Raw genomic sequence first — 56,288 nt, 5'->3', positions numbered from 1 at the left:
CGGCTGGACGGCGTGGTCAATAACGCCGGCATCCTGCGCGACCGGATGTTCCACAAGATGAGCAACGTGGACTGGCAGCAGGTCATCGACGTGCATCTGCAAGGCACCTACAACGTCAGCCGCGCCGCCGCCGCGATGTTCCGCGAGCAGCAGTCCGGCGCCTACGTGCACATGACCTCGGCAGCCGGCCTGGTGGGCAACATCGGCCAGGCCAATTATTCGGCGGCCAAGCTGGGCATCGTCGGGATATCGCGCTCCATCGCGCTGGAAATGGAACGTTGCAACGTACGCTCGAACTGCGTGTCGCCTTGGGCCTGGAGCCGCCTCATCGGCACCCTGCCCGACGAAACCGAGGAGCAGAAGCGCCGGTTGGAACGCTTCAAGCAGATGACCGCCGACAAGATCGCCCCCATGGTCGTGTACCTGCTGTCAGACCTGGCCGCCGGCGTGAGCGGGCAGATCTTCGGCGTGCGCAAGAACGAAATCATGCTGTTCAGCCAGCCGCGGCCGGTACGCAGCGTGCATCGCTCGGAAGGCTGGACCGTCGAAGCCATCGCCGAGCATGCAATCCCTGCGATGCAGCCCAGTCTGGTGCCGCTGGAAAGCGCGCGCGAGGCTTTCGCCTGGACTCCGGTATGAGGCCCGCCATGAGACTCGACCCCGACAAACTGATGCGGCGCCACTTCGAACCGGTGGAGCAGACCTACACCGCCAAGGACTCCATCCTGTACGCGCTGGGACTGGGCTTGGGCCGCGACCCGCTGGATGCGCGCGAACTGCCCTTCGTCTACGAAGAGCGGCAATTGGCGGTGCCGACCCAGGCCGCGGTGCTAGGCTACCCCGGCTTCTGGATGCAGGAACCCGACACCGGCATAGACTGGCGCCGAGTACTGCACGCCAGCCAGTCGGTGCAGCTGCATCGTCCGCTGGCGCCAGCCGGCACCGTCATCGGACGTACGCGGATCAAGGACATCCTCGACAAGGGGCCGGACGTCGGTGCGCTTTTCTTCGTGGAACGCACGCTGGAAACGCGCGACGGCGCCCTGCTTGCCACCGTGGAACAGGCAGTGATGGCGCGCGGCAACGGCGGCTTCGGCGGCGCCAGCGGCCCGTCACCGGCGCCCGCCAAGCTGCCGGAAAGCACGCCCGAACACGTCTGCGACCTGCCCACGCTAACATCCCAGGCCCTGCTCTACCGCCTGTCCGGCGACCTGAATCCGCTGCATGCGGACCCCGAGGTCGCGCGCGCGGGCGGTTTCGAGCGGCCCATCCTGCATGGCCTCTGCTCCTACGGCATCGCCTGCCACGGGCTGCTGCGCATGCTGTGCGACTACGAGCCGGCCAGACTCAAGCGCATCGACGTGCGCTTCAGCGCGCCGGTCTATCCCGGCGAGACCATCCGCGTCGAAGCCTGGGGCGCCAGCGGCGAAGTCCGCTTCCGCGCCACGGCGCTGGAACGCCAGAAAGTGGTGCTGAACAACGGTCTGGCCATCATCGACGCGGCGCACGGAGCAGGCGCATGAGAGGCATACTTTCCTTCGGCGCCTACATTCCGCGCCTGCGCCTGCAGCGCGAGGCGATCGTGCGCAGCCATTCCTGGTACGACACCTCGCTGGCGGCACATCGCGCCGGCGAGCGTTCCATGTGCGGTTACGACGAGGATGCCATCACCATGGCAGTGGAAGCCGCGCGCGACTGCCTGCAGGGGTTCGATAGCCCCGCCGTGAACGACCTGCTGCTGGCCTCGACCTCGTTGCCCTACGCCAGCCGGTTGAACGCCAGCATCGTGGCGCAGGCCTTGAATCTGGCCGAGGACATCGGCGCCATCGACGTCGCGTCCTCGCAGCGCGGTGCAACCTCCGCCTTGATGCAGGCGCTGCGCGGGGGCGCTGGACGCAGCGCGCTGGTCGTGGCGAGCGACCGCCGCAAGGCCAAAGTGGCCAGCGCGCAGGAGCTGCTGTACGGCGATGCCGCGGGCGCGGTGCTGGTGGGCGATGGCGAGGCCATCGCCGAACCCCTGGCGCTGGAAAGCCGCAGCATCGACATGGCCGACCACTATCGCGGCGTCGGCGCGGCCACCGACACCTATTGGGAAGAGCGCTGGATACGCGAGGAAGGACACAGCGCGCAGATTCCGCAGGCCATCTCGGCGGCGCTGCGCCAGGCCCGGCTGGACCCTGGCCAGGTGGATACCCTGTGCGTGGCGCTGCCGCAAAAGGGCGCGGCGCAGCGGATCGCCAAGCTCGCCGGCATCCCGCCCGACCGCGCGCATGACACGCTGGCGGCCACGGTGGGCAACGCTGGCTGCGCCCATCCGCTGCTGATGCTGGCACATGCTCTGGGTGCGGCCGCCCCGGGGCAAGTGCTGGTGTTGGTCGCATTCGGCCAGGGAGTGGACGTGCTGGTCTTGCGCACCACCCCGGCCCTGGCCGCCCTGCCTGGCCGGCTGGGCGCGCAAGGCTGGCTGGCGCGCGGCAAGGCCGAGGACAACTACATGAAGTTCCTGGTTTTCAACGACCAGCTTGCGCTGGAACGCGGCATGCGCGCCGACAACGACAAGCTTACGCCGCTCTCCGTCGAATACCGCAACCGCAAGGCGGTGCACGGCTTCGTCGGCGGGCGTTGCCGCGCTTGCGGCACGGCCCAGTGGCCGCGCGCCGACATCTGCGTCAATCCCGCCTGCGGCGCCAGCGGCACGCAAGAGGACCTGCCGTTCGCCGACACCCCGGCCAGGATCATGAGCTACACGGCGGACCGCCTGGCCTATACCCCCGATCCGCCTGCCTGCTACGGCATGGTTCAGTTCGAAGGCGGAGGCCGCCTGATGATGGACTACGCCGACATGGACGAAGACGAGCTCGCTGTCGGCGTTGCGCTGCGCATGAGCTTTCGGATCAAGGCGTACGACGCCGCGCGCGGCTACACCCGCTATTTCTGGAAGGCGACCGTCGCCAACCCTAAGGAGAACAGGCATGGCAACGGGAATTCGTGACAAGGTGGTGATCCTGGGGATGGGCTGCTCGCACTTTGGCGAGCGCTGGGATCGCAGCGCTGAGAACCTCGCGGTGGAGGCCTTCGGCGAATGCCTGCTGGATGCCGGGATCGGCAAGGAACAGATCCAGGCGGCATGGCTGGGCACCGGCATCGAAACGCAGCACCTGGGCAGCGGCGGCGTACCGCTGGGCGTTGCCCTGAGATTGCCCAACATCCCCGTCTCGCGAGTGGAGAATTTCTGCGCGTCCGGGTCGGAAGCGCTGCGCGGCGCCGCCTATGCGGTGGCCTCCGGCGCCTGCGACTTTGCGCTGGCCTTCGGTGTGGAGAAGCTTAAGGACACCGGCTACGGCGGCCTGCCCCAACGTCCGCGCGGTCCGCTCAACGACATCGTGTGGCCCAACATCAGCGCGCCCGGCTCGTTCGCGCAGTTGGCCAGCGCCTACCGCGCCAAGCATGGCGTCGATGCGCGCGACCTGAAGCGCGCCATCGCCCATATCTCGGTGAAAAGCCACGCCAACGCCGGCCGCAATCCCAAGGCCCATCTCCGCAATCCGATCAGCATGGAGGACGCGATCAACGCGCCGATGATCGCCGAGCCGCTGGGCCTGTACGACTGCTGCGGCGTTTCGGACGGCGCTGCTTGCGCGATATTGACCACGCCTGACATCGCGCGCGGCCTGGGCAAGCGCGACCTGGTGGCAATCAAGGCGCTCCAGCTGGCGGTATCCAGCGGCAGCGAAGCCGGGCACGACAGCTGGGACGGCAGCTACTTCCAGACCACCCGGGTCGCGTCGGCCCGCGCCTATGAAGAGGCCGGCATAGGACGGCCGCGCCAGCAGATCGACCTGCTGGAGGTGCACGACTGCTTTTCCATCACTGAACTGGTGACGATGGAGGACATGCACATCTCGGCTGAAGGGCGCGGCGCCCATGACGTGCTGGACGGATTCTATGACGCGGACGGCACGATTCCCTGCCAGATCGACGGCGGCCTCAAGTGCTTTGGCCATCCCATCGGCGCGACCGGACTGCGCATGGCCTACGAGATGTATCTGCAGATGCTGGGCCGCGCCGGCGCCCGCCAGCGCGCCGACGATCCCGCCCTGGGTGTGATCCACAACCTGGGCGGCTTTCCCTGGCAGAACGTGTGCAGCGTCTCCGTGCTGGGCAAGTACGGCGCCTGACCGGCGCACATCGGACAAGAAAGGAGAAACAACGTGTTGATGGACGAATACCAATCCCCCTGGCGCACGCCAGAGATCGAACAGTTCCAGCAAACTGCCCGCCGCTACTGGAGCGCCGAACTGCTACCGCGCCTGCCGGCCTGGGAGGCGCAGGGCTACGTCGATCGCGAGGTCTGGAATCAGCTCGGCGCGATGGGCTTCCTGCTGGCTGATCTTCCTTCGGAGCATGGCGGTGGCGACGGCGATTACGCCCATCTGGCGGCGCTGGTCGAAGTCAGCGCGGAATGCGGCTTCGGCCCTGGTTTCGGCCCGCACTACATCGTCGGCCACTACCTGCACCACTACGGCAACGAGGAGCAGAAGCGGCGCTGGCTGCCGGGCATGGCCAGCGGCGACATCGTCGCGTCCATCGGCATGACCGAACCCGGCGCCGGCTCCGACCTGCAAGGCATCAAGACCCGCGCGCGGCGCGATGGCGACAGCTATGTGGTCAATGGCTCCAAGACCTTCAACACCAACGGCCATCATGCGGACCTGGTGATGCTGGCCGTAAAGACCGACGCCACCCTGGGCGCCAAGGGCGTGTCGCTGCTGATGGTGGAAACCGGCGGGCTGGCGGGGTTTCGCCGCGGTGAGCCGTTGGACAAGATCGGACTCAAGGCGCAGGATACCGTGGAACTCTTCTTCGATGAGGCCAGGGTTCCCGCCGCCAACCTGCTGGGCGCCGGGGAAGGCCAGGGATTCGCCCAGATGATGGCGCAGCTGCCCTATGAGCGCCTGCTGATCGGCATACGCGCCGTCGCCAGCATCGAACGGGCCTTGCGCCTGACGCTGGAACACGTGCATCAGCGCCAGGCCTTCGGCCAGCCCCTGTTCAAGCTGCAAAACACCCGTTTCGAGTTCGCCGAGATGAAGACGGAGGCCGCGCTGGCGCGGGTATTCATCGATCAGTGCATCGCCTGGCAGCAACAAGGGAGACTGGACGCCGCTACCGCCGCCATGGCGAAATGGTGGGGCACGCAGAAGGAGTGCGAGACGGTCGACCGCTGCCTGCAGCTCTTCGGCGGCTATGGATTCATGCGTGAATACCCCATCGCGCGCATGTACGTGGATTCTCGCGGCCAGAAAATCTATGGCGGGGCCAATGAGGTGATGAAGGAGATCATCGCCCGCCAACTGGCGCCGCGATGATGACAGGACGCGACGCCAAGACAGGCCCCCTGGCCGGGCTGAAGGTGCTGGACATCGCCACCGTCCTCGCTGGCCCCTTCGCCGCCACGCTGCTCGCCGACTACGGCGCCGACGTGCTCAAGCTGGAACTGCCGCGCAAGGGCGACGGCATGCGCGCCTTTCCGCCGTTCAAGGATGGCAGAAGCATATGGTGGAAGACCGCCCAGCGCGGCAAGCGCTTTGCCACGCTGGACTTGCGCACGCCGGAAGGCGCCGACATTTTCAAGCAGCTTGTGCCGCAGTTCGACGTGCTGATCGAGAACTTCCGGCCCGGCACGCTCGACCGCTGGGGCCTGACCAAGGAAGTGCTGTGGTCGCTGAAGCCCAACCTGGTGATCCTGCGGGTCACGGGCTTCGGCCAGTCCGGCCCTTACTCGGAGCGGCCCGGTTTCGCACGGATCTTCGAGGCCATGGGCGGGCTGACCACCGTCACCGGGCATGCCGAGGACGAGCCCATGCACGCCGGCGTGCCGCTCGGCGACTCGATCGGTGGACTGTTCGGCGCCATCGGCATCCTCACGGCTCTATGGCCCCGCGCCCGCGACCCTGCCCGGCCCGGCGAAGAGATCGACCTTGCGCTGACGGAGTGCATCACCCGGCTGCTGGACTTCATGCCCGGGGTCTACCAGCAGCTTGGTACCGTGCCCGCCCGGAACGGCAACCGCAGCCCCTACTCCGCACCTTCCGCGGTTTACCGGACGCGAGACAACCATTGGGTATCCATGGCCGGCTCGATCGACTCCATGTTCGCCAACAACTGCCAGGCCATCGGCCGGCCGGACCTGGCGCTGGATCCCCGCTACGCCAACAACGCCAGCCGGGTCCTGCATGAACAGGAGTTGAACCGCGTCTTCATCGATTGGTGCGCCGGACACGATCTGGACCAGGTGCTCGCGGCCTTCGAACAGGCCAACGGCACGCTGGCGCCGATCTACACCATCGAACAGGTGGTCAAGGATCCCCACGTGGTGGCGCGGCGTTCCATCGTTGACGTCCCGGACCGCGACTTCGGCATGCTGCAGATGCCCAACGTCGTGCCGCGCTTCGCCCGCGATCCGACGGAGCCCAGCCATGCTGGCGCCGAACTGGGGCAAGACAATGAAACGGTCTATGGCGAGCTGCTGGGATTGCCGCCAGACAGCATCGCCCGGCTGCGCGCGGCCGGCGTGATCTGAGCGCTCGATATGCACAAGGGAGACCAGCAATGCACCATGCCATCCGCTTGATCGCGTTCATGGCCGTCGCGATCGCGGCGCTCAACCCCGAGCCCGCCTGCGCCGCCGACCCCTACCCAGACCAGCCGGTGCGGTTGATCGTGCCCTACCCCGCGGGCGGCGCCGTCGATGGCGCCGCCCGCATCCTGGCCGAGCGCTTGAGCGTCCTGTGGAATCAGGCCGTGATCGTCGAGAACCGCCCCGGCGCCTCCGGCCGCATCGGCCTGGCCCTGGCGGCCAAGAGTCCGCCCGGCAACACCCTGGTCGCGGCGACCAATTCGACCCTTAACGAACAGCTAAGCCGCGGCCAGGATGGCGCTGCGCCGGCGGCAGCGGACCTGGTGCCCGTGTCCACCCTTTTCACCACACCGGTCGCGCTACTGGTCAACCGGCAAGCGGTTCCGGCGGATAGCCTCGCACAGTATGTCGAGCTGGCTCGCACCAAGCCCGGTGCCGTGAGCTTCGGCTCCAGCGGCGAAGGCACGAGCACGCATTTCTTCGGCGAACTGCTCAAGCGCGAAATGGACATCGACATCACCCACATACCCTTTGCGGGAGAAGGCCCCAATCTGAGCGGCCTGCTAGGGGGACACGTAGGCAGCGCCTTCCTGAGCGCATCCGGCGCCACCAAGGCGGCCCAGACGGGCAAGACCCGCGTGCTGGCCGTCACCACGCCGGCGGGCTCGCCCCTGCTGCCCGGCGTGCCCAGCTTCGACCAGTTGGGCATCGCCGGCCTGAACCGGGATACCTGGGTTGGGCTATACGCGCCGCCCGGCACCCCTCAGGCCGTGGCCGACCGCATCACGACAGATGTGGCAACCGTGCTTTCAACGAGCGACGTGCGCGAGCGCTATGCGCAACTGGGACTGATCGCTGAAGGCGGCACGTCAAGGGATCTCGCCGCAAGGATAGACGACGATCGCCAATATTGGACGCGGGTCGTGCAACAGACGGGGATCACCCTGAGATAGGCTAGCCAACCGCCCCTTCTTGCATCAGCCGCTTGCGCCAGGGGTGCGGGCCGAGAATGGCCAGGAGCGGCCCGCCGGCCCCTGAGCTGCCGGACACGCCGAGCTAGGCCGCCGTCTTGCCCTCCTCCTGCAGCTGCCGCCACAGGATCTTGCCCGTGCTGGACTTAGGCAAAACCTCCACGAACTCCACGATGCGCGGCGCCTTGTAGGCAGCCATGCGCGTCCGCGCCCAGGCAATCACCTCTTCTTCGCGCACGCTGCCGCGCGCCTCGTCGCGCAACACCAGCAGAGCCTTCACCGTTTCGCCGCGGCAGGCATCCGGCACTCCGATCACGCAGGCCTCGTGGACTGCCGGATGCTCGTACAGCGCGTTCTCGACCTCCGCCGGCCAGACCTTGTAGCCGGATGCGTTGATCATGCGCTTCAGGCGATCGGTCACGTAGAAATAGCCGTCTTCGTCCACGCGGCCCAAATCGCCGGTGCGGAAATAGCGCTGCCCGTCCAGCATGAAAAAGGCTTCCTCATCGGCCTGCGGATTGTTCCAGTACCCCAGCATGACCTGCGCGCCGCGCGTGACGAGTTCGCCGGTGTCACCCTGGGACAGTTCAACCAGCGTGGCCGGATCCACGATCCGCGTGTCCACGCCGAAGGTGGGGACGCCTATGCATTGGCGCTTGTTGCGGTCCAGCGGATTGCAGTGCAGGAACGAAGCGGTTTCCGTCAGCCCATAGGCCTCGTTGTAGGTGATGCCGTAGCGGCTGGCCAACATGGCAGCGACCGCCTCGGGCATGGGGGCTCCGCCGCCGCATAGCTGCGCCAGGCTGGACAGGTCCAGCTTTTCGATGCCGGGTTGCGCGAAGAAATCCACGACCATCGCGGGCGGCGCGGCCCAGACGCTGACGCGATGACGCGCCATCAGCCTCCCGGCCACTTCGCGGTCCCAGCGCGGCAATACCACCACCGTGGCGCCCAGCAGGATGGGCGTATTCATGCAGCTCTGCATGCCCAGCAGATGGAACATCGGCGCCACGCCCATGATGACCGCTTCGGAGGTGAGGCCGCGCCATAGCTGCGAACCGGCCAGGGATGCATTCATGGTGCCGTGGGTATGGCGGCAGCCCTTGGGCCGGCCAGTGGTGCCCGAGGTATAAGGCAGCAGGCAGAGGTCCTTCGCCCCGGCCCGGTGCGGCAACGGCTGTACGTTGACCGCCAGCGCGCCGTACCAGGGCACGCCGCCCCGCACATCGGGTGCGCGCCTGGGCGCGGCGACCCATTCGGGCGCATCAGGAGCCGGTCCCTGCAAATAATCCGAATAGGTGTGGACGATGACACGCTCCAGGCGTCCGTCAGCGGCGAAGCCGTCTAGCCGCGCGCACAGTTCCTGGGCCGCGAAGGCCACGCGGGCACCGCTGTCCGCCAGGTAATGCGCCAATTCGTCCGGCGTGCTCATGGCATTGACCGGCACCACCACCGCCTCGGCGCGCAGGATCGCGTAGTACGCGATGACAAACTGCGGACAGTTCTGGCTCAGCAACAGGACGCGGTCGCCTGCCTTCACGCCCGCGCTGTGCTGCAGGTAGCCGGCCAGGGCGTCGACCTCGCGCTTGAGCCGCGCGTAGTCCAGCACTGTGTCGTAGAACACGATGGCGGCCTTGCCCGGATAGCGCGTGGCGGACGCCTCCAGGTTGAAGTACAGGCTGGACTGCGGCGGGCTGATCTCCTTCGGCAGCCCCTTGGGCCAGTACCGATAATGCGCTTGGTGCATCTTGTCTCCTCATCGTTGTTCTGACTGTCCGCCATGCGCCTCAGGCGGTCATGGCGCGCGCGATGATTTCCTTCATGATCTCGTTGGAGCCGCCGTAGATCTTGCCGACCCGCGCATCCGCGTACAGCCTGGCTATCGGGTATTCAAGCATGTAGCCGTAGCCGCCGTGCAATTGCAGGCATTCGTCGATCACCTGGCAGTTCATCTGCGTGGTCCACCACTTGGCCATGGCCGCCGTGGACAGGTCCAGCGTGCCCGCCAGCTGGCGCTCGATGCAATCGTCGACGAAACGCGCCGCAATGGTGGCGACTGTCTCGCACTCGGCCAGCTTGAAGCGCGTGTTCTGGAGTTCGATGAGCGCCTGGCCGAAGACCTGCCGGGTGCTCGCGTAGGCCAGGGTTTCCTCGATGGCGCGACGCATGGTGGCCACGGCGCCCACCGCGATCAGCAGCCGTTCGCGCGGCAGCTGCTGCATGAGCTGGGCGAAGCCGCGGCCCTCGACGCCACCCAGCAGGCAGTCCTCGCCCACGCGCGCGCCATCGAAGAACAGCTCCGCCGTGTCCAGGCTTTTCTGACCCAGCTTCTCCAGCAACCGCCCGCGCCTGAAGCCCGGCAGGTCCTGCGTTTCCACCATGATCAGCGACACGCCCCTGGCCCCCGCCTGGGGATCGGTCTTGGCGACCACGCAGACCAGGTCCGCGTGCAAGCCGTTGGTGATGAAGGTCTTGGAGCCATTGAGGACATACTGCTCGCCCTGCTTGACGGCGGTGGTGCGCACGCTCTTCAGGTCGGACCCGGCTCCCGGCTCACTCATGGCGATGGCGCCCACCAGTTCGCCCGTGGCCATGCGTGGCAGCCACCGCCGCTTCTGCTCTTCCGTGCCGTAGTTCAGTATGTAATGCGCCAGGATGGCGCTGTGCACGTTGTTGCTGAAGCCGTGCACCATGGCGCGCGCCTGCTCCGCCGCCACGATGGCCTCGTGCGCGAAGTTGCCTCCGCCCCCGCCATAGGCCTCGGGCATGCTCACGCACAGCAGGCCCAACCGGCCCGCCTTGTTCCAGACCTCGCGGTCCGCGTGCTGCTGCTTGCGCCAGCGCTCTTCGTCGGGCACGAACTCCTTTTCGAAGAGGCGGCGCGTCGAATCCTGGAACAGCGTCAGGTCCGCATCCATCCAGCCTTGCCGTGGCGTGTCCATAGCGCTTCCCCCCTTTCAAGGACGGCCGCCGCCGACGACCAGGACCTGGCCGCTGACGTAGTTGGACTCGGGCAGGCAGAAAAGGTACACCGCACCTGCGGCTTCCGCCGGCGTGCCGGCGCGGCCGATGGGGATCAGGCTTTCGGCGTTCTTCAGCACTTGCGGATTGACGCCCACCTTGATCTGCCGGCCTTCGATATCCAGCGTGGCATCACCGTCGGCCGGCGCTTCGGTCAGGCGCGTCTTGATCAGCCCGAAGGCCACGCTATTGACGTTTACCTTGTAGCGACCCCATTCCTTGGCCAATGCGCGCGTCAGCCCGTTGATGCCGGCCTTGGCGGCCGAGTAGTTGGCCTGGCCGGCATTGCCCATGACTCCGGAAGTCGACGAGATGTTCACGACCTTGCGGAACACTTCCCTGCCCTGTTCCGCTTCGGCCTTGGCCGCGACCCGGATGAAGCTGGAGGCCGCCCGCAGGATGCGGAACGGCGCGGACAGGTGCACCGCCAGGATCGCGTCCCATTGTTCGTCCGTCATCTTCTGGATCACGTTGTCCCAGGTGTAGCCGGCATTGTTGACGATGATGTCCAGGCCGCCATAGGTGTCCACGGCGGCGCCGACGAAACGTTCGGCAAAGCCCGCTTCGATCACGCTGCCCGCGCAGGCCTGCGCCTGGCCGCCCGCCTTGCGGATCAGCGCCACGGTTTCTTCCGCAGGCACCGCGTCCAGATCGTTCACCACCACGTTGGCGCCTTCGCGCGCCAGCTTCAGCGCAATCTCCTGCCCGATGCCGCGTCCCGCGCCCGAAACCAGCGCGACCTTGCCTTCCAATGTACCCATCGTTCTCTCCTTTCCTGGGCTACTGAATTGCCAGCACTGCCACGCCGCTCAGGCGCAGTTCGCCGGTCTGGCTGCGCGCATGCAGCTCCACCCGCAAGCGGGTTTCTCCCTGCGCTTCAAAGCGTTCCACCACGCTGCCGGAACAGCGGACCTCGTCGCCCACGTGCGTGATCGCCACGAAGCGCACGGCGTACTCGCGCAACGCCGATTGCGGCGCCCAGTTCGTCAGCAGCCGGGCCAGATAGGCAGCCGACAACATGCCGTGGGCGAAGACGTCGTCCATGCCGGCGGCTCGCGCGAAATCCAGGTCCACGTGTATCGGGTTGTGGTCGCCCGAGGCGCCGCAATACAGCGCCAGCCCCAATCGGCTGATCGGCCCCGCGGTAAAACCGGGCAGCTCGTCGCCGGCCCTGGCGTCATGATTCATGGCCGCAGTCATTCCTGTCTCCTAGGCGTTGCGCACGACGGTCGTCGCGCGCAGTTCGGCGACCAGGCGCCCCTCGGCGTCGGTCACCCGGGTTTCGCGCACGACGAACTCCAGCGCGCCGCCCTTCTTGGCGTAGATGTCGGCGATGCGCGGTTCAAAGCGCAATTCGTCGCCGGCATGCGCCATGGCGTGGTAGACGAATCCCTGTTCGCCGTGCAGCACCCGCGCTATGTCTATGCCCAGCAATTCACGCATGGCTGCGGGCCGGGGGCTGTCCATTTCCAGGCAGAAGAAGAAGGTCGGCGGCACCGGCAGTCCCCGGTAGCCGGCCGCTCGCGCGGCGGCTTCGTCGGTGTAGACCGGGTCGTCCTGGCCGGTGGCCTTCGCAAAGAAGCGCAGGCGGCCTGCCTCCACGGTCGCGTTGAACGCCGGCAAGGCGGCGCCGATATGGCTGGTATCGAGCATTGCGTTCTCCTCAGGCCGCCTGGTACAGCGTCACCACGCAGGCGCCGCCCAGTCCCAGGTTGTGCTGCAGCGCCAGCCTGGCGCCTTCGACCTGGCGCAAGTCCGCCTGGCCTCGCAGTTGCCACACCAGCTCGGTGCACTGCGCCAAGCCGGTTGCGCCCAGCGGATGGCCCTTGGACAGCAAGCCGCCGGATGGATTGGTCACGACCTTGCCGCCGTAGGTGTTGTCGCCTTCCAGGATGAACTTCTCGGCGCTGCCCTCGGGCGTCAGGCGCAGGCCTTCGTAGGTGATCAGCTCGTTGGCGGTGAAGCAGTCGTGCAGCTCGACCACGTCCACGTCGTCAGGGCCGATACCGGCGGCCTCATAAACTTGGTCGGCTGCGGCCCGCGTCATGTCAAAGCCCACCACTTTGCGCATGTCGCCGGCGCCGAAGGTGGACGGCGTGTCCGTCGTCATGGCCTGCGCGGCAATGCTGACGGCGGGCGCCAGGCCGTGGCGGCGCGCGAACTCGTCCGAACACAGGATGGCGGCCGCCGCGCCGCAGGTCGGCGGGCAGCATTGCAGGCGCGTCAGCGGATCGAAGATCATGGGCGCGGACAGCACCTCGTCCAGCGTGACCGGCTGGCGGAACACGGCGTAAGGATTGCGCGCGGCATGCTGGCGCGCCTTGACCGCGATGCGGGCGAAGACGTCGGCGCCGATGCCGTGCTCCTTCATGTAGTCGCGGCCCGCGCCGCCGAAGAACTGGGCGGCGCGCGGCTTGGCCGTGTCATAACCCTGCATTTCGCTCATCGCCAGGACGAAGTCCTGCAGTGGCGACGGGCGGTCCTCGTACACGCCTTTCAGCGCGCCAGGCACCATCTGTTCGAAGCCCACCGCCAGGGCGCACTCCACCGCCCCGCTTTCCACCGCCTGCCGCGCCAGGAACAGGGCCGACGAACCGCTTGCGCAATTGTTGTTGACGTTGAACACCGGAATACCGCTCAGCCCCACGCCGTAGACCACCGCCTGGCCGGCGGTCGAATCGCCGTAGACATAGCCGGCGTAGGCCTGCTGGACCGCGTCGTATTGCAGCCCCGCGTCCCGCAGGGCCTGGCGCACGGCGCTCGCGCCCATCACGGTATATGCCTCGCTGGCGCCGGGCTTGCTGAAAGGAATCATGCCGACCCCTGCCACCCATACTTTCCGATTCATGTCTGACTCTCCTGATGAGCGGGCGCAGCGACGGCCGCGCGCCTGGATTCATGGTCTTGTCTCAGCACGGACTTCAGCACCTTGCCGGCGGCCGACATGGGCAATTCGCTGAGGAACTCGTAGGTCTTGGGACATTTGTAGGCGGCAAGCTGCAGGCGGCAATGCCTGTCCAGGGCGTCGGCGTCGGCGGCCATGCCTGGATGCGGCACGATTACCGCGTGCACAGCCTCGCCCCAGCGCGCGTGCGCCACGCCGATGACCGCGCAGCGCGCCACCAGCGCGTGGCGGGCCAGCACGCCTTCCACTTCAGCGCCGTAAACGTTTTCGCCGCCACTGACGATCATGTCCTTGAGGCGGTCGACGATGTACAGGTATCCATCCTCGTCCTGGCGGGCTGCGTCGCCCGTCAGCAACCAGTCCCCGTCGAACGCGCGACGCGTTTCTTCAGGCCGGTTCCAGTAACCCTGCATCACCATGGGCCCGCGCACCGACAGCTCGCCAACGGCGCCGGGCGCCGCCTCGCTGCCATCGGGCGCGAGAATGCGCGTCTCCACGCCTACCGCAGGCCGTCCCGCCGATTCGGTGCGCGCGCCGCCCTGGCGCACGTCTGCATTGATAGCGACGGTGGCGGCGGTTTCGGTCATGCCGTAGGCATGCACGAACTCTGCTTGCGGAAAGGCCGCCAGCGCCCGGTCAAGCAACGCCCGGGAAATCGGCGAGGCGCCCCAGATCACGCGCCGCACGCCGTCCAGCCGGTACTGCGCGAATCCGGGTTCGTCCAGCAGCATCTGGATCATGCTGGGCACCAGCAGCACTTCGGTTACGCCGTCGTCCTGCAGGGCCTGCAACACCGCGCGGGGCTGGAAGCCGCGCTGGACCGCCACCGATGCGCCCGCGACAAACTGTCCGATCAATCGACCCAATCCGGCAACATGGAATAGCGGCGCGACCAGCAGGGTGCGGCTGTCGGGCGGCGTGGGGACCGTAGCCATCCTGGCCACCGCAGCGCTCCAGAGGTTCGCGTGCGTCAGCACGGCGCCCTTGGGCGCGCCGGTCGTGCCGCCGGTAAAGAGGATCGCGGCCAGCGCATCGCCACCCGCACGGACATCGTCCAGCGGCGCGGCCGCGGCGGCGTGCGCTTCCAGCACGTCGGCGGACAGCGGCTGCGTGCTGGCAGGAACGTCCACATCGGCCATGCGCGGGGCCATGGTCTCGTCCACCAACAGCAGGCGCGGACTGCAGTCGGCCAGTGCCTGCGCAAGCTCTGGGCAGCTCCAGCGCGTGTTCAAAGGCAGCACGGCCGCCCCCAGCCACCAGCACGCCAGGATCCACGACACATAGTCCGCGCCGTTGGCGCCCCAGAACGCTACGCGATCGCCCGGCAGCACGCCATGGCCGCGCAGCACGGCGGCCTTGCGCGCGGTCCAATCGATCAGCGTCGCGTAGGTCCAGCGCCGTGCGTCTTCGCACAGCGCGATCTTGCCGGGGTGCAGCCGGCCTGCACGATGCAGGCCTTGTGTCAGATACATGGTGCTCGTCTCCTGCGGCGCCGTGCTCCTTGCGCGGAACAGCGTGCGTTCGTCCTCGAGCCCCTAGCTTCCTCCTTGGAGCCGGATCGCGGCAATGGCCGCAGGCGTCAAACCGATAGGCGAAAAGTGTCAGCGGCTTGCCGGCCTTCGGGGCCGCAGACCAGGCGGTTGCGGCGGTATTCTCCCGGCGACACGCCGGTCCATTTCTTGAAGGCGCGGTGGAAGGTGCTGGGTTCGGAAAAGCCCAGACGCTCGGCGATATCCATCAGGGATAGATCGTGGCGGCCCAGATATTCGACTGCGGCATCGCGCCGCAAGTCATCCTTCAGGGCCTGGAAGCCCTGCCCCTCTTCACGCAAGTGCCGCCGCAGCGTCTGCGGCGTCATCGCCAGTTGCGCGCTGACCTGGATCAGCGACGGCAACTCCCTGGACAGATCGTTGCGCAACAGGCGGCGGATGCGATCGGTCAGGGTGGTGCGGTCCTGGTACTTCACCAACAGGTCGAACGGCGCATTGGCCAGAAACGGCTTGAGCGTCTGTTCGTTCTGCACCACCGGCAAGGCCAGCCAGCGCGACTCCAGCCACAGGCCCGTCACCGGCTGGCCATAGCGCACCGGCGCGTAGAACAGCCTGTGCGCATCGGCGCTGCGTGCGCCGCTGCTGTAGTCCACGCCCAGGATGGGGATGCGCCGCGCCGCCAGCCAGTTGGCCACGCCAAGCGTGAAGAATAGAAAGGAGCGTTCGCCATACCAGCGCGCACAGCTGCTGGGCGCGCGCGAGTCGAGCACGATGCGCGCCCGCTCGCCACTCACGCACAAGCGGGCGGTGAAATCCCGCAGCACGCCGTGGTAGTAGCGGAACGCCACGCGCAGCGCCTGCCCCACCGTGTCTTCCCGCAGCGCGAGCCGGCAGGCATGGTCGAACGCCCCCATGGGAACCGGATGCTGGCCCATGCCCAGGAAGTCGTCCCGGGTGGCTCGGCGCAGCGTCCGCATGATCTGTGCGAGCTGCGCCTGCGATACCCGCGCCATCGGCGCCTGCAGCAGGGACGGCGGCACGCCGGCGCGTGTCAGGACCCGGTCCACGTCCACGCCTCGGCTGCGCGCGCCTTGCAGGATCTGGGCGATATGTCCCACGGCGATGGTGTGATGGGTCATGAGGATATCCAGCGGCCGGCGTACGCCGATGGATCGATGGTAGCCAAAGCCTGCGCGCACAGGAATGGCCGGCGTGAGCATTCTCGCCAAGCGCAATCAGCGAATCCGCCATTGGTCAGCCGGAAAGCCGCGCCTAGACTGGCCCGAACCCCGAATGGGCATGCCACTTCGTATTTACGGGAGTCCCTCTTTGGATACACCGAACACCGCCCCGCTCGCGGGCGTCAGGATCCTGGATCTGTCGCGGCTGCTGCCCGGCCCGTTGGGCGCGCAATACCTGGCCGACCTGGGTGCCGACGTCATCAAGATCGAGGATACGCAGGCGGGCGATTATGCGCCGCCGCCCCTGCGCGCCATCTGCAACCGCAACAAGCGCGGGTTGCGGCTGGATCTCAAGCATCCCGAGGGACAGGCGGCGCTGGCCGCGCTGGCGCGCGGCGCGGACGTGGTGATCGAGAGTTTCCGTCCAGGCGTGGCCGCGCGGCTGCAGGCCGACTACGCCACCCTGGCGCGCCACAATCCCCGGCTGGTCTACTGCAGCATCACGGGCTACGGACAGGACGGTCCGCAGCGCGACGCCGCCGGCCACGACCTGAACTATGCGGCCTGCGCCGGGGTCGCCGACCAGATGGGCTGCGGGCCCGATCTGCCGGCGCTGTCGAACCTGCCCGTGGCCGACATACTTGGAGGTTCGCTTACGGCGGTAATGGGCATCCTGGCCGCGCTGTACGACGCCCAGCGCAGCGGGCGCGGACGGTACATCGATATCGCCATTGCCGACGGCCTGCTGGCCGGCGCCGTCGTGCCGCTGGCCACGCTCAATGCCCGCGGCGACACGCGGCCGGCGGGCGCGGATACCCTGTCCGGCGGGCTGGCCTGCTATGGCCAGTACCGCGCCGCGGACGGGCGCTATCTGGCGGTCGCCGCGCTGGAGCTGAAATTCTGGCAAACGCTGTGCCGGCGGCTGGATCGCCCCGACCTGGCGCCGCTGCATCGCGACGGCGACGCGGCGCAGCAGGCGCGCGTGCGCCGCGAATTGCAGCAGATCTTCGGATCCCGGCCGCTGGCGCATTGGCTGGAACTGTTTGAAGGCGCCGACTGCTGCGTGTCGCCCGTGCTCAAGCTGGCGGAGGGCCTGACGCATCCGCAGTTCGTCGCCCGCGGCATGCCGCTGCAGACCGAGCATCCGGTCTATGGCCGTAACACCCATGTGGCCAGCCCGGTGAAGATGTCGGGCTTCCAGTTCGCCATACATCGCCAGGCTCCGCTGCCGGGCGAACACACCGATCAGATCCTGCGCGAGGCCGGCTACAGCGAGCCGGACGTCGCCAGCCTGATCGGGCGCGGCATTGCGCTGTAGGCACATACGGCCAGCCCCGCCCGCCACCCAAGCGACCATAACCAGGACGGAGACAATCATGAAAGATCCACATCGCAGCCTTCCCTCGCCCCTGCGCCGCAGGCTGCTCAAGCTGGGTGCGGCCTTGCCCGCCACGCTGGCCTTGCCGCGTCAGGCCAGCGCCTCGGGCTTTCCGGCCCGCCCCGTCACGCTCATCGTGCCGTTTCCGGCGGGCGGCGCGACGGACACCCAGATGCGCGCGCTGGCGATCGCTGCCTCGCGCGAACTGGGCCAGACGGTCGTGATTGCCAACCGGCCAGGCGCAGGCGGCACGCTGGGCCCGGCGGCCATGGCGCAGACCGCCGCACCCGACGGCTATACCGTGTCGGTGGTGGTAGGCACGCTGTTCCGCTACCCCTTTCTGCAGCAGGTCAACTACGACCCGCTCAAGGACTTCACCTACGTCGCCTGCATGACCGCCTACTCGTACGCCATCGTGGTGCGCGAGGACGCGCCCTGGCACACGCTGGACGAGATGATCGCCGACGCGCGCGCCCATCCCGACAAGATCAGCTACGGCGGCACCGGCACCGGCGGCTCGGGGCGCATCGCGATCGAGCGCCTGTCGCGGCTGACGAACACGCGCTTCAATTTCATCCCCTACAAGGGCGCGGCCGAAGAGACCACCGCGCTGCTGGGCGGCCATATCCAGATGATCTCGGATGCGGGCTGGGGGCCGATGATAGACACCGGCAAGGCGCGCTTGCTCGCGGTGTTGGGTGAAACCCGCGCCAAACGCGTGCCCGACGTGCCCACGCTGACGGAACTGGGCTATCCCATCGTCGCGGCCAATCCAGTCGGCATCGCCGGACCGAAGGGCATGGATCCCGAGGTCACGCGCATTTTGCAGCAGGCATTCCACCGCGCGTCCCGCGATCCGGAATACAACCGCGCGCTGGAAACCGCCGACCAGCCGCACATGCTGATGGACAGCGCCGCCTACACCGACTTCGCGGTCCGGCAGGTCGCGGAAGAAAAGAGATTCGTGGCCGAACTGGGCCTGAAGACGTAGCCGCGACCTCAGCCCGCAGGGTTCAGCATGCAGTCGCGCAGGCGCAGCACCGATGCGCAGGACGTGTCGCGATGTGTCACCAGCGACAGGGACAGCGCATCGTGCGCGTCGGCGTCGTTAAGCGGCACGAAGGCCACGTGCGGGGTGGAATACGCGCGCGTCACGCCCGGCACCAGCGCCAGGCCCATGCCGCTGGCGACCAGACTGATCAGCGTCTGCACCTGTATCGCCTCCTGGCTGATGCGCGGCGAGAATCCCGCCTTCAGGCATAGCGCCTGCGCCACGCCGTGCAAACCCGGCACCTTCAGGGGCGAATACAGCACGAAGTTCTCGGCGCGGGCACGCTCCAGGCTGACCGGCCCGCCCGCGGCCAACGGATGCCCTGCCGGCACGGCCAGGATGAGATCGTCGCGCTCCACCACCCAGGAATCCAGCGCTGCGTCTTCCGCCAGCGGACCGCGCACCAGGCCCGCATCGATATCGTTGGCGCGCAGCATTGCGACCAGGCCGACCGTGCTGTCCTCGCGCAGGTCCAGCTGCACGTCCGGATACTGCGCCCGGAAGGCCGGCAGGCAGCGCGGCAGCAGCATGTAGGTGGCAGAACCCACAAACCCCAGCCGCAGCGTGCCCCACTCGCCCAACGCAACGCGGCGGGCCGCCTGGCGCGCCTGGTCGGCGTGGAACAGCGCACGGCGCGCGTCCGCCATCAATGCCTGTCCCGCCGGCGTCGGCGTCACGCCCTTGGGGCCGCGCACCAGCAGCGGCGCGCCCACCGCGTGTTCCAGTTTCTGGATCGAGACCGACAGCGCCGGTTGCGCAATGTGCAGCGTGTCCGCGGCCCGCCGATAGCTGCCCAACTCCGCGATGGTGACGAACTGCCGGAGCTGCCGCAAATCGATAGCCATAACAAATTCCATATCGCCCAATACCTACGCCATATTAGACGCGTATGCCGACGGCCGATAGGATTTCCGCCATGACAGACACTCCCCTATCCCAAGCCAGCGCATTGGGCGGCGTGCGCATCCTGGACCTGACGTCCGTGGTGTTCGGCCCCTACGCCTCGCAGATACTCGCCGACTACGGCGCCGACGTGATCAAGGTGGAATCGCCTGCGGGCGATTCGACGCGGCATACCGGCCCCGCCCAGGAATCCGGGCTGGCCGCCATCTTCCTGGGCCTGAACCGCAACAAGCGCAGCATCGTGCTGGACCTGAAGCAGGCCGCGGCGCGCCAGGCGCTGTTGACGATGGCGGACCAGGCCGACGTGCTGATGCACAGCATGCGCCCCGCCAAGATGGCCGCGCTGGGACTGGATCCGGACACGCTATGCGCGCGCAACCCGCGCCTGGTCTACGCCGGCCTGTACGGCTTCGGCGCGGGCGGCGCCTACGACGGCCAGCCCGCCTATGACGACATCATCCAGGGGCTGTCGGGCCTGGCCGACCTGGTGGACCGCCAGACCGGCGCACCGCGCTACCTGCCCACCGTGGCCGCCGACAAGACTTGCGGACTGATCGCGGCGCACGCCATCCTGGCCGCGCTGTTCCAGCGCGAGCGCACCGGCGCGGGCCAGCAGCTGGAAGTGCCCATGTTCGAAAGCATGGCGTCCTACGCGCTGGTCGAGCACTACTACGGCAGGCACCTGGTCGACGAGCCCGGCGAGGCCGGTTATCCGCGCGTGCTCACGCCCTGGCGCAAGCCCTGCAAGACCGCCGACGGCCATGTCTGCCTGATGCCCTACACCGACGCCCATTGGCACGACTTCTTCATCGCCGCGGACCGCCACGATCTGGCGCAAGACGCGCGCTTTACCGACATCGCGTCGCGCACGCGGCACATCGAAACGCTCTATGAACTGCAGGCCGGCATCGTGGCCGGGCGCGATACCGCCTACTGGCTGGCGCTGTGCGCGCGCCTGGAAATTCCCGCCGCGCCCATCAACCGCCTGCAGGACCTGGAGGCCGACCCGCACCTGCAAAGCGTGGACTTCTTCGCGCCGCTCGACAGCGCCTCCGGCAGCCGCTACCGCTTTCCCCGCAACCCGGTGCGTCTGCAGCATTCCCATGTGCCGCCCGCGATGCCGCCGCGCCTGGGCGAACACACGCTGGACGTACTGCGCCAGGCCGGCCTGGACGAAGCCCAGATCGCAGGGCTTCTGGAATCGGGCGCAGCCCGCGACGCGCATCCCTCAACCCCGAACTACCGCAAGGACCCCGCATGACCGCAGACCGCAACGCCGCCGACATCAAGCAGCTTGGCCAGGGCTATTACTGGCAGGACCTGGCCGTGGGCCAGCGCTTTCAGACCTTCCGCCGCACGGTGACCGAGACCGACATCGTCAACTTCATCAGCGTGACCGGCATGCTGGAGACGATCTTCATCGACGCCACGTATGCCCACGGTGCGATCCAGGGACGCCCCGCCCCCGGCGGCCTGACCTACGGCCTGATCGAGGGGCTGATCATGCAGGGCATGGTGCAAGGCACCGGGCTGGCGCTATTGGAAGTCCACAAGAAAATGCTGGCGCCCGTGGTCGCGGGCGACACCATCTGGGCGGAGATCGAAGTCACGAGCATACGTCCCACCTCGCAGCACAACCGGGCGGTGGTCGCCTCGGTCATCGAAGTACGCAACCAGCACGGCAAGCCGGTAATGGCATACACGGCCACGCGCATGCTGGCCGGCAGGCCCTGAACCATCATCAGGCGATCAAGCGCCCCCCGTAGAGGGCGCTGGCGCCGGGACGCGATCCGCGTCACAAGAACAGCACAAGGAGACAAGCAATGAAGAAAGCACTGCTGGCAGGCAGCCTCGCCATTCTCGCGCTGGGCGCCGCCGCCAGCGCCCACGCAGCCTGGCCCGAACGCCCCATCACCATGGTGGTGCCCTTCCCGCCTGGCGGGCCGACCGACCTGGTCGCCCGGGTGCTGGCCAAGCAGCTGACTGACCAGCTGGGCCAGACTGTCGTGGTCGAGAACAAGGGCGGCGCCAACGGCAACATCGGCATGCAGTACGCGGCTGCCGCCAAGCCCGATGGCTACACCGTGCTGTACAACACCTCCTCCATCGCGCTCAGCCCCAATCTGTACCGGTCGCTGGCCTTCGATCCGGTCAAGGACTTCGCGCCGGTGTCGTCCACGGCGGTGATCCCGCTGGTGCTGCTGGTGCATCCGTCCGTGCCGGCGCCGGACACCCGGACCTTCGTGCAGTATGCGCGCGAGCATCCCGGCAAGCTGTCGTATGGGTCGGCCGGCGCCGGCAACGTCACGCACCTGGGCGCCTTGTTGCTGTTGCGCTCGCTCGAAATTGATGCGGTGCACGTCCCCTATCGCGGCAGCGCCCCGGCCATGACGGATCTGGTCGGCGGGCAGGTGCAGCTCATGACCAATACGCTGAACGATTCGCTGGGCTTCATCCGCGAAGGCAAGCTGCGCGCGCTGGCCGTGACCAGCGGCGCGCGCAGCGAGCAATTGCCCGACGTGCCGACGGTGGCGGAAACGGTGGCGCCCGGATTCGAGATGGGCGCCTGGCAAGGCGTGGTGGTGCCGGCGGGCACGCCCGCGCCGGTCATCGACAAGCTGAACGCTGAAATCCGGCGCGCGCTGCAATCGCCTGAAATGACCAGGCAGCTCAAGGCGCAAGGCGCGCAGGCGCTGGGATCCACGCCGCAGGAATATGCCGCCTACATCAAGAGCGAAATCGCGCGGTGGGGAGAGGTGGTGAAGGCCGCCAACGTGAAGCTGGACTGACGGTTACCGAAGGCAGATGCAAAAACGCCCGCGAATCGCGGGCGCTTCTGTCTGAGCTGCCAGGCGGACGGCAAAGCTCAGCGGCCGTTGGCCTTGGCCGTGATGCCGTTGGCCGCGCCCATGTCGGTATTTGGCACGTCGCGCAGCAGCACGCGCACGTCCTGGCCCGAGATGCCGATGCTGGCGCACACCGCCTGGTTCAGCGCCGCGATCAGCGCGGCCTTCTTGGCTTCGTCGCGGCCGGAGATCAGCGCGACGTCGACGCGCGCCATGGCCTTGCCGATTTCGCCGCCCACGATCACATGCGCCGCCGGCACTTCCTGAAGCACGATGCGCACGCTGGGCAGCGGCGCCGCGATGCTCTCGACAACGGCGTTGGATGCGGCCTGCAGCAACGCGGCCTTCTGGGCGGCCGTGTGGCCTTCCATGATCTGGACATTCAAAATAGGCATGACTGATTCCGATGTTCCGAAAAAGGAGAAACCGGCCCAGGCGGCCGGCAAACCATCATATCCGGATCAGGACCGCGCTGACGGCCGCGCGGCCTCGATCCGGATTAGGGTTTCTCCCTGTCAGGCCGCCTGGTCGCGGCGCTCGGGTTCGGACTGCTCCTGCGCGTCGACGGCAGCGGCGGCTTCCGCCGCAGGCGCGGTTTCGGCCAGGGCCGGCGTCACCAGCTCCACCACCTTCTTGCGCGACAGCATGCCGATGAACTCATCGTCTTCGCCGGTCACCGCGACCGGCTGGTCGCTGTGCACCAGCTGGGCCAGCACCTCGCCCAGGCCAGCGGTGGCGGGCACGGAAGCCAGATCCTCGACGTAGCGGGAAATGTCGCGCGCGCCTTCCTCGATGGCGCGCGTGGCGGCCTCGGCGGTCAGCACGCCGGCCAGCCGCTTGCCGTCCAGCACCGGCGCGTACTCGTAGCTCAGGGCGCGCATGCGGTCCATGGCATGGGCGGGACGCGAACGCATGGTCAGGGTCAGGCGCGCCGGATTCACGGCGTGCGTGGCGTTGAGCACCTTGGTGCGGTTCACGTCCTGCAGGAAGGACTGCACGTAGTCATTGGCCGGATTCAGCAGAATGTCTTCCGGCGTGCCTTCCTGCACCAGTTCGCCGTCCTTGAGGATGGCGATGCGGTTGCCCAGGCGCAGGGCTTCGTCCAGGTCATGGGTGATGAAGACGATGGTCTTGTTCAGCTTGGCCTGCAACTGCAGCAACTGGTCCTGCATTTCGCGCCGGATCAGCGGATCCAGCGCCGAGAAGGCCTCGTCCATCAACAGGATTTCGGCGTCGGTGGCCAGCGCCCGGGCCAGGCCGACACGCTGCTGCATGCCGCCCGACAATTGGTGCGGGTACTGGTTCTCGAAGCCCGACAGGCCCACCTGGTCCAGCCACTCGCGGGCGCGCTTTTCGCGTTCGGCGCGGCCGACGCCCTGCACGGTCAGGCCGTAGGCGGCGTTGTCCAGCACGGTGCGGTGCGGGAACAGGCCAAAGCGCTGGAACACCATGCTCATCTTCTTTTGACGGAAGACTTCCAGGTCGCGCTTGTTCAGGCTGACCACGTCCACGCCGTCGACCAGGATGTGGCCGGCGCTGGGTTCGATCAGGCGGTTGAAGTGGCGGATCAGCGTGGACTTGCCGGAACCCGACAGGCCCATGATGACGTAGATGCTGCCTTCTTCGATCGACAGGCTGATGTCGCGCAGGCCCAGCGTGTGGCCGCTTTCGGCCAGCAGCTGTTCCTTGCTCATGCCGCCCTGGGCGGCTTCCAGCCATTTCTTCGGGTGCGGCCCGAAGACCTTGTAGATGTTCTTGACCTCGATCTTGCTCATCGCTGGCCTCCCATGCGCATGCGCTGTCCATACGATTGCGTGATCCGGTCGAACAGCACGGCCAGCACCACGATACCCAAGCCCGCCAGCAGGCCGCGGCCCACTTCCAGGCGGTTGATGCCCAGCAGCACTTCATAGCCCAGGCCGCGCGCGCCGATCATCGAGGCGATCACCACCATCGACAGCGCCATCATCGTGGTCTGGTTGATGCCGGCCATGATATTGGGCAAGGCCAGCGGCAACTGCACGCCGAACAGCTGCTGGCGCGGATTGGCACCGAAGGCGCGCGAGGCTTCCAGCACTTCGCGATCGACCAGGCGGATGCCCAGGTCGGTCAGGCGGATCAGCGGCGGCACGGCATAGATCACGGTGGCGATGATGGCCGGGATCTTGCCCAGGCCGAACAGCATGACCACGGGAATCAGGTACACGAAGCTGGGCATGGTCTGCATCACGTCCAGCACCGGCAGCATGATGGAGCGCAGCCAGTTGACCCGCGCCATCAGCACGCCCAGCGGGATGCCGATGATCACCGACAGGCCGGCCGCCATGATCATGAGCGCCAGCGTCTGCATGCCGGCGTCCCACAGGCCCAGCACGCCGATCACGCACAGCAGCGCGCCCATCGCCAGGCTCAGGCCGATGCGGCGGCTGACGCCCCAGGCGATCGCGATCGTCACCGCGACCACCGCCCACCAGGGCGAATTGCGCAGCAGCTGCTCCAGCCACACCAGGGCATGCAGCACGGGCTGGGACAGAGTCTCCAGCGTGTCGGCATAGTTGGTGACCAAGTGATCGACAAAGCCGTCGATCGCCCCCCGGACCTGCCGGGCGGGAATAATTTCAGGAAACATTCGTTCTACTCCATTCTGGCGCACTCACCGCCCGGACCGCGACCGCATGCCCAGGAATCGGGCAATGCGGCGCAAGCTTGCGGCTTCCAGCTAGAAAACGGCCGGCCATCCCGGCAGCGCCAGCGCATCTCGGTCCGGGCGCGAGCGCCCGGCCGCGAGCGCCCGGCCGGCGGCCATCCTGGCCAAGAAATCCGGCCCCGTGAAGGGCCGGAGCGCACCGCGACGGCGCGCAGCCAGGAACATGGCGGGTTACAGCGCGCTTTGGACGCGCCCGGCGACGTCGGCGGGGACCCACTTGGTCCAGACGTCGGGTTTGTTCTTCAGGAACCACTTGGCCACGGCGTTGGCTTCGTCGCCGGACTCTTCCATGTGGGCCAGGGTTTCGTTGATCACCGGCAGCGGCACCGAGACCTTGGACAGGAATTCGGTGAGCTTGGGCGCTTCCTCGGAGAACTTGGTGTTCACCGCCGTGAAGACGGGATTGTCGGGATAGGCGCTGGGTTCGGGCTTGGCGCACTTGGGCGACGTCAGGCACTTGTGCTTTTCGGCGTCGTAGGGCGGCATGTCCAGCTTGACCAGGTCCATGGAACCCACCAGCGGCGTGGGCGACCAGTAGTAGAAGACCACGTTCTGCTTGCGCTTGTAGGCCGACATCAGGGCCGCCTTCTGCGCCGCGCCCGTGCCGGGCGAATACAGGGTGTAGCTGTCGTCCAGTTTCAGGGCGTGGAACAGGTTGTTGCTGGTGATCTCGCAGCCCCAACCTGCCGGGCAGCCGTAGAAACGGCCCTTGCCGGGCTCTTCCGGATCCTTGAACTTGTCCTTGAACTTCGGCAGGTCGGCGGCGGACTTCAATTCGGGCAGGCGCTCCGCCGTGTAACGCGGGATGTACCAGCCCTCGGCGCCCATGTAGAGATCGCCGATGCGCTTGACCTTGCCGGTCTTCTCGGCGCGGTCCCAGGGGTCGGCGACGCTGTTCAGCCAGATCTCGGTATTGATATCCAGGTCGCCGCGCTCCAGCGCAGCCAGGGCGGGCAGGGTTTCGGTCGGCAAGGTCTCGGTCTTGCAACCGTAGCCCTTTTCCATGATGAAACGTTCGACGTCGACCAGGACCAGATTGGATTCCCAGTTCATCGCGCCGAAATTGACCGGGCGCTTGATTTCGCACTGGACGGCGTCGGCGGCTTGGGCCGCACCGGCAAAGGCGAAGAACACAGCCGCGGCGGCCAGGGTCTTGACAGGGGTAAAACGCATTGGCTTTTGCCTCCATAGGTTCAGGGACACACGCCAGGCTTGGGCCCGGAGGTGCCATGGAGCTAAGGGGGTTGTGCGGAAGACGGGCAGAACCGCCAATACAAACCGACACTAGCAACAAGACGGTCCGCGAGGGTGCGGCATCTTGCAAGACAGGAGCTTCAAAAACGCAGTTTTTGAAAACCCACAGAAAGTGAACAAACTGAACGAAGAAGCCAGCATCTTAAACGAAATTGATGCTCAGCCCAACCCCACCTCGGAATGAATCAGATACATTTCCGGAAAAAACGGTCCGGGATTACCCGCAATCGCAAGGAGTGAAACAGCAGCTTTCCCTAGGGGATTTTGATTCAGACGCAAAGATACATTCAGTAAATAATAAATTCATATCCATACGCTTTGGCGGTTTCGAATTGGCCGGAAATCGCGGTTCCGGCCAGTGGGCGGACGCGTTTCGGCCCACTTCTCGGTGTCAAACCCATTGAAACCGGCCATCCTGCGGACACCCGCTGACCGCTACTCGTTCTTGGCGTACATGTAGTCCCGGCGCCAGGGGTAGGCGAGGTCCGGCGGATTGTCCAGCTCATCGGCGCGTCCTGTCGCCGGATGCTGGCCCAGGATCTGGTGCAGCGCGATCCAGCCGTGCTCGAACGCCATGGCGCAGCCGGCCAGGTACAGCCGGTAGGCGCGCAGCGAACGCTCGCCCTGCTCGCCGCCCAGGATGCGCGCCGCTTCAGGCAGGCGCGCCTCCAGCGCATCGCTCCAGGCCCACAGGGTGCGCGCGTAATGCGGCCGCAGGTTTTCCACGTCCACCTCTTCCAGCCCGCCGTTGGTCAGGGTTTCCATCACCACGCTGACGTGGGTCAATTCGCCGCCCGGGAAGATGTACTTCTCGATGAATTCGCCCATGCCGTTGCCCAGCTCGGCGTTGTAGACGCCGGCAGCGGTAATGCCATGGTTCATGATCAGTCCGCCCGGCTTGAGCAGGCGGCGCAGCTTGGCGAAGTAGCCCTCGAGCTGGGCGCGGCCCACGTGCTCGAACATGCCGACCGACGCGATCTTGTCGTAGGGCGCGGATTCGTCCAGTTTGCGGTAGTCCAGCAGTTCCATGCGGACCCGGCCTGCGAGCCCCTTCTCCTGGATCAGCTTGCTGACATGGGCATGCTGGTTGCGCGACAGGGTGATGCCGGTGGCGTCCACGCCGTAATTCTCGGCAGCCCACAGCAGCAGGCCGCCCCACCCCGCCCCCACATCCAGGAACCGCTCGCCTGCACGCAGGCGCAGCTTGCGGCAGATGTGGTCCAGCTTGGCCTCCTGGGCCTGGGCCAGCGTCATGCCCGGTTCACGGTAGTAGGCGCAGGAATAGACCCGTCGCGGATCCAGCCAGAGCGCGTAGAAATCATCGGACAGGTCGTAGTGGAATTCGATCTGCTTGGCGTCGCGTTCGACCGAATGGCGCCAGACCGACACCACCTTGCGCACCAGCTCGGTCAGCCAGCCGCCGCGCGCCGCGTCCACCGGCGAGCCCGGCAGCAGCGCCGACGCCGCGGCCATCACATCGCGCATATTGCCTTCGATGTCGATGCGGCCTTCCACGTAATCCTGCCCCAGCACGCCCACTGCGCCTTCGGCCAGGTGCGCCAGCGCAGTCTTGTCGTGCGTGACGAAACGAACGCGGGGTTCGGGCGGCCCCAGCACGGCGCCGTCGGGCAGAACCAGCTGGACCGGGACCGGCAGGGCCTGGAGTTTGCGTTCCACAACAGACAACAAAGGATTCACGACTTCTCCTCTGGAATACGTACGGACCGCAATGACTTTATCGGAAAAAACTTGCAATTTGCTTGTAAGGTTGCCCGTGATACAGTCGTTTACTTGGCCCAAACCGTGCAACAAACCGCATCCGGGCCCTGTCACTGCGCTACCCCGCAATCCACATGCCCCCATCACAGTCTTTTCGCAGCGGCCTGCCTGGCTGGCTGATACTCATGGGCGCGCTGACCGCAATCGGTCCGTTCGCCATCGATATGTACCTGCCCGCGTTCCCCACGATCGCGGCGAACCTGGGCGTGTCGCGCGGCGACGTCGAACGCACTTTGGCCGCCTACCTGATCGGCCTGGCGATGGCGCAGGTGTTCTATGGCCCGATGGCCGACCGCTACGGGCGCAAGCCGCCGCTGCTGGTGGGGCTGACGCTGTTCATGATCGCTTCGCTGGGCTGTGCGCTGTCGGGGTCGGTGGAAGCGCTGACCGGCTGGCGCGTGGTGCAGGCCATGGGCGGGGCCGCCGGCATTGTGATCCCGCGCGCGGTCATCCGTGACCACTACGAAACCCATGAAGCCGCGCGCGCCATGTCGCTGCTGATGCTCATCATGGGCCTGGCCCCCATTCTCGCGCCCCTGGCGGGCGGCCAACTGCTTGCCATCACCTCGTGGCGCAGCCTGTTCTGGGTCATGCTGGCCGGCGGCGCGATGTTGATGGCTGCCGTGATCCTGATCATGAAGGAATCGCTGGCGCCTGAACGCGTGGTGCCCCTGCGCTGGGAAACCATCCTGCGCAACTACCGCGACCTGTTCGCGCATCGCGGCTTCATGGCGCACAGCCTGGCCGGCGGTTTCGGCCAGGCCGGCATGTTCGCCTACATCATCGGCTCGCCGCGCGTCTTCATCGAACTCTACGGCGTGCCGCCCCAGTACTACGGCCTGCTGTTCGGCACCAACGCGCTCTCGCTCATCGTCTGCTCGCAGATCAGCGCGCGCCTGCTGCGCACCTACACGCCGCGCCAGTTGCAGCGCCGCGCCCTGACCTCGCTGGCCTGCGCCAGCCTGGCGGCGGTCGCGCTGACGCTGGGCGGCTGGATGACCCTGCCCCTGCTGATGCTGTGCCTGATCTGCTACATGGGCAGCCAGGGCTTCGTGAATCCCAACTCGGCGGCGCTGGCGCTGGCGGACCAGGGCAAGCGGCTGGGCGCGGCTTCCGCGCTGTTGGGGACGCTGCAATTGTCCTGCGGCGCGCTGGCCGGTTTCGCCGTCAGCGCCTGGCAGACCGACAGCGCCCTGCCCCTGACGACCACGCTGGCGGCCTGCGCCTGCCTGTCCTGGATCTCGGGCCGCGTGGCGCAATCGCACACCAAGTAGCCTGGCCGCTTGATTTATTTAGGCTTTTCGTATTAGAATCTAAGTCTTCACATGAAGTTTCCCGTGCCGGACTACTATGCTTTGTAGTTCAGCACTCTGACCCCAACCGCGCAACGTCTGGCGATTTTCTTAGGAAATCCCAGAGATTCTTCCAAGAATTCCGCGGGTGGCAGGCAGCGGGTATAAGCACTGGGGCGGACCAGACGGGCTTTAACAGCCACTCCGATCCCCCCTCATCCACTAAGACTGGGTGGCCGGCAAAGGCAGCGCAAGCGCCTCTACAGCCCGGCGGCTGAAACCCTGTCTACCCCCCAAGCGATGCGCGACAAAAGAACGACCTAAAGAGGTGCATCCATGGCACGCGTATGCCAAGTGACCGGCAAAGGCCCGATGGTGGGCAACAATGTTTCGCACGCGAACAACAAGACCAAGCGTCGCTTCCTGCCCAACCTGCAATCGCGCCGGTTCTGGGTTGAAAGCGAAAACCGCTGGGTCCGCCTGCGTGTTTCGGCCAAGGCCATCCGCACGATCGACAAGAACGGCATCGACGCCGTGCTGGCCGAAATGCGTGCCCGCGGCGAACTGGCTTAATCAGCCTCCCCGCCAATCTACATACTAGGAGCACGACATGGCCAAAGGTATCCGCGAAAAGATCAAGCTCGAGTCGACTGCCGGCACGGGTCATTTCTACACGACCACCAAGAACAAGCGCAACATGCCCGAGAAGATGCTGATCAAGAAATTTGATCCGGTCGCTCGCAAGCACGTTGACTACAAGGAAACCAAGCTGAAGTAATTCAGCCGGTTTTCCCGCAAGTCGAAAAGGCCCTGCACCGCAGGGCCTTTTTTCATTTCTGGCGAGCGCCGCATGGGGCGCCTTGTCTATTGCCCCGGGGCGAAGGCCCATGTTCCAATTGGGCCGCTGTCATCCGCCGCGCCTGCTGGCGCCAGATTCCCTCTCCACGCGATACCTGACATGTTCCGTCCCTGCCTTACCCTGCTGCGCCGCGCCGTGGCGCCGGCACTCCTGGCCCTGGCGCTGGCTCCCGCCGCCTCGGCCAAGGACAAGGAGCCACCCATCCGCATCGGCGAGATCAACAGCTACAAGGCGATACCCGCCTTTCTTGGCCCCTATAAAAAGGGCTGGCAGCTGGCGCTGGAAGAGGTCAACGCCGGCGGAGGCGTGCTGGGCAGGAAGCTGGAAGTGATCTCGCGCGACGACAACGGCAACCCCGGCGATTCGGTGCGCGCGGCCCAGGAATTGCTGGCCCGCGAAAAGGTCGAGCTGCTGTTCGGCGGATTCCTTTCCAATACCGGCCTGGCGCTGACGGATTTCGCCAAACAGCAGCAGGTGTTCTTCCTGGCGGCCGAGCCTCTCACCGACAAGATCACCTGGCAGGACGGCAACCGCTACACCTACCGTCTGCGCCCCTCAACCTGGATGCACGTGGCGGCGCTGGCCCCCAAGGCGCTGGCCTTGCGCAAGAAGCGCTGGGCCATCGTCTACCCCAACTACGAGTATGGGCAGTCCGCGGTGGCCACCTTCAAGGCCATGATGACCTCGTTCCAGTCCGACGTGGAGTTCGTCGCGGAGCAGGCCGTGCCGCTGGGCAAGGTCGATGCCGGCGCCGTGGTGCAGGCCCTGGCCGACGCCAAGCCCGACGCGATCTTCAACGTGCTGTTCGCCGCCGACCTGACGCGCTTCGTGCGCGAGGGCAATACCCGCGGCCTGTTCGAGAACCGCGCCGTGGTGTCGGTGCTGTCTGGCGAACCCGAATACCTGGAACCGCTGGGCGCCGACACGCCCACCGGCTGGATCGTCACGGGCTACCCCTGGTACGCCATCGACACCCCGGCCAACACCACGTTCGTCGAAGCCTACAAGAAGCGCTACAACGAAACGCCCAAGGTCGGCTCGGTCGTGGGCTACGCGTCCCTCATGTCCATCGCCCAGGGCCTGAAGGCTGCGGGCGAAGTGGACACCGAAAAACTGGTCGACGCGTTTGCCGGCCTGAAGGTGGACACGCCCTATGGCCCCATCCAATACCGCAAGATCGACCACCAGTCGACCATGGGCGTGTACGTGGGCGTGACCGCGGTGGAAGACGGCAAGGGCATCATGAAGGACTTCGCCTATATCGACGGCGCACGCCTGCAGCCGCCTGACGAGCAAGTGCGCAAGATGCGTCCGGCGCACTGATGAGCCTGTCAGGGCTGCTGCTGCAGCTGCTCAATGGGCTGGCGGACGCCAGCGCGCTGTTCCTGGTCGCCGCCGGCCTGTCGCTGATCTTCGGCGTCACGCGCGTGGTGAACTTCGCCCACGGCTCGTTCTACATGCTGGGCGTCTACCTGGCCTGGACCTTCACCAACTACTTCGGCGACGGCGCCGGCTATTGGGCCGGGCTGCTTCTGGCGGCGCTGGCCACGGGCCTTATCGGCGCGGCCGCCGAATGGCTGGTGCTGCGGCGCCTGTACCAGGCGCCTGAACTGTTCCAGCTGCTGGCGACCTTTGCACTGGTGCTCATCATCGGCGACGCCGCGCTGGCCATCTGGGGCCCCGAAGACCTGTTCGCAGCGCGCGCCCCCGGCCTGTCTGGCGCCGTGCAGATCCTGGGCCGGCGCTATCCCGAATACGACCTGCTGCTGATCGCCGCCGGCCCCGTGGTACTGGGCCTGCTTTGGCTGCTGCTGATGCGTACGCGCTGGGGCCGGCTGCTGCGGGCCGCGGCGGAAAATCGCAAGATGCTGGCCGCGCTGGGCGTGAATCAAGCCTGGCTGTTCACCTCGGCATTCACCCTGGGCGCGTTCCTGGCCGGCCTGGGCGGCGCGCTGGCCGCGCCGCGGGTACCCGCCACCCTGGGCCTGGACCTGGAGATCATCGCCAGCGCGTTCGTGGTGGTGGTGGTGGGCGGCCTGGGTTCGATTCCCGGCGCCTTCCTCGCCGCCTTGTTGATCTGCTCGGTCAAGGCATTGTTCGTGTTCCTGGGACAGGTGCAGATCGGCCCCTGGCTTTTCAATCTGTCCAAGCTCACGCTGCTGGCGGAATTCGCCGTGATGGCCGTGGTGCTGGTCGTGCGGCCCTGGGGTCTGCTGGGCAAACCGCCCGAGCCGGCATCCCACACCGCCGCCCCGGAGCGCCCCATCGCGCCGGCCGGCCGCGGCCTGCGGCTGGCCTATGGCGCGCTGTTGGCGCTCCTGGTACTGGCGCCGGTGGCGGCCGCTCACAGCCCCTATCTGGGCATCCTGCTGACCGAAATCCTGATCGCCGCGCTGTTTGCCGCCAGCCTGCATTTCCTCACCGGGCTGGCCGGCATGACCTCGTTTGGCCATGCCGCCTGGTTCGGCCTGGGCGCCTACGGCGCCGCGCTGCTCCTGAAGCTGGCGGCCGTGCCGATGGAAGCGGCGCTGCTGCTCGGCCCCTTCGCCGCGGCGCTCGGCGCCCTGCTGTTCGGCTGGTTCTGCGTGCGCCTGTCGGGCGTGTACCTGGCGATGCTGACCCTGGCGGTGGCGCAGATCCTCTGGGCGCTGGCCTATCAATGGGATGACGTGACGGGCGGCAGCAACGGCCTGATCGGGCTGTGGCCATCGGCCTGGCTCGCCCAGGGCCCCTGGTTCTATTACCTGACGCTGGCGCTGTGCGTGGCCGGCATCGCCTGGCTGCGCCGCCTGGCGTTCTCGCCGCTGGGCTATGCGCTGCGCGGCGTGCGCGATTCGGCCCTGCGCGCCGAGGCGCTGGGCATGGACACGCGGCGCGTGCAATGGGCGGGCTTCGTGGCCGCGTCTTTCGCCGCCGGCCTGGCAGGCTCGCTCTACGCATTTTCCAAGGGCAGCATCGCGCCCGACACGCTGGCCGTGAGCCGCTCCGTGGACGGACTGGTCATGGTGCTGCTGGGCGGGTTGCAGACGCTGGCCGGCCCGCTCGTTGGCGCTGCGTCCTACACCTGGCTGCAGGATGCCGCCGCGCGCAGCACCGAGTACTGGCACGCGGTGCTGGGGCTGGCCATCCTGGCCCTGGTCATGGCGTTTCCCGAGGGGCTGGCAGGCGCTGCCGCGCGCCTGGCCGCAAGCTGGAACAGGAGGCGCGCATGAACACCGCCCCCCTGCTGCGAGTCCGGGACCTGCGCAAATCATTCGGCGGCATCGACGCGCTGGCCGGCGTGTCCTTCACGCTGGAAGCGGGCCGGATGCTGGCGCTGATCGGCCCCAACGGCGCCGGCAAGTCCACCTGTTTCAACGCGCTGGGTGGCCAGCTGCGGCCCGACTCGGGCTCCGTCCTGCTGGACGGCCGCGAACTGGTAGGCCTGTCGGCAGGCAAGATCTGCCGGTTGGGCGTGGGACGCACCTTCCAGACCGCGGCCACCTTCCGCTCCATGACGGTGCGCGAGAACGTGCAGACTGCGCTGCTGTCGCGCGACCGGCTGCTGCTGAATCCGTGGCGCCGGGCCACCCGGCACGCGGCCGAGGAGGCCATGTCGCTGCTGTCCCAGGTGCAGATGGCGGACAAGGCGCAGGAGCATTGCGGCACGCTGGCCTACGGCGACGTCAAGCGGGTGGAGCTGGCGATGGCGCTGGCGCACCAGCCGCGCCTCTTGCTGATGGACGAACCCACGGCGGGCATGGCCACCAATGAACGCCATGCGCTGATGCGGCTGACGCGCACGCTGGCGGACACCCAGCGCATTGCGGTCCTGTTCACCGAGCACAGCCTGGATGTTGTGTTCAAGCACGCCGATCGCATCGCAGTGCTGGTGCGCGGCAGCCTGCTGGCCGAGGGCGAACCCGCAACGATCGCGGCCGACGAGCGGGTCCGCGCGGCCTATCTGGGCACGGAAGCGCCGCAGCCGGCCTGAGCCGGCCGCGCACGCGGCCTCAGTCGTTCCTCAGCCCGTTGGGCTGGCATTCCCAGAAGATCTTGGCCTGGCATCCCTCGCAAATGCCGCGGTCCAGCTTGGCGTAGATCGTATGCAGCGCGGTCGCCTTGTCGGGAAAGATATGGTCCTCGCCCAGCCGCTGCAGGAAACCCGTGCGACGCCACATGTCCAGCACTTCCGGCCGCGGGCGGTGGAAGTACAGATCGCCGCCCATGGCCCGCCTGGCGGCCAGTTCGTCTTCCCAGACCTGCGCGCCCGCCATGTCGATGAAATTCATGCTCTTGGCCATCACCAGCAGATGGCGCGGCGCGCCGGGCGCCGCGCGCAGCTCATGCAGGCGCTGCGCCACGTGCGTGGCAGCGCCGAAATAGACCGACCCTTCCATGCGCAGCAGCTTCAGTTGCGGGCACTCCGGCAAGGCATCCGGCGCGTGCTCCAACACCACGAAGCGCCGCTCCAAGCCGCGCGAGTCGAAGCCCATGGTGCGCATCGCCGGCCGCGAGGTGCGGTGCAGGTAGACCATCAGCGACAACACCGTGCCCAGCAGGATCGCCACTTCCATGCGTATGGTGATGGTGGCAGCCAGCGTGGCGGCGGCGATGATCGCTTCGCCGCGCTGGGTGCGGATCAGTTGCCGCCAGCGCGGAATGTCGAACAGGGTCCAGGCCACCAGCAGCAGCAGCCCGGAAATCGCCGCGTGCGGAATCATGGCCAAAAGCGGCGCGGACAGGGCCACCAGCGCCACCAGCAGCAAGGCCGAGAACACGGACGCCAGCGGCGTCTTGGCGCCAGCCTCGTAGTTGGGAATGGACCTGTTGAGCGACCCGCAAGACAGGTAACAGGAGAAAAAGCCGCCCACAATATTGGACAGCCCCTGCCCCACGAATTCGCGGTTGGCGTCGATGCGCTGGCCCGAACGCGTGGCCACGGCCTTGGCGATGGAGATGGATTGCGCCAGCGCCACGATGGTCAGCGCGAAGGCCACGCTCAGCAGTTCGGGCAAGGCGCGCCAATCGACGCTGGGAATATGGAAAGGCGGCCAAGGTTGGGCCAGCGCACCCAGCACTGACACCGGCGCACCTTCGGTCAGCGCGTTGAAGCCCGCGGCCGCCAGCGCGCCCGCCGCCAGCCCCGCCAACATGTAGGGCTTGCGCTTGTCCAGGCGCCGCACCAGCAGCGCCACGGCCAGGGTGGTCAGGGTCACCAGCAAGGCGCCCCAGTGCACCTGCGCCAGATTCGCGGCCAGGCTGGCCAGCAAGGCGCCCGCGCCGTGCGCGTCCGGCGACGGCATGCCCAGCGCGTCCTTCAGCGCATGCACGGCGATCAGCAGCGCCGCGCCGCTGGTGAAACCGAACAGCGCCGACGGCGAGATGAAGTGCGCCAGCGAGCCCAGCCTGAGCGTGCCCACCAGCCATTGCATCAGCCCGACCAGCACGGTCACGGCCAGCGCCAGCTGGATGTAGCCCTGGCTGCCGGCCACCGCCAGCGGCGTCAACACCGCATAGAGCGCCAACGAGTTGGCATTGGTCGGGCCCGACATGACATGGCGGCTGGACCCGAAGAGCGCCGCGACGATACAGGGAACGATGGCGGAATACAGGCCGTACTCGGGCGGCAGGCCCGCCAGCATGGCGAACGCCACGCCCTGCGGCAACACCAGCAAGGCGCCCAGCAAGCCCGCCGTCGCATCCGCGCGCAAGGTCCGCGCATTGACCTCGTCCACCCACGAGCCGAACAACCGGCGCGCGACGCTCATCCCCCCCTGCATCATTCTTTCTTGTCCCTCGGCATCTGCTTTCTGATTGGTTCCGCCTGCGGCGCACAGGGCGGGCGGCGGGTCGTCTAGCGTAATCGCTAGCGCCCCTCGCGCGCAACGCGTCCCGCTTACTTGAGGTAACGGCGCTCCAGCTCCCGCATATGGGCATCGCCCTGCAGCGCGATGATTTCCTTGACCGCCGGCAGCGCCGCATCCACCTGATGGATGCCGCCATCGCTGCGGATGCGGGCGAACACGTCCCGCATCGCCCCCACCGCGGCGCGGATGGCGTGATTGCCATAGATGACCAGGCCGACCTTGCCCAGCGCCTGGATATCGGCTTCGCGCAGTTGCGGATAGGCGGTGGGCACCAGCACCAGCGGCGCGCGGCCTTGCCATGCCGCGACGAACGACAGGATCTCGTCGGGCGTGTTCTGCTTGGAATGGATCAGGATGGCGTCCGCGCCCGCAGCTTCATACGCGCGCGCCCGGACCAAGGCTTCCTGCTCGCCGGCGCCCGCGATCAGCGCCTCGGTCCGGGCGATCACGCAGAAATCCGCATCGCGGCGGGCGCTGCAGGCGGCTTCGATCTTGCCCTGGAACTCCTCGATCCGCACCAGCTCCTGCCTGCCGGACGCGCGCAGACTCGTGTCCTTGGGAAAGGTCTTGTCTTCCATCACCACCGCCGACACGCCCGCAGCTTCGTACTGCGGCACCATGTAGGAGACATTGATGGCATTGCCGAATCCGGTGTCGATGTCGGCAATCACGGGCACGTCCACCGCGGCGGCGATCGCCCGCATCATGTCCAGGTGCTGCGAGGGCGAGAGTATGTTGGCATCGGGCACGGCGTAGCTGGCCGACAGCTCGAAGCCGCTGCCCCAGATGGCGTCGAACCCGGCATCGGCCGCCAGCCTGGCGGACAGCGGGTTGTGCGCCGACATGGCGTGCATCAAGACGGGATCCTGCAATTTCTGGCGGAAACGGGCGTTTCTGGTCATGGCGGACACGTAGGCAAAAACCCGGCGCGCCGCGCGCCGGCTGCGGCCATCGTAGCGCCAATCCCCGCCTTGCCCGAAACGTCAGCCGGCCTCGCCGCCGCGTCGCGCCTTCATGGCCTGCCCGATCCCGGCCAGCGTATCGTCCGGGATCAGCCGCGCCGCCATCGGCAGCAGTTCGCTTTCCTCACGCTGGATATGCGCGGCGTAGGCATCGGTGAAATCCTGCACCTGGCTGGCGGGCAGCTCGGCCTGGCGGCCCGCCGCGATCTCGGCGAGCGCCTGGCGCAAGGGCTCCCAGCGCCGCGCCAACTGCCGGTGCTCGGCCATCAGGCCGTCCACCAGCGCATGCAGACAGACGGCGTCAGAGCCGGCCATGGATTCGATCAAGGCCGGAAACAGGTCCTCTTCCTCGTCCTCGTGATGGTGTGCGGCCGCGGTATCGAAGTAGCGCATGACGCTGGCCGCCGCGGTTTGAGCCGCGGCGTCGCTGCCATGCACCGGCAGGTGCGCGGCAAGACGCCCCAAGGTCGCGCACTGGCGGGAAATGCGGCCATGGCAGGCCGACAGCAAAGCCAAGGGATCATCCGCGCCCGGCGCCGGGGCCGGGCCTCCAGGAAAGCTCACCGCCATCGCACACCTCCGTTATCCGGCGTGGCCACGCCACCACAAGCGGATGGAATCCCACGCGCGTCCCGCGAATCCGGCCTCGGCCACCGGTTCCAGTGCCACCACCGGAAACTGCATGGCGGGCTTGCCGTCCACCAGCACACGCACCTCGCCCACTGCGGACTGGGCCGCGATCGGCGCAATCAGCGGATCCTGCGGTGTCCAGACCGGTTCGACCTTGGCGCCCGCAGGCACCGTCACGTAGGCATCGCGCGCGAATCCGGCCTTCAGGCTGTCCTGCTCGCCCTTCCATACCTCGGGCGTGGCGACCGCCTGGCCGCGCGCGTACAGCTTGATGGTATTGAACCCCTGAAAGCCCCACTCCAGCAACTCGCGGCTTTCCTGCGTGCGCAGCTTGTCCGACGCCGTGCCCACCACCACCGTGATCAGGCGGCGCTGGTCAGCGCCATTAGGACGCTGCGCGGTGGCGACGATGCAATAGCCGGCCGATTCGGTATGCCCGGTCTTCAGCCCGTCCACGCTGGGATCCAGCCACAGCAGGCGGTTGCGGTTCGGCTGCGTGATCTTGTTGTAGGTGAACTGCTTGGCCGAATCGTAGGTCCTGTAGAGCTGCGGATAATCGCGAATGAAACGCGTGGCCAGCATGGACAGGTCGCTGGCGGTGGAGTAGGTCCCCGGATCGGGCAAGCCGTGCGGGCTGGCGAAATGCGTGGCGTGCAGGCCGAGCCTGGCGGCGGTGTCGTTCATCCGCGCCACGAAGGCCTCGACGCTGCCCGACACGGCTTCGGCCAGCGCGATGGCCGCGTCGTTGCCCGACTGGATCATCAGGCCGCGCAGCAGATCGTCCACCGACACCTTCGAGCCCGGCTCCAGGAACATCTTCGAGCTGCCCGCCGGCACCTTCCAGGCGCGGGTCGACACCGTGACCATTTGCGCCGCGGACAGCTCTTTCTTGCTGAGCGCCTCGAACACGACATAGGCCGTCATGATCTTGGTCAGGGACGCGGGCTCGATCCGGGTCGTCGCCGCATGCGACGCGATCACCTGTCCGCTGGTCTCGTCCAGCAAGAGCCAGGCCTTGGCCGACAGGGCCGGCGCGGGCACCGTCTGCGCCACGGCGCCCGACATGCACGCGGCCGCGACGATCAGGCTCGCCGCCAACTTCTTCATCAACATATGACTGCTTTGCTTCCATGCTTGGTTTTTTCCGCGCGGGTCTCGCGCAGGGCACGCAATTGGAACATGCCCGGCGCAGTTGGTTCAGTGCCGCAGGCATCTGAAAAGATGCGCGATGAATGTCACGACATCTTGCTGGAGCCCTTCTACAAAGCACTTTCTGTGTCGAAAACAACAAACAAGGGCCAAAAACCCGCTAGAAAACCGCATTAATCGCCACTCTTCCGCTATCATCGGCCGCGTAGCGTCAAACGCCGATACCCGGCGCGCGCTGCTCCATGACCTCAACATACGGATTTTGACCATGGCCACGAAAGCAAAAGCTCCTGCCAAGAAAGTCACCAAGCCCGCCGCCAAGGCGCCCGCAAAGAAGGCAACTGCTGCCAAACCCGCTGTGAAGCCCGCTGCAAAGCCGGCCGTCAAGAAGGTCGTCGCCGCCAAGAAGGTCGCTGCTGCCCCCAAGGCCATCAAGGCCGCCCTGAACAAGACCCAGCTGATCGCCTACATCGTTGAGCAATCGGGCGTTGAAGCCAAGTCGGTCAAGGCCGTCCTGGCCAGCCTGGAAACCTCGGTGCTGGGCTCCGTGGACAAGAAGGGCGCTGGCGAATTCACGCTGCCCGGCCTGTTCAAGGTTGCCGTGCAGAAGGTTCCGGCCAAGGCCAAGCGCTTCGGCAAGGATCCGTTCACCGGTGAAGAGCGCTGGTTCCCCGCCAAGCCGGCTTCGGTCAAGGTGAAGGTTCGCCCGCTCAAGAAGCTGAAGGACGCCGCGCAGTAAATCGCGCGTAGTTCCGGTCAAGCCGGAAGGGCCCGCCTCGCAAGAGGCGGGCCCTTCTTTTTTGCCGCGGCCGGCCTGCACGACGCATAGGTCGGCTTTTTCCAATTTATCTTCATGTTAAGATACTTCACGTAAAAATAAAGCCCGTGCACCCATGAATGACCTCGTCGATCTGGTGATCTCCCAATGGACCGCCGAATGTCCCGCCCAGGACTTCGCCGCCATGTCCGTCGTCACCCGTGTGTTCCGTCTGAACGCGCTGGCCGCGCGCAACGTGAACCGCAGCTTCCGCAACTACGACCTGCACCAGGGCGAATTCGACGTGCTGGCCACGCTGTACCGCAGCGGCTCGCCCTACGCGCTGAATCCGCAGAAGCTGGTGGAGGCCCTGCTGTTGACCTCCGGCGCCATGACCAACCGGCTCGACCGCCTGGAGCAGGCCGGCCTGCTCACGCGCAGCCCCAATCCGGAAGACCGGCGCGGCGTCATCGTGTCGCTCACGGCCGAAGGCTTGCGCACCATCAAGCTGGTGCTGAAGGACTACCTGAAGGACCTCAATGAACTGCTTGAACCGCTGTCCGCAGCCGAGCGCAAGCAACTGGCCGGCCTCCTCAGGAAGCTGCTGATCAAGCAGGACCAGGAAACGCCTGGCGGCATCGGCGCCTGAGCCGAGCCCTCTTTCGCAGCCATCATCCCCGATCCCGATCCATGACTTCCGCTACCCAGTCCTCCCAGACGCCGGTCCTGACCGCGCCCATCCTCCTGCTGATGTCGGTCGCGACCGGCCTCGCCGTCGCCAGCAACTATTACGCGCAGCCGCTGCTGCATACGATCAGCGAGCAATTCTCGCTGTCCAGCGCCACGGCGGGCAGCATCGTCACCACCGCGCAGCTGAGCTATGCGGTGGGCCTGATGCTGCTCGTGCCCCTGGGCGACATGTTCGAGCGCCGCAGCCTGATCGTGCTGATGAACCTGCTGTCCTCGGGCGGTCTGCTGATTTCCGCCTTCGCCCCCAATATCGGCGTGCTGATCCTGGGCACGGCGCTGACGGGCATGCTGTCCGTGGTGGCCCAGATCCTGGTGCCTTTCGCCGCGACGCTGGCCGCGCCGCATGAGCGGGGCAAGGCCGTGGGCACCGTCATGAGCGGACTGCTGCTGGGCATCCTGCTGGCCCGCACCGTCGCCGGCGCGCTCGCCGACGTGGGCAGCTGGCGCACCGTGTACTGGGTGGCGGCCATCCTGATGCTGATCATGTCCGCGGCCCTGTGGCGCCTGCTGCCGCGCCACCAGAGTCCGGCCGGGCTGAGCTACCCGCGCCTGCTGGGCTCCATCCTGCGCATGTTCGTCGAGGAACCGCTGTTCCGCGCCCGCTCGCTGCTGGGCGGCCTGCTGTTCGCGGCCTTCAGCATGCTGTGGACGCCGCTGACCTTCCTGCTGGCCAGCCCGCCCTATCAATACAGCAACACCACCATCGGCCTGTTCGGGCTGGCGGGCGCCGCAGGGGCCTACGCCGCCAACCGCTTCGGCCGCCTTGCCGACCGCGGCCTGGGCAACCTCGCCACCCGCGTCGGACTGCTGTTGCTGCTGGGTTCCTGGGGACTGATCGCCTTCGGCCAGGTGTCGGTGCTGGCCCTGCTGGTCGGCATCCTGGTGCAGGATCTCGCGATCCAGGGCGTGCACGTCACCAACAGCAGCGCCCTCTACCGCCTGCGCCCCGAAGCGCGCAGCCGGCTGACGGCCGGCTACATGACCAGCTACTTCATCGGCGGCGCATCCGGTTCGCTGGTATCGTCCTGGCTGTACGCCCATTTTGGCTGGCCCGGCGTGGTCACGGCGGGCGCCGTCCTCGGGGTGATTACGCTGGCTTATGGCGCCCTGGCGCCCAGCGCGCGCATCCCCGAAACGGCTCCGTCCCCTGCCCGCGCCTAGCACCTCCTATAATCAGGGGTTTTGGCCGCCTCCGCGCCCGCGCGGCGAGGCGGCTCACCCTTTTTTTGCCATCGTGCACGAGCCCATGCAGGAACGTTACCTCCCCAATACCGTCGAAGCAGCCGCCCACCAAGATTGGCAGGCGCGCGACGTCTACCTGGTCCACGAACACGCCAAGAACGCCGACGGCTCCGAAAAGCCGAAGTTCTACGCCTGCTCCATGCTGCCCTACCCCAGCGGCAAGCTGCACATGGGCCACGTGCGCAACTACACCATCAACGACATGATGGCCCGTCAGTTGCGCATGCGCGGCTACAACGTTCTGATGCCCATGGGCTGGGACGCCTTCGGCATGCCGGCGGAAAACGCCGCCATCAAGTCCAAGGTGCCGCCGGCGAAGTGGACGTACGACAACATCGCCTACATGAAGAAGCAGATGAAGGCGATGGGCCTGGCGATCGACTGGTCGCGCGAAATGTGCGCCTGCGATCCCCAGTACTACAAGTGGAACCAGTGGCTGTTCCTCAAGATGCTGGAAAAGGGCGTCGCCTACCGCAAGACCCAGGTCGTCAACTGGGACCCGGTGGACCAGACCGTGCTGGCCAATGAACAGGTCATCGACGGCCGCGGCTGGCGCTCGGGCGCGCTGGTCGAAAAGCGCGAGATCCCCGGCTACTACCTGCGCATCACCGATTACGCCGACGAACTGCTGGGCGCCGTCCAGAACGACCTGCCCGGCTGGCCCGAGCGCGTGCGCCTGATGCAGGAAAACTGGATCGGCAAGTCCGAGGGCCTGCGCTTCGCTTTCCCGCACAAGATCGCCGGCCAGGACGGCCAGCTGATCCAGGACGGCAAGCTGTACGTCTTCACCACCCGCGCCGACACCATCATGGGCGTGACCTTCTGCGCCGTGGCGCCGGAACACCCCCTGGCCACGCAGGCCGCGCTCTCCAATCCGCAACTGGCCGCGTTCATCGAACAATGCAAGCTGGGCGGCACGACCGAGGCCGAAATGGCCACGCGCGAAAAGGAAGGCATGCCCACGGGCCTGTACGTCACGCACCCGGTCACGGGCGCCGAAGTTCAGGTCTGGGTCGGCAACTACGTGCTCATGACCTACGGCGATGGCGCCGTGATGGGCGTGCCGGCGCATGACGAGCGCGATTTCGCCTTCGCCAAGAAATATGACCTGCCCATCGTGCAGGTCGTGGACGTGGCCGGCAAGGAATACTCCACCAATGCCTGGCAGGAGTGGTACGGCGACAAGCAAGCCGGACGCACCATCAATTCGGGCAAGTACGACGGCCTCTCCCACAAGGAAGCGGTCGACGCCATCGCCGTCGACCTGGGCGCGCAAGGCCTGGGCGAAAAGCAGACCACCTGGCGCCTGCGCGACTGGGGCATCTCGCGCCAGCGCTATTGGGGCACCCCCATCCCCATCATCCACTGCGCGGATTGCGGCCCGGTCCCGGTTCCGGAAAAAGACCTGCCGGTGGTCCTGCCCGACGACCTCATCCCGGACGGCAGCGGCAATCCGCTGGCCAAGAACGAGGCGTTCCTGTCCTGCTCCTGCCCCAAGTGCGGCAAGCCGGCGCGCCGTGAAACGGACACGATGGACACCTTCGTGGACTCGTCCTGGTATTTCATGCGCTACACCTCGCCGGGCAACGATAACGCCATGGTCGACGCACGCAACGACTACTGGATGCCGATGGACCAGTACATCGGCGGCATCGAACACGCGGTGCTCCACCTGCTGTACGCCCGCTTCTGGACCAAGGTCATGCGCGACATGGGCTTGCTCAACTTCGACGAGCCCTTCACCAAGCTGCTGTGCCAGGGCATGGTGCTGAACCATATCTACTCGCGCAAGACGCCGCAGGGCGGCATCGAGTACTTCTGGCCGGAAGACGTCGAAAACGTCTACGACGACCGCGGCGCCATCGTCGGCGCCAAGCTGAAGTCGGACGGCTCCGCCATCACCTACGGCGGCGTAGGCACGATGTCCAAGTCGAAGAACAACGGCGTCGACCCGCAATCGCTGATCGACACGCTGGGCGCGGACACGGCCCGCCTTTTCGTCATGTTCGCCAGCCCGCCGGAACAGACCCTCGAATGGTCGGACTCTGGCGTCGAAGGCTCCAACCGCTTCCTGCGCCGCCTCTGGTCCATCAGCTACGGCCAGCGCGAGGCCATCGCGCGCGGCCTGGCCCATGGCGCCGACTGGGCGCAGGCGCCGGCCCCGGTCAAGGATCTGCGCCGCGAGGTCTACGGCCTGCTCAAGCAAGCCGACTACGACTACCAGCGCATCCAGTACAACACCGTCGTGTCGGCGTGCATGAAGATGCTCAACGCCATCGACGACGCCAAGCTGCCCGAAGGCGCAGCCGCGGACGCCGCCTACGCCGAAACGCTGGGCGTGCTGCTGCGCGTGCTGTATCCCGTGGTGCCGCACATCACCTGGCACCTGTGGCGCGACCTGGGCTACGCCCACGAGCTGGGCGACCTGCTCGACGCGCCTTGGCCGCACGTGGACGAGGCGGCGCTGGTCGCCGACGAGATCGAGCTGATGCTCCAGGTCAACGGCAAGCTGCGCGGCTCCATCCGCGTGGCCGCCAAGGCCGCCAAGGAAGACATCGAAAAGCTCGCGGCATCCCAGGAAGAGGTCGCCCGCTTCCTGGAAGGCCGTCCGCCCAAGCGCGTCATCGTGGTTCCGGGCAAACTGGTCAACGTCGTAGGCTGATGAGGTCAAGCATGCACTTCGCCGGGCAACAAACGCACTCCCCCCGCCAGTCCTGGCTGCTGCGCGGCGCCTGCCTGGCGCTGTTCATGCTGCTCTCCGCTTGCGGTTTCGCCTTGCGTGGCGTCACGCCGATGCCGTTCGATACGCTGTATGTCGGCATTTCCGACACCACGCAGTTCGGCGCCGACGTGCGCCGCGCGCTGCGCGCGGCCTCGCCGAACACCAAGCTCGTGTCGACCCCCAAGGAGGCGCAAGCCATCCTGCAGCAGGTCGCCGACACTCGCACCCTGCGAGAGGTGTCGCTGAACGCCCAGGGCCGTGTCGAGGAATACGAACTCGGCATCAACTACACGTTCCGCCTCATCGATGCCAAGGGCCGCGCCCTGATCCCGGACACCACGCTGTCGATCTACCGCGAAATGCCCTATGACGACCAGGTGGTGCAAGCCAAGCAAGGCCAGATCGAAACGTTGTACCGGGCCATGCAGCGCGACCTGGTGTCCCGCCTGCTGCGCCGCATGACCGCGCCGGAAGTGCGCCATGCATTCGAGAATGCCGAAGAGCGCGCGGAAGACGGCGAGACCCCGCTGTACGACCCGACCACGCCGGAACAAAAGCGCACGCCCGCGCCGTGGCAGACGCCGTCCACCACCGATCCGGCCATCCTGCGTTAAATGGCACAGCCCCTGGACGCGGATCGCCTGGCCGAGCACCTGCAGCGGCCAGGCAACCGCCTGGCCCCGCTCTACACGGTGTCCGGCGACGAACCCCTGCTCGTGACCGAGGCCGTGGACGCGCTGCGCGCCGCGGCCCGTAACGCGGGCTACACCGACCGCCTGTCCATGGTCATGGACGCGCGCAGCGACTGGAGCTCGGTCACCGCCGCCACGCAAAGCGTGTCGCTGTTCGGCGACCGCCGCATCCTCGAAATCAAGATCCCGACGGGCAAGCCCGGCAAGTCCGGCGCCGACACCCTGGCCAAGCTGGCCGAACAGGCCGAGAAGCAGGCGGATCCGGACACGCTCGTGCTGATCGCCCTGCCGCGCCTGGACAAGGCCACCCGCGAAAGCCGCTGGGTGCAGGCCTTGAGCCGCGGCGGCATGATGGTCGACATCGCCAACATCGAACGCGGCCGCCTGCCCGCCTGGGTCGGCATGCGGCTGGCGCGCCAGAACCAGCGCGCCGACGGCGCCACCCTGCAATGGATGGCCGACAAGGTGGAAGGCAATCTGCTGGCCGCCCACCAGGAAATCCAGAAGCTGGGCCTGCTCTACCCCGAAGGCCAGCTGGCCGCGGAGGACGTGGAGCGAGCGGTGCTGAACGTTGCGCGCTATGACGTCTTCGGCCTGCGCGACGCCATGCTCGCCGGCGACACCGGCCGCACCATCCGCATGATCGACGGCCTGCGCGCCGAAGGCGAAGCGCTGCCGCTGGTGCTATGGGCGGTCGGCGAGGAAATCCGCCTGCTGGCCCGCATCGCCGAAGCGCGCGCCCTGGGCCAGGACGTCAACGGCCTGATGCGCCGCCTGCGCATTTTCGGCGCGCACGAGCGGCTGGCGTTGCAGGCGCTGAACCGGGTGCAGCCGAACGTGTGGCCGGCCGCCGTGCAGCATGCCCATGAGGTCGATCGCCTGATCAAGGGCCTGTCGGTGCCAGGACGCCTGTCCGATCCCTGGGAAGAAATGACGCGGCTCGCGCTGCGTGTCGCCGCCGCTGGCGGACGACCGTGAAGGCGGCATAGCCGCCGCCTTCGCCTCCCGCGCCAGCCCATGCGCTGGCATTCGCCCGGCCTCGCGGCCGGATATACACTGAATCTCCAGGTGGCGTCCACGCCGCCCCATCCTCATGATCGACGCTGCCATGTCCACGTCCTCCATCGAACAAGCCATGCTCACCCTGGGCGAAAACGCCCGCCGCGCCTCGCGCGCCATGATGCGCGCCACCGGCGCCGCCAAGAACCAGGCGCTGCTCGCCATGGCCGACGCCCTGGCCGCCAGCCACGACGAACTCAAGGCCGCAAATGAAAAAGACCTGGCCGCGGCGCGCAGCAACGGCCTGGAGCCGGCGCTGCTGGACCGCCTGACCCTGTCGGACAAGACACTGGCGCACATGGCCGAGGGCCTGCGCCAGATCGCCGCCTTGCCTGATCCCATCGGCAGCATCACCGCCACCAGCGTACGCCCCAACGGCATGCGCGTGGCGCAGATGCGCGTGCCGCTGGGCGTGATCGGCATCATTTACGAATCCCGCCCCAACGTGACCATCGACGCGGCCGCGCTGTGCCTGAAGTCCGGCAACGCCGCCATCCTGCGCGGCGGTAGCGAAGCCCTGCATTCCAACATCGCGCTGGGCCGCATCGTGCAGACCGGCCTGGCCGCCGCAGGGCTGCCGCAGGACGCGGTGCAGGTCGTCGCCACGGCCGACCGCGCCGCCGTCGGCAAGCTCATCACCATGACCGAGCACATCGACGTCATCGTGCCGCGCGGCGGCAAGGGGCTGATCGCCCGCCTGTCGCAAGAGGCGCGCGTGCCGCTCATCAAGCACCTGGACGGCAACTGCCACGTCTATATCGACGCGGCGGCCGATCCGGACAAGGCGCACGCCATCGCCTTCAATGCCAAGACCTACCGCTACGGCATCTGCGGCGCCATGGAAACGCTGCTGGTCGACGCGGTCGCCGCCGTTTCCATCCTGCCCAGCCTGGCCGCGGCCCTCACCGAGCACGGCGTCGAATTGCGCGGCTGCCCCCGCACGCTGGCCTTGCTGCCCCACGCCAAACCGGCCACGGAAGAAGACTGGGCCACGGAGTACCTGGGTCCCATCCTGGCGGTGCGCATCGTCGACACGCTGGACGACGCCATCGAGCACATCGCGCGCTGGGGCTCGGGCCATACCGACGCCATCGTCACCGAGGACCTGTCCGCCGCACAGCGCTTCCAGCGCGAGGTCGACTCCAGTTCGGTGTACGTCAACCTGCCGACCTGCTTTGCGGACGGTTTCGAATACGGCCTGGGCGCCGAGATCGGCATCTCGACGAACCGCCTGCACGCGCGCGGCCCGGTCGGCCTGGAAGGCCTGACCACGCTGAAGTGGGTGCTCAGCGGCGAAGGCCAGGTGCGCGGCTGATCCCGAGCCTCCGACTGCACGCAGACTGACGCGGCCCTGAACACGGGGCCGCGGCAAGCCTTCTACAATACGGCCAGCAGTTTTCCGCAGGCATTCTTTTCATCCGAACGCGGCGCGCCGCGTCTTCCTGAGATCCCCATGTACTCACCCGCGATGGCCATGGCCTTCAGCCTCTTCCTGCTGTGCTTCATCACATGCACGCTCAGCGGCGTCGTGCTGTTCTTCAAGAGCAAGCAGATCAACGCCAAATTGAAGCACCCGTACCTGCAGCACCGTCAATTCAATCAGTATCCGCTTGCGATCCAGGCATCCATCATGCTGGATTACTTTTTCCGCCTGATGTTTCCCGGCACGCGCTTCTGGCTGATCGGCAACGCCAACGACCTGCTCTCCCACGTCGATCCGAAGAAGACGCCGCTATCGCTGAAATGGCCGATCGTCGGCTTCTGGGGTTCGTGCTGGCTCGGCCTGATCGCCATGATCGTGCTCTGGATCATGCTGTTCCTGGGAGCTTGAACCCATGCAGATCAGAATCGAAGACTATCCCGGCAGCCTCGAGGCGGCCCGCTATCTGGTCGCCGCGCGCGAGTCCGGCATCGCCGGCCCGCGCCTGCCCGCCGACTGCCGTCCCCAATCGCTGAACCAGGCCTTCGCCGTGCAGCAACGCACCGCGCAGCTGCTGCTCGAGAAGCATCAGGACGACATCGGCGCCTGGAAGAGCGCCTTGCCCACGCCCGAGAAAAGCGTGGTCGCGCCGATCTATGCCTCGACCATCGCGTACGCCGAAGCCGGCCCTGTTGCGGCCCGGACCCAGACCGTGCGCATCGAACCCGAGATCGCGTTCGAAATTGCCCGGGATCTGCCCGCGCGCCCCGAGCCCTACACCGAGTCCGAAGTGGACGCGGCCATCGGCGGCGCGCGCCTGGCCTTGGAAGTACTGGGCTGCCGTTATGCGGCTCCGGAACATGCCAGCCTGCCGGAACTCCTGGCCGACCATATGTTCAACCAGGGGCTGGTACTGGGTCCGCGCATCGCATCCCCGCACGATGCCCCCGGCGCCTTGAGCATCACGCTGTCCGTGGACGGGGTTGAAACCGAGCAGCACGCGGGCATCCACCCGAACGATCGTCCCAAAGCCGGGCTCTACTGGCTGGCCAATTTCCTGCGCGAACAAGGTCTGGGACTACGCGCCGGCCAGCACGTCATCACCGGCTCCTATGCCGGCTTCCTGGACGTGCCCGCCAACCGCGATCTCGAACTCGCCTACGGCGACCTCGGCGTCCTGCGCCTGCACTTCAGCAAGCCCTAGCCCGGCCGCACACCGAACTTCCGTCCCCTGCCCGCCTGGTCCGCTCTTGCGGACTAGCGGGCCGCGGGCTGCGCGATCTCGATGGGCGCTGCGCCCGCCTCGATGATTTCCCCCACATCCAGACACAGGTCCTCGCGGTAGCGTCCCGCCAGCACCTGCACGCCCACCGGGCTCGCGCCTGCCTCGCTCATCGCGCTGCCCATCGCCACCGACAGGCCTGGCAAACCCATGAACGGCACGCCGATCTGCGTCATCTGCGCGCGCCAGACGCGCGCGTAGGCGGCATCGCCTTGCAGATCGAGCTTGTCAGGGAACGGCAGCTCGGCCGACACGGGCAGCAACAGCACGGGATACTCGGCGAAGAACAACTCCCACAGGCGCGTCAGCGTAGCGCGCCGCGTCAGCGTGGCGGAAAAACTCGCAAGGTCGGCCCCCGCCGCCTTGTCGCGCTGGCCAGCCAGCGCCACCAGAGCTCCGCGGTCGCCTTCTTTTTCCGCGGCTGCCACCATGGCGTCGTAGCCATCGGCCAGCCACATGCGGATCTGCAGGTCCGCCGCCTCCTGCATCGGCGGCACGGCATCCAGCGTATCCACCGTCCAGCCTGCCTCGCTGAGCCGGCGGGCGGCTTCCTGCAAGGCCTTGACCACGGCGGGCTGGGTGTCCATGCCGTCCGGATTCAGGCACAGCGCGGCCCGGCGCGGCGTCTCGGCCCCGACCAGGGGAGCGGGCACCCACCAAGGATCGCGCACATCCCGCGCCGCCAGCGCGGCCAGGCCCAGTCTTAGATCTGCGATGCTGCGCCCCAGCGGGCCGGACACCGCGGTCAACTGTCCCCCGATCGAGCGTTCCGGCAGCGCCGCGTTGTACGCCGCCACGCGCCCCAGCGACGGCCGCAGGCCATGCACGCCGCAGGCATAGGCTGGATAGCGGATGGAGCCGGCGATATCCGTGCCATGCGCCAGATGGCCGATGCCAGCCGCCACCGCGGCAGCCGCGCCGCCCGACGAGCCGCCGGGCGTCAGCGCCGGATTGCGCGGGTTCAAGGTATCGCCATGCAGCGCATTGCCGGTGAACCAGCGCAAGGAAAACGCGGGCGTGTTGGTGCGGCCCAGGATCACGGCGCCCGCGCGCAACAGATTGTCCACGACCGGGCTGTTCTCCTCCGCGATCACATCCTTCTGCAGGTTCACGCCATTGGTCGTGGCGTAACCCGCCTGGTCCACGTTGATTTTCACGGTAACGGGCACGCCGGCCAACGGCCCCGGGTCTTCGCCGCGCGCAAGCATCGCATCCACTTGCGCCGCTTGGGCCAGCACTTCGCCCGGGCGGTGGTCCACCACGGCATTGATCGCGGGATTGACGGCATCCAGCCGGTCCAGCGCGCTTTGCGCGGCCTCGCGGGCGGACACCTCGCGCTTGCGGATGCGGGCGGCAAGCTCAACTGCGGACAAACGCCAAAGATCGGACACGCGCGACTCCTGAATCATGGTTGCATGGAAGATCAGGCAAACCTTAGCGCCTGCCGCGCCTGCCCACAAGCCGCCGCCGGCCCGGAACGCTACTCGTCCTCCTCGAAGACCTCGACTATCGCGTCGGCCACGGCGCGCACGCGCGCCGTGCGGTTCAGGTCGCCGTGCATCACCAACCACAAATCGTAGGGTTCGCTGCGCGTCGGCCAGATACGGACCAGCTCGGGATACCCCGGCGCCATGTGCGTGGGCACCTCGCCGATGCCCAGCCCGGCCGCGACCGCCTCGAGGATCATCAGGCCGGAGTTCAGCTCCACGCCGATGCGGCCGTTGCCCGTGGGCTCGCCGCAAAACGTGTCGGACCAGCCCGGCAGCACCGCTTGCTGGTACGTCACCAACGTGTGCCCCGCGAACGCAGTGCCCGGCCGCGGCTCGCCATGCGCAGCCAGGTAGGCGCGCGAAGCGTACAGCCCGACCTCCTTGCGCGTCAGGTGCCGGTGTATCAAATCGGGGTTGTCCGGCTTGATGTTCCGTATCGCCAGGTCAGCCTCGCGGCGCGTCAGGTTGCTGATCTGGATGGCCGTGGACAGCACCACGCGGATGTCGGGGTGCTGGGCATGCACGCGCCGCACCGCTTCCATGATGTAGTAGCTGGCCACGGTTTCCGAGGTCGCCACGCGCACCACGCCGGACAGGCGATGATCCAGCCCCTGCATCTGGCGCTGCAATTGGTCCGCCGCCTGCTCCATGCGCTCCGCGGCCGCGAACGCCAGTTCGCCGGCCGCCGTGGGCACGTATCCACCCGGCGTGCGCAGGAACAGCCGCGCGTCCAGCGAGGACTCCAGCGCCGCCAGCCTGCGCCCGGCGGTGGCCTGGTCGATCTGCAGCAGCGCGGCGGCGCCCCGCAGGGTTCCCACCCGGTAGATGGCCAGGAAGATCCTGGCGTTGTCCCAGTCCATCGCGTTCGCCCTAAGGATGCATTTTTGCATCACTATAAAGCAATTATTCGGCTTTTTTGCATCAAAGCACAGGTCTAAGCTTCAGTCCTCGACAGCCTCGCCACACCACCAGCCATGAGTTCCGCCTGCCCCAACCTCACCGCGCCCTCGCTGGCCGCCAAACCCGCCGCGGCCGGCCTGCTGCCGCTAGTCACGCTGGCCATCGGCTTCGTCATGGCGATGCTGGACGTCACCGTCGTCAACGTCGCCCTGCCCAGCATCGCAGTGCAGTTCACCGTTCCCCTGACGGATCTGGTCTGGATCGTGGACGGCTACACCCTCACTTTCGCGGCGCTGCTGTTGGTGGCAGGAGCGCTGGCCGACCGGTATGGCGCCAAGACGATCTACCTGGCCGGTTTGGGCGTCTTTACCCTGGCGTCCCTGCTCTGCGGCCTGGCGCCCAACGCGGACATGCTGATCCTGGCCCGCATGCTGCAGGGGCTGGGCGCGGCCCTGTTCATGCCGAGTTCCCTCAGCCTGCTGACCCATGCCTACGACGACGATCAGGTGCGCAACCGCATGCTGGCCGCCTGGTCCGCGATCGTGGCGGTGGCAGGCGCTGCCGGCCCGCTCCTGGGCGGCGTGCTGATCCACCAATTTGGCTGGCGCGGGATCTTCCTCATCAATATCCCGCTGGGATTGGCCGGATTGTGGCTGGCGCGACGCCGCATCCAGGCGGTTGCGCGCCGCCCGCGCGCCCTCAATCCGCTGAGCCACCTGCTGGGCGTGATCGCCTTGTCCTCGCTGTGCTTCGTGCTGATCCAGGGCAACGCCTACGGCTGGTCCTCCAACCTCATACTGGGCACGGTGGTCCTCTGCGCGGCCGCCGCCCTGCTGCTGGTGCGGCGCGAGCGCCGCCATGCCGACCCCATCATCCCGCGCGCCCTGTTCGCCACCGCGCAATTCGCGGCAGCCAACGGCGTCGGCTTTCTGATCAATCTGGCAGCCTACGGCCAGCTCTTCCTGCTCAGTCTGTTCCTGCAGCATGCGCGCGGCGCGGACGCATTGGAGACCGGCCTGCAGCTGGTGCCCATGCTGGCCGTGTTCTCCTTGGGCAATCTGTTGTCCAGCCGGGTATCGGCGCGCTGGAACGTGCCGGCGGCGCTGCTGGGCGGGGTATCGTTGGCCGCTGCCATGAGCGCCGCGGGAATCGTCATGTTCTCGCCGGACATGGCCTACTGGCCGTTCGCCGTCATCATCGCAGTGGCCAATCTGGGCGTGGGCGTCGCCGTTCCCGCCATGACCAGCGTGGTCATGCAGGTCTCGGGCAAGAGCCACGCCAACAGCGCCGCCGCCGCCCTGAATGCCAACCGCCAATCCGGCGCGCTGGTAGGCGTCGCGCTGATGGGCACCATCCTGCATTTGCTGCCGCAATGGAGCGCCAGCCTGCCCGCGGCCTACATCGTCATCACCTCAGGCTATCTGCTCGCTGCCGTGCTTGCATGGCGCTATCTGCAACGCGCGCGCAATGCCTGAACGCGGGCAAGGCTGCAGTCTTCACAGGCCATGAAGGCCGCAGCGCTCAAACGTTCGCGGCGGGGAGTATCGCCACGCCGCGCCCCGCGAAAAATTCGTCGAAGATAGCCAGCGGCAATTCGACATCGGCCTGCGTGCCGGGCTCTCCCGAAGGATTATGGAAGGTCACCGAGTCCGGCGTTGCGCGAGTCACCAGCACCAGGTGCCCGCCCTTCCTGGGCGGTTGCCGCTCGGGCCAGCGTATCCAGGGATGCACCGACGCCATGAAATAGGCGGCTTGGGACATCAATCCAGGCAGTTCGTCCGCGCGCAGATCGACATGCACGCGCGCCGCCAGGCCGAATGCCTCGTCCACGTAGCGCACGAACGGCGCGTAGATCATGCCCTTGATCTGTTCGCCTTCCACCGTATAGGCGCCGTAAACCAAGCTGCCCCGCGCCAGCTCCAACGTCGGATACTGGCGCCCGTCGCGGGCCGCCAGCACCATCTTCAGGCAGGCCATGCCGCAGACGTGGCTGGCCCAGCGCGCGTACTCATCCACGTCGCGCGCGCCCGAGCCGCGCCAGGCCGGGTCATCGGCCAGGGCCAGCGTGCCCTGGATGATTTCGCTGGCCCGATGCGCCGACTCCCACTGGCAAAAATACGGCACGGCGGATCGGGAGGCTGGCGTCGCGTTCATGCAGGACTCCTGGATTCTGGAGGTCAAAGGGAGCCGCTATCTTGCCCGCGCGGCATGCGCGTGGCAACGGGCCGGCGTTTGCTTCACAATGCTCCTATCCGTGCTCACAGGAGACCCGCATGTCCAGCCCTGCCACGTCCAACCCGCCCGCCATCCGCCGCGTCGCCATCGTCGGCGCCGGCACCATAGGCGCCAGTTGGGCTGCGTTGTTCCTCGCCCGCGGCCTTGAGGTCGTCGTCAGCGATCCCGCCGCCGACGCCGAAACGCTGACGCGCGCCCGCGTACAGGCAGCATGGCCCGTGCTGGCGGAACTTGGACACGTGCTGCCCGGCGCCTCCGCTGATGCGCTGCGCTTCGAGCCTGACCTGGAGGCCGCGCTGGCCGGCGCGGACTTCGTGCAGGAAAACGCGCCCGAGCGCGAAGACTTCAAGACTGCCCTCTTTGCGCGCATGGACGCCGTGCTGCCGCCGCAGGTCATCGTCGCGTCCAGCTCCTCCGGCCTCATCATGAGCCGCCTGCAATCGCAGTGCCGCCATGCCTCGCGCTTTGTCATCGGGCATCCGTTCAATCCGCCGCACCTGATTCCGCTGGTCGAAGTGGTCGGCGGCGAACAAACCTCGGCCGACACCATCGATCGTTGCATCGCCTTCTACCGCAGCCTGGGCAAGTACCCCATCCGCTTGAACAAGGAAGTCCCCGGCCACATCGCCAACCGGCTGCAGGCTGCGCTATGGCGCGAAGCCATACACCTGGCGGCCGAAAACGTCGCCAGCGTGGCCGACATCGACGCCGCCGTGTCGCAAGGCCCGGGCCTGCGCTGGGCGCTGTTCGGCCCGCACATGACCTTCAACCTGGGCGGCGGCGCGGGCGGGCTGGCCAATTTCATGGACCACTTGCTGGGCCCGGTCCAGACCTGGTGGGACGATCTCGGCGCGCCGGAAGTCACCCCCGAACTGCAACAGCGCCTGATCGCGGGCGTCAACGCCGAAGCAGGCGAGCGCAGCATCGCCGACCTGGTCCAGGAGCGCGATGCGCAACTCACCGCACTGCTGAAAGCACTGCAGCGCTGAAACGGCGGCGGCCCGCAGCGGGCCGGAATGCGCCATATCCCTCACAATACCGGCAGGCCACTGCGCCTGCCCTCTGCCATAGCAGGATTGCTCCATATGATTTCCGTAACACATGACAGCGCCCTTTCCCGCTACACCGCCACCGTCGATGGCGTCCTGTGCGTGCTCGACTACCAGTTGCAAGGCAGCACCATGGCAATCACGCACACCGGCGTGCCCAGCCAGGTGGGCGGACGCGGCATCGCCGCTGCGCTGACCAAATATGCGCTGAACGACGCCCGCGCCCGGGGTTGGAAAGTGCGGCCCTTGTGCTCCTACGCCGACGCCTACATTCGCCGCCACCCTGAGTACAGCGATCTGCTGGCCTGAACCCTGTCGGCATTTCGCACCGTGACCAAGCAATCCAAGCTCCCTTCCACGGCCTGTCCCTGCGGCGGTCCCAAGCCCTATTCCGAATGCTGCGGGCGCTGGCACGAAGGCCCGCAAGCCATGCAAGCGCCCACCGCCGAGGCGCTGATGCGCTCGCGCTACAGCGCCTTCGTGCTGGACAAGCTGCCCTATCTGTTGGCGACCTGGCACCCCAGCACCCGTCCCAGCGCGCTCGAGCCCAATCCGCCCGACCTGAAATGGCTGGGTCTGGCGATCAAGCAGACACGCAGCCAAGACCCCGAGCACGCCACGGTGGAATTCGTCGCCCGCAGCCGCCAGGCCGGCCGCGCCCACCGCCTGCACGAACTCAGCCGCTTCGTGCGCGAAGACGGCCAGTGGTTCTATGTGGATGGCGACCTGTACTGATCCTGGTCCGGCAGTTCCGCACCAGGCCTAACAAACCCAGACATCAGAAAAGGCAGACATGAACCAGGATCCTCGCCACGCCGAAGCGCTATTTCACGCAGAACCTGTCGCGGCACTGCGCGCCGACCTTGCGCTCGCATTACGGGCCGCAGCCGCGCATGGTCTGGGCGAAGGCGTCTGCAATCACTTCAGCGTGGCCCTGCCCGGCGACTCGGAGCATTTCCTCCTCAATCCCCGCGGATTGATGTGGCATGAGGTGCAAGCGGACGACATCGTGCTGATCGATGCCCAAGGCAACAAGCTCGCCGGCCGGCATGCAGTCGAGCCCACGGCCATGTTCATCCATGCCGCCATCCACCGCATCGCCGGCAAGGCCTGTGTGCTGCACACGCACATGCCCTACGCCACGGCCTTGACCCTTACCTCGGATCGCGCGCTCGACACCACGCTGTCCCAGAATGCCATGCGCTTTCACGGCCGCCTGGCAATCGACCAACACTACAACGGCCTGGCGCTGGACGTCAGCGAAGGCGAACGCATCGCCCATGCGATGCAGGGCGCAGACGTGGTCTTCCTCGGCAACCATGGCGTCGTAGTCTGCGGGGAAAGACTGGACTATGCCTATGACGACCTGTTCTTCCTGGAACGCGCCTGTACCGCCCAGGTGCTTGCGCAATCAACGGGACGCCCGCTGCTGCCGGTCAACCCTGACCTGGCGGCCAAGGTGGCCGCACAGGTCCAAGGCGAACGCCTGCAATCCGAACTGTTCTTCGCCGCTTTGCGACGCCAACTGCCCTAGCCGCTCTTGAGCGGCTTTACCGCTTTGGCTCAAAAGCTTTTACCTGAGCGCCGCAAAAACAAAACCCCTCGCAGGATATTCCTGCGAGGGGTTTTTCATTGGGATTGCGGCTGGTGGTATCGCGCGAGAGATCCCGAGCGCAATACATTCGGTCGCCGCAACGACAAAACCCCACAGGGGTTACCTGTGGGGTTCTGCGGAATAAAAGCTTGACGATGACCTACTTTCACAGACGTCCGTCCACTATCATCGGCGCAAAGTCGTTTCACTGTCCTGTTCGGGATGGGAA

53 protein-coding genes (1 of these 53 running past the window's edge) are annotated in these 56,288 nt (G+C 67.0%); 32 read left to right on the top strand and 21 right to left on the bottom strand.

All coding sequences use genetic code 11. The annotated features are described in order from the left end of the window. The 7 genes in view from IB257_RS21885 to IB257_RS21855 are tightly spaced (at most 39 nt apart) and all read left to right on the top strand, a layout consistent with a single transcriptional unit that may run on beyond the window. Positions 1-639, top strand: the 3' portion of a protein-coding gene (locus IB257_RS21885; protein ID WP_175214241.1) for an SDR family NAD(P)-dependent oxidoreductase. Its footprint begins 279 nt before the window's first position; 639 of the gene's 918 nt are visible here — the last part of the coding sequence; the start codon falls outside the window, past its left edge; it ends in the stop codon at positions 637-639. A gap of 8 nt (positions 640-647) precedes the next feature. Continuing rightward, the gene (locus IB257_RS21880; protein WP_175214242.1) at positions 648-1,523 is read left to right on the top strand and encodes a MaoC family dehydratase; all 876 of its coding nucleotides are present in this window, start codon (positions 648-650) and stop codon (positions 1,521-1,523) included. After that, the gene (locus IB257_RS21875) at positions 1,520-2,992 is read left to right on the top strand and encodes a 3-oxoacyl-[acyl-carrier-protein] synthase III C-terminal domain-containing protein (protein ID WP_175214243.1); all 1,473 of its coding nucleotides are present in this window, start codon (positions 1,520-1,522) and stop codon (positions 2,990-2,992) included. Before IB257_RS21880 ends, IB257_RS21875 begins: the two co-directional genes overlap by 4 nt. After that, on the top strand, positions 2,973-4,178 hold the full coding sequence (locus IB257_RS21870; RefSeq protein ID WP_175161826.1) for an acetyl-CoA acetyltransferase: 1,206 nt from the start codon (positions 2,973-2,975) through the stop codon (positions 4,176-4,178). Before IB257_RS21875 ends, IB257_RS21870 begins: the two co-directional genes overlap by 20 nt. A 39-nt stretch (positions 4,179-4,217) precedes the next feature. Continuing rightward, positions 4,218-5,369 carry an acyl-CoA dehydrogenase family protein gene (locus tag IB257_RS21865; protein ID WP_175161898.1) on the top strand — a complete coding sequence of 384 codons (1,152 nt, stop codon included), beginning with the start codon at positions 4,218-4,220 and terminating at the stop codon, positions 5,367-5,369. After that, a complete protein-coding gene (locus IB257_RS21860) occupies positions 5,366-6,583 on the top strand; it encodes a CaiB/BaiF CoA-transferase family protein (protein ID WP_225589080.1) in 1,218 nt (405 codons plus the stop codon). Before IB257_RS21865 ends, IB257_RS21860 begins: the two co-directional genes overlap by 4 nt. Before the next feature lie 29 nt (positions 6,584-6,612). Beyond that, on the top strand, positions 6,613-7,593 hold the full coding sequence (locus IB257_RS21855; RefSeq protein ID WP_175214244.1) for a tripartite tricarboxylate transporter substrate binding protein: 981 nt from the start codon (positions 6,613-6,615) through the stop codon (positions 7,591-7,593). Positions 7,594-7,696: 103 nt separating this feature from the next. Here the strand turns inward: IB257_RS21855 and IB257_RS21850 are convergent, their stop codons facing one another. The 8 genes from IB257_RS21850 to IB257_RS21815 all read right to left on the bottom strand — a co-directional run bounded on the left by IB257_RS21850 (position 7,697) and on the right by IB257_RS21815 (position 16,166). Further along, on the bottom strand, positions 7,697-9,358 hold the full coding sequence (locus IB257_RS21850) for a long-chain fatty acid--CoA ligase (RefSeq protein ID WP_175214245.1): 1,662 nt from the start codon (positions 9,356-9,358) through the stop codon (positions 7,697-7,699). Between the two features lie 40 nt (positions 9,359-9,398). Next, entirely contained in the window at positions 9,399-10,553 is a 1,155-nt protein-coding gene (locus IB257_RS21845; protein WP_175182076.1) for an acyl-CoA dehydrogenase family protein, read from the bottom strand. Between the two features lie 15 nt (positions 10,554-10,568). Beyond that, a complete protein-coding gene (locus IB257_RS21840) occupies positions 10,569-11,393 on the bottom strand; it encodes an SDR family NAD(P)-dependent oxidoreductase (RefSeq protein ID WP_175214246.1) in 825 nt (274 codons plus the stop codon). A 19-nt stretch (positions 11,394-11,412) separates the two neighbouring features. Then, on the bottom strand, positions 11,413-11,832 hold the full coding sequence (locus IB257_RS21835; RefSeq protein ID WP_054451225.1) for a MaoC family dehydratase: 420 nt from the start codon (positions 11,830-11,832) through the stop codon (positions 11,413-11,415). Between the two features lie 9 nt (positions 11,833-11,841). Beyond that, positions 11,842-12,285 (bottom strand): MaoC family dehydratase N-terminal domain-containing protein, encoded by a 444-nt coding sequence (locus tag IB257_RS21830; RefSeq protein ID WP_175214247.1) that lies wholly within the window; start codon positions 12,283-12,285, stop codon positions 11,842-11,844. A 10-nt stretch (positions 12,286-12,295) separates the two neighbouring features. Further along, on the bottom strand, positions 12,296-13,480 hold the full coding sequence (locus IB257_RS21825; RefSeq protein ID WP_054451223.1) for a lipid-transfer protein: 1,185 nt from the start codon (positions 13,478-13,480) through the stop codon (positions 12,296-12,298). Then, positions 13,477-15,009 carry a class I adenylate-forming enzyme family protein gene (locus tag IB257_RS21820; RefSeq protein ID WP_175214248.1) on the bottom strand — a complete coding sequence of 511 codons (1,533 nt, stop codon included), beginning with the start codon at positions 15,007-15,009 and terminating at the stop codon, positions 13,477-13,479. Before IB257_RS21820 ends, IB257_RS21825 begins: the two co-directional genes overlap by 4 nt. A 107-nt stretch (positions 15,010-15,116) precedes the next feature. Beyond that, positions 15,117-16,166, bottom strand: a complete 1,050-nt coding sequence (locus tag IB257_RS21815; RefSeq protein ID WP_119451015.1) for an AraC family transcriptional regulator — start codon at positions 16,164-16,166, stop codon at positions 15,117-15,119. A gap of 160 nt (positions 16,167-16,326) precedes the next feature. Here IB257_RS21815 and IB257_RS21810 point away from each other — a divergent pair, with 160 nt between their 5' ends. Together IB257_RS21810 and IB257_RS21805 are read left to right on the top strand one after the other, a co-directional pair. Further along, on the top strand, positions 16,327-17,526 hold the full coding sequence (locus IB257_RS21810; RefSeq protein WP_370540118.1) for a CaiB/BaiF CoA transferase family protein: 1,200 nt from the start codon (positions 16,327-16,329) through the stop codon (positions 17,524-17,526). Positions 17,527-17,584: 58 nt separating this feature from the next. Continuing rightward, on the top strand, positions 17,585-18,577 hold the full coding sequence (locus IB257_RS21805) for a tripartite tricarboxylate transporter substrate binding protein (RefSeq protein WP_175214249.1): 993 nt from the start codon (positions 17,585-17,587) through the stop codon (positions 18,575-18,577). Positions 18,578-18,585: 8 nt separating this feature from the next. Here the strand turns inward: IB257_RS21805 and IB257_RS21800 are convergent, their stop codons facing one another. Continuing rightward, positions 18,586-19,482 (bottom strand): LysR family transcriptional regulator, encoded by an 897-nt coding sequence (locus tag IB257_RS21800; protein ID WP_225589079.1) that lies wholly within the window; start codon positions 19,480-19,482, stop codon positions 18,586-18,588. A 71-nt stretch (positions 19,483-19,553) separates the two neighbouring features. On the opposite strand from IB257_RS21800, the gene IB257_RS21795 reads away from it, so the two are divergent. The 3 genes from IB257_RS21795 to IB257_RS21785 all read left to right on the top strand — a co-directional run bounded on the left by IB257_RS21795 (position 19,554) and on the right by IB257_RS21785 (position 22,329). Next, positions 19,554-20,801 carry a CaiB/BaiF CoA-transferase family protein gene (locus IB257_RS21795; RefSeq protein ID WP_192492798.1) on the top strand — a complete coding sequence of 416 codons (1,248 nt, stop codon included), beginning with the start codon at positions 19,554-19,556 and terminating at the stop codon, positions 20,799-20,801. Continuing rightward, the gene (locus IB257_RS21790; protein ID WP_192355211.1) at positions 20,798-21,274 is read left to right on the top strand and encodes a MaoC family dehydratase; all 477 of its coding nucleotides are present in this window, start codon (positions 20,798-20,800) and stop codon (positions 21,272-21,274) included. Before IB257_RS21795 ends, IB257_RS21790 begins: the two co-directional genes overlap by 4 nt. Positions 21,275-21,363: 89 nt before the next feature. Further along, the gene (locus tag IB257_RS21785) at positions 21,364-22,329 is read left to right on the top strand and encodes a tripartite tricarboxylate transporter substrate binding protein (RefSeq protein WP_125471078.1); all 966 of its coding nucleotides are present in this window, start codon (positions 21,364-21,366) and stop codon (positions 22,327-22,329) included. A 77-nt stretch (positions 22,330-22,406) separates the two neighbouring features. Here the strand turns inward: IB257_RS21785 and IB257_RS21780 are convergent, their stop codons facing one another. The 5 genes from IB257_RS21780 to IB257_RS21760 all read right to left on the bottom strand — a co-directional run bounded on the left by IB257_RS21780 (position 22,407) and on the right by IB257_RS21760 (position 28,045). After that, a complete protein-coding gene (locus IB257_RS21780) occupies positions 22,407-22,781 on the bottom strand; it encodes a tautomerase family protein (protein WP_054451217.1) in 375 nt (124 codons plus the stop codon). A 120-nt stretch (positions 22,782-22,901) separates the two neighbouring features. Continuing rightward, complete coding sequence (locus tag IB257_RS21775; protein ID WP_054451216.1) at positions 22,902-24,161, bottom strand: glycine betaine/L-proline ABC transporter ATP-binding protein; 1,260 nt, start codon at positions 24,159-24,161, stop codon at positions 22,902-22,904. Beyond that, complete coding sequence (locus tag IB257_RS21770) at positions 24,158-25,015, bottom strand: proline/glycine betaine ABC transporter permease (RefSeq protein WP_054451215.1); 858 nt, start codon at positions 25,013-25,015, stop codon at positions 24,158-24,160. Before IB257_RS21770 ends, IB257_RS21775 begins: the two co-directional genes overlap by 4 nt. Before the next feature lie 249 nt (positions 25,016-25,264). Next, positions 25,265-26,266 carry an ABC transporter substrate-binding protein gene (locus IB257_RS21765; protein ID WP_054451214.1) on the bottom strand — a complete coding sequence of 334 codons (1,002 nt, stop codon included), beginning with the start codon at positions 26,264-26,266 and terminating at the stop codon, positions 25,265-25,267. A 516-nt stretch (positions 26,267-26,782) separates the two neighbouring features. After that, a complete protein-coding gene (locus IB257_RS21760; RefSeq protein WP_156337314.1) occupies positions 26,783-28,045 on the bottom strand; it encodes a class I SAM-dependent methyltransferase in 1,263 nt (420 codons plus the stop codon). Between the two features lie 206 nt (positions 28,046-28,251). Between IB257_RS21760 and IB257_RS21755 the strand changes: the two genes are divergently transcribed. The 6 genes from IB257_RS21755 to IB257_RS21730 all read left to right on the top strand — a co-directional run bounded on the left by IB257_RS21755 (position 28,252) and on the right by IB257_RS21730 (position 34,250). Further along, a complete protein-coding gene (locus IB257_RS21755) occupies positions 28,252-29,400 on the top strand; it encodes a Bcr/CflA family multidrug efflux MFS transporter (RefSeq protein ID WP_054451213.1) in 1,149 nt (382 codons plus the stop codon). Between the two features lie 354 nt (positions 29,401-29,754). Further along, entirely contained in the window at positions 29,755-29,991 is a 237-nt protein-coding gene (gene rpmB, locus IB257_RS21750; RefSeq protein ID WP_006385639.1) for a 50S ribosomal protein L28, read from the top strand. A 37-nt stretch (positions 29,992-30,028) separates the two neighbouring features. Continuing rightward, positions 30,029-30,196, top strand: coding sequence for a 50S ribosomal protein L33 (rpmG, locus tag IB257_RS21745; RefSeq protein WP_003810296.1), 168 nt, complete (start codon positions 30,029-30,031; stop codon positions 30,194-30,196). A gap of 180 nt (positions 30,197-30,376) precedes the next feature. Further along, positions 30,377-31,600, top strand: a complete 1,224-nt coding sequence (locus IB257_RS21740) for an ABC transporter substrate-binding protein (RefSeq protein WP_054451212.1) — start codon at positions 30,377-30,379, stop codon at positions 31,598-31,600. After that, positions 31,600-33,489 carry an ABC transporter permease gene (locus IB257_RS21735; RefSeq protein WP_175214252.1) on the top strand — a complete coding sequence of 630 codons (1,890 nt, stop codon included), beginning with the start codon at positions 31,600-31,602 and terminating at the stop codon, positions 33,487-33,489. Before IB257_RS21740 ends, IB257_RS21735 begins: the two co-directional genes overlap by 1 nt. Then, positions 33,486-34,250 carry an ABC transporter ATP-binding protein gene (locus IB257_RS21730; protein ID WP_054451210.1) on the top strand — a complete coding sequence of 255 codons (765 nt, stop codon included), beginning with the start codon at positions 33,486-33,488 and terminating at the stop codon, positions 34,248-34,250. The genes IB257_RS21735 and IB257_RS21730 overlap by 4 nt, the downstream gene beginning before the upstream one ends. Before the next feature lie 19 nt (positions 34,251-34,269). Here IB257_RS21730 and IB257_RS21725 read toward each other — a convergent pair whose 3' ends face one another. The 4 genes from IB257_RS21725 to IB257_RS21710 form a co-directional block, all read right to left on the bottom strand. Beyond that, entirely contained in the window at positions 34,270-36,027 is a 1,758-nt protein-coding gene (locus IB257_RS21725; RefSeq protein ID WP_054451209.1) for a SulP family inorganic anion transporter, read from the bottom strand. Between the two features lie 128 nt (positions 36,028-36,155). Further along, the gene (locus IB257_RS21720; RefSeq protein ID WP_175214253.1) at positions 36,156-37,028 is read right to left on the bottom strand and encodes a phosphonopyruvate hydrolase; all 873 of its coding nucleotides are present in this window, start codon (positions 37,026-37,028) and stop codon (positions 36,156-36,158) included. 81 nt (positions 37,029-37,109) lie between these two features. Further along, a complete protein-coding gene (locus IB257_RS21715) occupies positions 37,110-37,658 on the bottom strand; it encodes a hemerythrin domain-containing protein (RefSeq protein ID WP_054451207.1) in 549 nt (182 codons plus the stop codon). A gap of 12 nt (positions 37,659-37,670) precedes the next feature. After that, the gene (locus IB257_RS21710) at positions 37,671-38,831 is read right to left on the bottom strand and encodes a D-alanyl-D-alanine carboxypeptidase family protein (RefSeq protein WP_082400716.1); all 1,161 of its coding nucleotides are present in this window, start codon (positions 38,829-38,831) and stop codon (positions 37,671-37,673) included. Positions 38,832-39,135: 304 nt separating this feature from the next. Between IB257_RS21710 and IB257_RS21705 the strand changes: the two genes are divergently transcribed. The 9 genes from IB257_RS21705 (at position 39,136) to IB257_RS21665 (ending at position 48,713) form a co-directional block, all read left to right on the top strand. Then, entirely contained in the window at positions 39,136-39,606 is a 471-nt protein-coding gene (locus tag IB257_RS21705) for an HU family DNA-binding protein (protein WP_054451206.1), read from the top strand. A gap of 154 nt (positions 39,607-39,760) precedes the next feature. Further along, positions 39,761-40,273, top strand: a complete 513-nt coding sequence (locus tag IB257_RS21700) for a MarR family winged helix-turn-helix transcriptional regulator (protein ID WP_054451205.1) — start codon at positions 39,761-39,763, stop codon at positions 40,271-40,273. 41 nt (positions 40,274-40,314) lie between these two features. Further along, positions 40,315-41,535, top strand: coding sequence for an MFS transporter (locus IB257_RS21695; protein ID WP_054451204.1), 1,221 nt, complete (start codon positions 40,315-40,317; stop codon positions 41,533-41,535). Positions 41,536-41,620: 85 nt separating this feature from the next. After that, on the top strand, positions 41,621-44,278 hold the full coding sequence (leuS, locus tag IB257_RS21690; protein ID WP_054451203.1) for a leucine--tRNA ligase: 2,658 nt from the start codon (positions 41,621-41,623) through the stop codon (positions 44,276-44,278). Positions 44,279-44,289: 11 nt separating this feature from the next. Continuing rightward, on the top strand, positions 44,290-44,952 hold the full coding sequence (gene lptE, locus IB257_RS21685; protein ID WP_054451202.1) for an LPS assembly lipoprotein LptE: 663 nt from the start codon (positions 44,290-44,292) through the stop codon (positions 44,950-44,952). After that, a complete protein-coding gene (gene holA, locus IB257_RS21680; protein ID WP_054451201.1) occupies positions 44,953-46,008 on the top strand; it encodes a DNA polymerase III subunit delta in 1,056 nt (351 codons plus the stop codon). Positions 46,009-46,123: 115 nt separating this feature from the next. Continuing rightward, positions 46,124-47,404 (top strand): glutamate-5-semialdehyde dehydrogenase, encoded by a 1,281-nt coding sequence (locus tag IB257_RS21675; protein WP_059371744.1) that lies wholly within the window; start codon positions 46,124-46,126, stop codon positions 47,402-47,404. Positions 47,405-47,542: 138 nt separating this feature from the next. After that, positions 47,543-47,920 (top strand): hypothetical protein, encoded by a 378-nt coding sequence (locus tag IB257_RS21670; RefSeq protein ID WP_175161796.1) that lies wholly within the window; start codon positions 47,543-47,545, stop codon positions 47,918-47,920. A gap of 4 nt (positions 47,921-47,924) precedes the next feature. Further along, a complete protein-coding gene (locus tag IB257_RS21665; protein WP_175182086.1) occupies positions 47,925-48,713 on the top strand; it encodes a 2-keto-4-pentenoate hydratase in 789 nt (262 codons plus the stop codon). A gap of 53 nt (positions 48,714-48,766) precedes the next feature. Here the strand turns inward: IB257_RS21665 and IB257_RS21660 are convergent, their stop codons facing one another. Continuing rightward, positions 48,767-50,182 (bottom strand): amidase family protein, encoded by a 1,416-nt coding sequence (locus IB257_RS21660; RefSeq protein WP_192492797.1) that lies wholly within the window; start codon positions 50,180-50,182, stop codon positions 48,767-48,769. A gap of 89 nt (positions 50,183-50,271) precedes the next feature. Next, complete coding sequence (locus IB257_RS21655; protein ID WP_175161783.1) at positions 50,272-51,141, bottom strand: LysR family transcriptional regulator; 870 nt, start codon at positions 51,139-51,141, stop codon at positions 50,272-50,274. Positions 51,142-51,255: 114 nt separating this feature from the next. Between IB257_RS21655 and IB257_RS21650 the strand changes: the two genes are divergently transcribed. Beyond that, positions 51,256-52,656 carry an MFS transporter gene (locus tag IB257_RS21650; RefSeq protein ID WP_192492796.1) on the top strand — a complete coding sequence of 467 codons (1,401 nt, stop codon included), beginning with the start codon at positions 51,256-51,258 and terminating at the stop codon, positions 52,654-52,656. Positions 52,657-52,702: 46 nt separating this feature from the next. On the opposite strand, the gene IB257_RS21645 is transcribed toward IB257_RS21650, so the two are convergent. Next, entirely contained in the window at positions 52,703-53,335 is a 633-nt protein-coding gene (locus tag IB257_RS21645) for a hypothetical protein (RefSeq protein WP_192492795.1), read from the bottom strand. A 119-nt stretch (positions 53,336-53,454) separates the two neighbouring features. On the opposite strand from IB257_RS21645, the gene IB257_RS21640 reads away from it, so the two are divergent. The 4 genes from IB257_RS21640 (at position 53,455) to IB257_RS21625 (ending at position 55,999) form a co-directional block, all read left to right on the top strand. Further along, positions 53,455-54,405, top strand: coding sequence for a 3-hydroxyacyl-CoA dehydrogenase NAD-binding domain-containing protein (locus IB257_RS21640; protein WP_054451194.1), 951 nt, complete (start codon positions 53,455-53,457; stop codon positions 54,403-54,405). Between the two features lie 96 nt (positions 54,406-54,501). Next, the gene (locus tag IB257_RS21635; RefSeq protein WP_192492794.1) at positions 54,502-54,774 is read left to right on the top strand and encodes a GNAT family N-acetyltransferase; all 273 of its coding nucleotides are present in this window, start codon (positions 54,502-54,504) and stop codon (positions 54,772-54,774) included. A 21-nt stretch (positions 54,775-54,795) separates the two neighbouring features. Then, complete coding sequence (locus tag IB257_RS21630; RefSeq protein WP_054451192.1) at positions 54,796-55,200, top strand: YchJ family protein; 405 nt, start codon at positions 54,796-54,798, stop codon at positions 55,198-55,200. 58 nt (positions 55,201-55,258) lie between these two features. Next, positions 55,259-55,999 carry an aldolase gene (locus IB257_RS21625; protein WP_054451191.1) on the top strand — a complete coding sequence of 247 codons (741 nt, stop codon included), beginning with the start codon at positions 55,259-55,261 and terminating at the stop codon, positions 55,997-55,999. Positions 56,000-56,288 lie beyond the last annotated feature (289 nt).

Source organism: Achromobacter sp. ACM03, assembly GCF_014851665.1.
Taxonomy (GTDB): Bacteria; Pseudomonadota; Gammaproteobacteria; order Burkholderiales; family Burkholderiaceae_B; genus Achromobacter; species Achromobacter aegrifaciens.
The sequence above is the reverse complement of the archived record's forward strand: the minus strand, read 5'-3'. Positions and strand labels throughout refer to the sequence as shown.

Excerpts from the sequence above, each read along its gene's own strand:
- IB257_RS21880 (WP_175214242.1), top strand. The coding sequence starts at position 648 with ATGAGACTCGACCCCGACAAACTGATGCGGCGCCACTTCGAACCGGTG.
- IB257_RS21875 (WP_175214243.1), top strand. The coding sequence starts at position 1,520 with ATGAGAGGCATACTTTCCTTCGGCGCCTACATTCCGCGCCTGCGCCTG.
- IB257_RS21870 (WP_175161826.1), top strand. The coding sequence starts at position 2,973 with ATGGCAACGGGAATTCGTGACAAGGTGGTGATCCTGGGGATGGGCTGC.
- IB257_RS21865 (WP_175161898.1), top strand. The coding sequence starts at position 4,218 with ATGGACGAATACCAATCCCCCTGGCGCACGCCAGAGATCGAACAGTTC.
- IB257_RS21860 (WP_225589080.1), top strand. The coding sequence starts at position 5,366 with ATGATGACAGGACGCGACGCCAAGACAGGCCCCCTGGCCGGGCTGAAG.
- IB257_RS21855 (WP_175214244.1), top strand. The coding sequence starts at position 6,613 with ATGCACCATGCCATCCGCTTGATCGCGTTCATGGCCGTCGCGATCGCG.
- IB257_RS21850 (WP_175214245.1), bottom strand. The coding sequence starts at position 9,358 with ATGCACCAAGCGCATTATCGGTACTGGCCCAAGGGGCTGCCGAAGGAG.
- IB257_RS21845 (WP_175182076.1), bottom strand. The coding sequence starts at position 10,553 with ATGGACACGCCACGGCAAGGCTGGATGGATGCGGACCTGACGCTGTTC.
- IB257_RS21840 (WP_175214246.1), bottom strand. The coding sequence starts at position 11,393 with ATGGGTACATTGGAAGGCAAGGTCGCGCTGGTTTCGGGCGCGGGACGC.
- IB257_RS21835 (WP_054451225.1), bottom strand. The coding sequence starts at position 11,832 with ATGACTGCGGCCATGAATCATGACGCCAGGGCCGGCGACGAGCTGCCC.
- IB257_RS21830 (WP_175214247.1), bottom strand. The coding sequence starts at position 12,285 with ATGCTCGATACCAGCCATATCGGCGCCGCCTTGCCGGCGTTCAACGCG.
- IB257_RS21825 (WP_054451223.1), bottom strand. The coding sequence starts at position 13,480 with ATGAATCGGAAAGTATGGGTGGCAGGGGTCGGCATGATTCCTTTCAGC.
- IB257_RS21820 (WP_175214248.1), bottom strand. The coding sequence starts at position 15,009 with ATGTATCTGACACAAGGCCTGCATCGTGCAGGCCGGCTGCACCCCGGC.
- IB257_RS21815 (WP_119451015.1), bottom strand. The coding sequence starts at position 16,166 with ATGACCCATCACACCATCGCCGTGGGACATATCGCCCAGATCCTGCAA.
- IB257_RS21810 (WP_370540118.1), top strand. The coding sequence starts at position 16,327 with ATGCCACTTCGTATTTACGGGAGTCCCTCTTTGGATACACCGAACACC.
- IB257_RS21805 (WP_175214249.1), top strand. The coding sequence starts at position 17,585 with ATGAAAGATCCACATCGCAGCCTTCCCTCGCCCCTGCGCCGCAGGCTG.
- IB257_RS21800 (WP_225589079.1), bottom strand. The coding sequence starts at position 19,482 with ATGGCTATCGATTTGCGGCAGCTCCGGCAGTTCGTCACCATCGCGGAG.
- IB257_RS21795 (WP_192492798.1), top strand. The coding sequence starts at position 19,554 with ATGACAGACACTCCCCTATCCCAAGCCAGCGCATTGGGCGGCGTGCGC.
- IB257_RS21790 (WP_192355211.1), top strand. The coding sequence starts at position 20,798 with ATGACCGCAGACCGCAACGCCGCCGACATCAAGCAGCTTGGCCAGGGC.
- IB257_RS21785 (WP_125471078.1), top strand. The coding sequence starts at position 21,364 with ATGAAGAAAGCACTGCTGGCAGGCAGCCTCGCCATTCTCGCGCTGGGC.
- IB257_RS21780 (WP_054451217.1), bottom strand. The coding sequence starts at position 22,781 with ATGCCTATTTTGAATGTCCAGATCATGGAAGGCCACACGGCCGCCCAG.
- IB257_RS21775 (WP_054451216.1), bottom strand. The coding sequence starts at position 24,161 with ATGAGCAAGATCGAGGTCAAGAACATCTACAAGGTCTTCGGGCCGCAC.
- IB257_RS21770 (WP_054451215.1), bottom strand. The coding sequence starts at position 25,015 with ATGTTTCCTGAAATTATTCCCGCCCGGCAGGTCCGGGGGGCGATCGAC.
- IB257_RS21765 (WP_054451214.1), bottom strand. The coding sequence starts at position 26,266 with ATGCGTTTTACCCCTGTCAAGACCCTGGCCGCCGCGGCTGTGTTCTTC.
- IB257_RS21755 (WP_054451213.1), top strand. The coding sequence starts at position 28,252 with ATGGGCGCGCTGACCGCAATCGGTCCGTTCGCCATCGATATGTACCTG.
- rpmB (WP_006385639.1), top strand. The coding sequence starts at position 29,755 with ATGGCACGCGTATGCCAAGTGACCGGCAAAGGCCCGATGGTGGGCAAC.
- rpmG (WP_003810296.1), top strand. The coding sequence starts at position 30,029 with ATGGCCAAAGGTATCCGCGAAAAGATCAAGCTCGAGTCGACTGCCGGC.
- IB257_RS21740 (WP_054451212.1), top strand. The coding sequence starts at position 30,377 with ATGTTCCGTCCCTGCCTTACCCTGCTGCGCCGCGCCGTGGCGCCGGCA.
- IB257_RS21735 (WP_175214252.1), top strand. The coding sequence starts at position 31,600 with ATGAGCCTGTCAGGGCTGCTGCTGCAGCTGCTCAATGGGCTGGCGGAC.
- IB257_RS21730 (WP_054451210.1), top strand. The coding sequence starts at position 33,486 with ATGAACACCGCCCCCCTGCTGCGAGTCCGGGACCTGCGCAAATCATTC.
- IB257_RS21725 (WP_054451209.1), bottom strand. The coding sequence starts at position 36,027 with ATGAGCGTCGCGCGCCGGTTGTTCGGCTCGTGGGTGGACGAGGTCAAT.
- IB257_RS21720 (WP_175214253.1), bottom strand. The coding sequence starts at position 37,028 with ATGACCAGAAACGCCCGTTTCCGCCAGAAATTGCAGGATCCCGTCTTG.
- IB257_RS21715 (WP_054451207.1), bottom strand. The coding sequence starts at position 37,658 with ATGGCGGTGAGCTTTCCTGGAGGCCCGGCCCCGGCGCCGGGCGCGGAT.
- IB257_RS21710 (WP_082400716.1), bottom strand. The coding sequence starts at position 38,831 with ATGTTGATGAAGAAGTTGGCGGCGAGCCTGATCGTCGCGGCCGCGTGC.
- IB257_RS21705 (WP_054451206.1), top strand. The coding sequence starts at position 39,136 with ATGGCCACGAAAGCAAAAGCTCCTGCCAAGAAAGTCACCAAGCCCGCC.
- IB257_RS21700 (WP_054451205.1), top strand. The coding sequence starts at position 39,761 with ATGAATGACCTCGTCGATCTGGTGATCTCCCAATGGACCGCCGAATGT.
- IB257_RS21695 (WP_054451204.1), top strand. The coding sequence starts at position 40,315 with ATGACTTCCGCTACCCAGTCCTCCCAGACGCCGGTCCTGACCGCGCCC.
- leuS (WP_054451203.1), top strand. The coding sequence starts at position 41,621 with ATGCAGGAACGTTACCTCCCCAATACCGTCGAAGCAGCCGCCCACCAA.
- lptE (WP_054451202.1), top strand. The coding sequence starts at position 44,290 with ATGCACTTCGCCGGGCAACAAACGCACTCCCCCCGCCAGTCCTGGCTG.
- holA (WP_054451201.1), top strand. The coding sequence starts at position 44,953 with ATGGCACAGCCCCTGGACGCGGATCGCCTGGCCGAGCACCTGCAGCGG.
- IB257_RS21675 (WP_059371744.1), top strand. The coding sequence starts at position 46,124 with ATGATCGACGCTGCCATGTCCACGTCCTCCATCGAACAAGCCATGCTC.
- IB257_RS21670 (WP_175161796.1), top strand. The coding sequence starts at position 47,543 with ATGTACTCACCCGCGATGGCCATGGCCTTCAGCCTCTTCCTGCTGTGC.
- IB257_RS21665 (WP_175182086.1), top strand. The coding sequence starts at position 47,925 with ATGCAGATCAGAATCGAAGACTATCCCGGCAGCCTCGAGGCGGCCCGC.
- IB257_RS21655 (WP_175161783.1), bottom strand. The coding sequence starts at position 51,141 with ATGGACTGGGACAACGCCAGGATCTTCCTGGCCATCTACCGGGTGGGA.
- IB257_RS21650 (WP_192492796.1), top strand. The coding sequence starts at position 51,256 with ATGAGTTCCGCCTGCCCCAACCTCACCGCGCCCTCGCTGGCCGCCAAA.
- IB257_RS21645 (WP_192492795.1), bottom strand. The coding sequence starts at position 53,335 with ATGAACGCGACGCCAGCCTCCCGATCCGCCGTGCCGTATTTTTGCCAG.
- IB257_RS21640 (WP_054451194.1), top strand. The coding sequence starts at position 53,455 with ATGTCCAGCCCTGCCACGTCCAACCCGCCCGCCATCCGCCGCGTCGCC.
- IB257_RS21635 (WP_192492794.1), top strand. The coding sequence starts at position 54,502 with ATGATTTCCGTAACACATGACAGCGCCCTTTCCCGCTACACCGCCACC.
- IB257_RS21625 (WP_054451191.1), top strand. The coding sequence starts at position 55,259 with ATGAACCAGGATCCTCGCCACGCCGAAGCGCTATTTCACGCAGAACCT.